The organism is Syntrophales bacterium (assembly GCA_023229765.1).
Classification (GTDB): domain Bacteria; phylum Desulfobacterota; class Syntrophia; order Syntrophales; family UBA5619; genus DYTH01.
In genome coordinates, this window is the sequence record JALNYO010000012.1 from 1 (window position 1) to 57,671 (window position 57,671).

Consider the following 57,671-nt stretch of genomic DNA (forward strand, 5'->3'; position numbering starts at 1 on the left):
CATCCGCCCCACACTCGAAAAAAGATATTTGCATATACAAAAACCCTGCCAACTTCCAACGGGCTCGTCCAACTACAGGATAAGATCGTGGTTCGCTTCGCTCTCACGATCTATCCTTATTCGTTGGCGCCGTGCGAATCAGCAAGCAGGCAACTATCAGGCAGGAGCTTCAGGCCTTCCCCAATCCGCCTGATATGTCGCGCCAACAAAACGTTCAAGCTTTAGCTTAGCTCCGCCGTTGCCGTCGCGCGCAGCGCGGCGGCAACGAAAAAATCAGGGACGGCTGTTTTTTGCCGTCCGCTGGATTTATTTGTTATCTGGCCTACTTCAATCCCTTCTCGTTAAAGAATTGAGCATATTTTTTGTCAGTTTTCATAATGTGATTTTTCAGCCAATCACTCAAGAAGTTCATCACTTCGATGGTTAAAGATAGCTTCCTTTTTTCAAACCCATCTTTGAAGTCTGCAACTTTTTGGACAAAGGCAACATGCTCTTTTTTGTGATTATCTGTATCTGGATATCCAAATTGGGCGAAATATTTCTCTTCTGTTTTAAAATGTATTGCAGCATAGCTGATTAAACTATTCACGATTTTTCCCAAAACATCTTTTCCTGCCCCTATCCTCATAGCATCATTCAGCTCATTGATTATAGCTATGAGTTTTTTGTGCTGTTGGTCAATCTCTGCCACATTTACACTAAGACTGTCACTCCAATCAATCAGGGCCATCTTAAACCTCCTTACGGTTGTTGGTTTGTAAAAATCTATGCCATATAACGGATGAGTTCCGGCACGTTGCCTGCCTTAACTCAGTTTAGGACTATGAAAAATCGTCGCGGCGAACAACGTCGCCTGCAACGACTGGTTCGGTGATTAGCATGCGCCCTTTTTCCCACCCTTTTTCGGACCAGCAGGTTTACTTGTTCCTTTCCCTTTTCCTCCGCCGTTGCCGTCGCGCGCAGCGCGGCGGCAACAATTAATATACGTACCCTCTAATATCCCTGCTTTAAACAAAATTTGATCCTTGAATTGACGTTCATCTACGCGCAATTTTATTGAAAAGTCAAATAATTATTTATTGAATACTTCATGTAAATGTGTTTATTATTAGCAAAAGCGTAGCATGGATCATCAGTGATTATTGGTAAATGAACAGACGGTCGCATTTTTTATATGACTGATAGGGGAAATATGAATAACGATCTTTTGCCGGATTTTCAAAAATATATTGCCCAACGCAAACTGGCGCCGGAAAACCAGATCCCTTTTTACGCCAACTGGGCAAGTAAGTTCCTGCGGTTTTCCAATCTACAGCAAGACAAACCATTGGATTTAAGAATGCAAATGTTCTTTAAGGCTTTGAAAAAAGACGAAAAACTGCAAGATTGGCAATTCGAGCAGGCCGATCATGCTGTCAAGGTTTATATTCATCATTTTCTGTCGAATAATACAGCGGTACTTTCACCAGAGGCAGAAACGGGAGCCGAAAAAAAATACCAGGACGTCAACGCAATGCAGGAAAAAATTCGTGAAATATTGCGCATCAAGCATTATGCTTACAGCACGGAAAGGACTTACATAGACTGGTTTCTGCGCTTTCATGCCTACCTGACCAGTGTAAAAAATAAGGATTGGCAAACCCTGGGCGCTGATGAAACGGATGTCCGGGATTATCTCAGCCACCTGGCGATCAAGCAGCGGGTGTCGTCTTCCACTCAGAATCAGGCCTTCAACGCGCTGTTGTTTTTGTTTCGAGAGGTTCTCAAGATCGATCTGCATGATCTCAATAAAACCGTTCGGGCCAAAAGGGGGCCCAAGCTTCCTACCGTACTGACAGAAAACGAAGTACGCGGTCTGCTTGAGCATTTAACCGGCAAGGAACTTCTTTTGGTTCATATCCTCTACGGCACGGGCATGCGGCTGATGGAAGTGGCCCGGCTGCGGGTGCAGGATGTTGATTTTGGATTGAATTCCATTATTGTCCGGGCAGGGAAGGGCGATAAGGATAGAATGACGATTCTTCCGGATGCGGTTAAAAATAAACTCATAGAGCATCTGGAGGCCGTCAAAAAAACCCACGAACAGGATTTAGCGAAAGGATTTGGCGAGGCCCATCTGCCCGATGCCCTCGCCCAAAAATATCCGAATGCAGGCAGGGAATGGCGCTGGCAGTATGTCTTTCCCGCCATGTCTCTATCCGTTGATCCGCGCTCCGGCAAGGTACGCCGCCATCATATCAGCCCCAGCTCCATTCAGAAAATTGTGACAGACGCGGTAAGGAAGGCCGGCATTCCCAAGCACGCCACTGTCCATACCCTGCGTCACAGTTTTGCGACTCATTTGCTGATGAACGGTGTGAATATCAGGGAAGTCCAGGAATTGCTCGGCCACAAAAATGTTGAAACAACGATGATCTATACGCACGTTCTCAGAAACATGTCGAAAGCGCCAAAGAGCCCGCTGGATACGCTGCTTATGCAGAAAGAAAAGCAGTGAGACCTTCAAAAGACCGGGTTCGAATCATAATGGAAAAATTTCCAATATTACGGATCTTTGCCTAAAAACACTTCCGGTTCCAACAATATGACAGCAAAGCTGCACTATCTCAGGATTGCAAATAGATATCCTCCTGCTTGTGACGAAAAGGCAATGGGGGCATTTTTGCGTAAATAAATCAGTCTGGTTTGATTTACCGTTGCTTCGGGTGTATAAAGACAGGCCATGAACATGTAGATCATAATAAATAAGGCCGTTTTGCATTGAAAACGCGAGCTGCGAGGGCAGGGTAATTCAGGGAACAAGGTTTTGAACCGGGGTTTATGCCCGATACGGAGGGAAAAGTGAGTGTTCATGAACTTGCCGGCAAGATTGCGCCGAGAGCGATTCTTGCCAATATTCCGCGCCTTGTCGCGTCTTACTACACCGGTGAGCCGGATGTATCCGATCCCGCCGAGCGGGTGGTCTTTGGCACCTCCGGCCATCGGGGTTCATCTTTAAAAAACAGTTTCAATGAGGGACACATAACCGCGATATGTAAGTCTATTTGCGAATACCGGAAGGAAAAAGGGATAAAAGGGCCGCTTTTCATCGGCATGGACACCCACGCCCTTTCCGAACCGGCGCTGATGACCGCGCTCGAGGTTTTCGCGGCGGGCAGGGTGACCGTCATGGTGCAGCGCAATTTCCGCTACACGCCGACCCCCGTGATTTCGCACGCCATTCTTACGTACAATCGCGGCAGGAAAAACGGGTTTGCCGACGGCGTGATCATCTCCCCCTCCCATAACCCCCCGGAAGACGGCGGAATAAAATATAACCCTCCGAGTGGCGGACCGGCGGATACAGGAGCGACGGCGATTGTTGAAAAAAGGGCTAATGACCTGCTGGCTGCGGGCGTCCGCAAAATTCGCAGAATGCCGCTGGCAAGGGCGTTGAATTCAGGCTATATCCGTGAATATGACTACGTGCAGCCATACATCAGCGATCTCGCTGATGTTGTTGATATGGACGCAATCAGAAATTCCGGCATCCGGATAGGGGTGGATCCGCTTGGTGGCGCGGGGGTTGATTTCTGGGCGCCGCTTGCCGAACTCTATGGGCTTTCTCTTCAGGTGGTAAACACGCTCGTCGATCCGACCTTTTCGTTCATGACGGTGGATAAGGACGGCAAGATCCGGATGGACTGCTCATCGCCCTACGCGATGGAGAGCCTGGTTGGGCTGAAGGATCGCTTTGATATCGCCTTCGGCAACGACACCGACGCCGACCGGCACGGGATCGTAACAAAAAGCGCAGGGTTGATGAATCCCAATCACTTTCTGGCCGCCGCCGTCTGGTTTCTCTTCGGAAACCGCCCCCGCTGGAAAAAGGATGCGGCAATCGGAAAAACGATCGTTACGACCGCGATAATAGACCGTCTTGCCGCGGCTCTCGGAAGAAGGGTTTGCGAGGTTCCCGTCGGTTTCAAATGGTTTGTGGAGGGGCTCCTGAGCGGCGACTATGGCTTTGGCGGCGAGGAAAGCGCGGGGGCCTCGTTTCTCAGAAAAGACGGCGCCGTCTGGACGACCGACAAGGACGGGATCATCATGGGTCTTTTGGCAGCGGAAATGACGGCAAAAACCGGAAAAGATCCGGCAGAGCTCTACCGTGATCTGGAAAATCGGTTCGGCGCCGCTTTTTCAACGAGGATTGATGCCCCGGCAACGGCGGCGCAGAAAAAGGCGCTGAAAAATCTTTCCCCGGAGGCAGTATCGGCAAAGGAGCTTGCCGGCGAGCCGATTCTGGCCCGTCTTACCCGGGCGCCGGGAAACGAGGCCGAGATCGGGGGGCTGAAGGTTGTCGCCGCCAACGGCTGGTTCGCCGCCAGGCCGTCGGGGACCGAGGATATCTACAAGATCTACGCCGAGAGTTTTGTCAGCGATAAGCATCTCGACAGGCTCGTGAAAGAGGCTGCGGCTATCGTGGATGGCGCCTTTAAACAGGCATAGCGCCGGCAAAGAGAAAAATGACTGCAAATATTAATGTGTTTGAAGGCGATAGCGGAGTAATATTCGTTGTTTGTTACGCCCGTTACGGGCAGGGTGGTTAATGGCAAAATACCGGTCTTTCTATACTCTAATCTTGGTCATGGTCCTGCTCCTGTTTTCGGCGCCTCTTTTTGCCGGCGAACCTCTGACGGTTGCCATCGAGGGGATCGAGGGGGATGTTCTCAAAAACGTGACAGCCGCCCTTGCCCTTCCGGAAGGCTTTGTCGAAGAGGGGGTGGTTGAGCCACTTTTGCTCAAACGTTTTGGAGAGCAGGCGGAGCGCAAGGTCCAAACGGCACTGGAACCCTTCGGATATTACCATGCCGCGATAACTGTCCGGAGCGAAGAGACGGCCCCGGGGGAGTTTTTACTCAGGGTAAGCGTGACTCCGGGAGAGCCGGTGCGTCTGACGGAGGTGTCGGTCGTCCTGCATGGTCCGGGGGCGACCGAAGTTTCGCTGCAGGAGTTGGCCGCCTTGTTCCCTCTGGCGAAAGGGGATGTGCTGCTTCAGCATTACTACGAAGACGCCAAAGAGAAGCTGTTCTCGAAAGCTCAGGAGCTGGGATATCTGGATGCGGCCTTTTCCGTCCATGAGATTCTTGTTGCCCAGGATGCCTTGAGCGCACAGATAAAGTTAGAACTGGAAACGGGGAGCCTTTATTATTTCGGTAGTGCAAGAATAGAAGGCGCCCCGGGCTATCCGGAGGCGTTTTTGCGTCGTTATCTGGCGTTCAGGCCGGGCGATCTGTTTTCCTACGAACGGATAGGCGAGACGCAGCTCAATTTCATCAACTCCGAGCGTTTCCGGGAGGTAAATATCCTGCCGCAGAAAGGGGAGGCAGCGGGGTCAAGGGTTCCGGTGCTTGTTTCGCTAAAGCCGGGGGCAAGCAGGACTCTTCGCCAGGGCATAGGTTACGGCACGGACACGGGGGGGAGATTCAGTTTGCGTTACCGTGATCTGAACATCCTTAATCTCGGTCATGAATTGCAGGCAAATTTGTATGTTTCCGAGTTTCTGCAGGGCCTGTCAACGGGGTACATCATTCCGGACAAGGTCGATATCAATAGTTACAACGCAGTGCAGTTGAACCTGCAGCGGGAGGACGTTTCCACGTACAGGAGCGAATTTGCCGCCCTTGAGTTTGATAAGACCCACAGTCTGACAAAAAAAATGCTCGTGACCGGGTATCTTAAATTTCAGCAGGAGAACTATAAAATAGGGCTTCAGGATTCGAATGCCCGCCTCGTTATGCCCGGAGTGCGTTTTTCGGGGAATTTTTACGACAGCGTCTCGCATCCGGAGAAGGGTTTTCATTATGCACTGGAGGTGCGCGGTACGGAACAATGGCTGGGTTCAAGCATGGGCTTGCTGCAGATCATCTCCGAAGGGGGTTTTATTTTACCATTGCCGTGGCGGTTGTTTTTCCATACGCGGGGGAAGGCGGGGATTTCGCTTTTGCGCGATCCTTTGAGCGATTTGCCCCCGTCGCTGCGTTTTTTCGCCGGTGGGGATCAGAGCGTGCGCGGTTACGCCTACCAGTCGCTTGGTCCCACGGATGCAAGCGGCCAGGTTGTCGGCGGCAAAAATCTGCTTTACGGCAGCCTGGAGGCTGAAAGGCGGATAGGGGACAACTGGGGCGCTTCCGTTTTTTACGATACAGGGAACGCCTTTGATTCATTCAGTAATTTACAAATGGCCCAGGGAGCCGGGGTCGGCGTGCACTACTACACGCTGGTCGGGGCGCTGAATCTTTCTGTAGCCCGTCAGCTTAACGTGGATGATCCCGGGATGCGCATCCATTTCACCGTTGGTATCGGATTTTGAAGCGATTAGCCATTTATGGAGCGATAATTCTTGTCTTCGCGGCGCTGATAACCGCCGGATGGCGGGGTGCGTCGTGGCTTCTTTACACGGAGGAGGGCGCCCGCTGGGCGCTGGCTTCCATCTCCCGCCACACTTCGTTGCAGATATCAGCCCGGAAAATAGAGGGGAGGCTCATTGATCATCTGCGTCTCGAAGATCTGCATCTGACCATCGAGCCGTTTGCAGTCGATCTCCAGAGCATGGAGTACCATCTTCAGCCCCGGAGGCTTTTGTCGGGGATGGCGGCGCTGGAAAGCCTGACGCTGACCGGGGTGCGAGTGCAGGATAACAGTGTCGAAAAGCAGGCGCCGGATCTGTCATGGCCGAAGGTTTCCGGGATTATGTCGGTATTGGATGTTTCCGTTAAGAAGCTGCAAATTGACGATATTTCATATTCTGCTCCCTCCCGAGGTCTGCTGCTGAAGGACATGTCGGTTGAGAGTTCGGTGTTGTGGCGCCACCGCAACCTGACAATCAGCGATCTCATCCTTAAAACCCCGTACGGGAGCGGCAGGGGAGAGGCAATAGCGGGATTTTACCAGCCATCCCTGCGTTTTGACCTTGATTTTGCGTCGCCGCGGCAATTCGCCGCGATGAATGTCTTTTCCGCTCATGGCCTTTTTAAGCCGGGGAGCCGTCCGGAGCAGCTTGCGGGGAATATTTCCCTTTCGGGTTCTTCAGGGGGCGTCAGGCGCCTGGAGCTGGCCGGAGATGTCGGGATGACCTTGAAATCGTTTAATTTGAGGAATTTTCGGCTTAGCTGGTTCGACGGGAAAGGCGCGATCACCGGCGGGGGAAGCGTTCTGTTGACTGCCGATGCGCCCGTATTTTCGCTCAAATTGTTACTGGCCGATGTTGATCTGGCCACCGCGCTAAAAATTCCCACGAACATTAAAGGGTCGATTACGCTGGACGGAACCCCTGCGCGTTACCACGGCGCTTTTACCCTCGAAAACAATAAACAGGGATGGCAAAAAGCTGTGGCAACAGGGGAGTACCGGGGAAGTGAGCGGGCGCTTGAGGTAAATGCAGTATCCGCCGCCCTTTTGGCCGGCAATGTTCAGGGAAAGGCGGCAATGGACTGGCAGCAGGGGTTTCACCTGAAAGGGTCCCTGCGCGGCAAAGACCTCGATCCGGCTGGTTTCAATGCGGACTGGGAGGGACTGATAAACTTTGATCTTGCCGGCGATGTAGCGTGGGAAAATGACGGCAAGCCAAGGGGCTCGCTGAAGGGCAGGCTTCGGGAAAGCCGCCTGCAGAATCAGCTTTTGCAGGGAGAGGTCAAGGCGCGCTTCGGAGCTGGCGATATCAATGTAGAAAAACTGACTCTGAAGGGGAGCGGTTTTACCGTCAGGGGTTCGGGTTCAATTGCTGACAAACTGAATTTCGCAGCCAAGATAGACGATTTGGGGCAGCTTGTCCCCGGGGCGGCGGGAAAGCTTGACCTCAATGGCCACGTTCGTTACTCTGACAGCCAACTGTCCGGCGCGGCAACGGGCAGAGGCCGGAAGATCAGCTTTGGTGAAGTCAAAATCGAAAAAGCGGAGCTGGATGGCTATCTGGGGAGTAAAAAGGAAGCCCCGCTTTTTCTGAACGCCAGTATGAAAAATATTGTCTATAAAGATTTGCATATTGATTCCGGCACGTTGAAGGTGGATGGCGCCGTCTCTCGTCATGAAATAGCCGCGTCGCTCAAAATGAAAAAAACAGTGCTGCTGGCTTCTTTAACGGGGGGGCTGCATGACCGGCTGTGGCAGGGAAGAGTTGAGAGCATTGCAGGCCGGGATGAGGTCGGAGCGTGGAAACTCATCCAGCCTGCTTCCGTGGCCGTGAGCTCTCGAAAAATCACAATTTCCCCGGTAATTTTAACGGGTGACGAACAAGAACGGATCGAAATTAAAGGCGAATTCACCAAAGAGCCGAGTGGGGGCTTTTTCGGCGCCGTTTGGACAGGGTTGAACGTTAAACATTTTGGTTTTCTGCTGCCAAAGGAGCTTAAAAAGGAATTTAAGTATGGCGGATTAATCACCGGAAAAATGAACGGAAAAATCCTTGCCGATGGGCATCTCGAGACAGCCGGACAGGCATCCGTCGCCGCAGGAACGATAAAGTGGCAGCAAAAAGCGGAGACCCTTGACCTTCATTTTCCGCTGGCGGAGTTTGCGTGGAGCAGCCGAGGGATCCAGGGCCGACCGACTTCGGTTCATCTGACCGGCCTTGCTGAAGCAACAGGAAGCGTCACCATAGAGGGAACACAATTCAGAGTACCAAAGGGTTCTGCCCGTTTCAATGGAAGCGAGCAGGGGATAAACGCATCAGTGGAAATTTCTCCGGAAGGCGGTGGACTTTTAAGCGCCGATTTTTCAGCGACGGCGCCGTTTAATTTTTCGTTGCCGGAGACAGGCGAATTTAAGGCGCAATGGACTGATATAAATTCTGAATTTTTTCGTTTTTTACTGCCGGAAAACGTGAACCTGGCGGGAATCCTGGCGGGAACTGCGAACGGCAATCTTCTTTCGGGGAGACGCTTATCTTTAAGAGGCGCCGCCTCTCTGTCTCCGCCCGTCGGCGCAAGTGAGGGCAAAATCAGTTATCGGAAGAAGGATGGGGAGATAAACGCGAATTTTCGCTCTGCCTCCTTATCATGGGATTGGCAGGAAAAGACGCTGAACGGCAATCTCTCCGCGCGACTTGTTGATTATGGGAATCTGAAGGGGAGCTTCCGCCTGCCGGTTGAGGCCGCGCTGCCGGCAGCTTTCGATAAAAAGGGACCGCTTTTTGTTTCTCTGAACGGCAGATTCAAGGAAAAGGGATTGTTGTCATTCCAGTTTCCGGGATTGATAAAAGAAAGCCATGGCGAGATAGACGCAAACGTGGTTGTCGAGGGGAGCTGGGAAAATCCGCTCAGCCGCGGGCGGGTGACCGTGGCCAAGGCCGGGGCTTACCTTCCCTCGGCGGGTATTGACGTTAAAGATGTCAATCTTTCTCTGGGCCTGGAAAATAATCTTGTCCGGGTAGAGTCGTTTTACGCCAAGTCTGGATCTGGCATAATCAAAGGGAAAGGCCTCATCAGAATTGCCGGGCGGCGTGTGGTCGGCTATGAGGGATCCCTCGAGGGAAACGATTTTCAGGTTGTCTATACCCCGGAACTGCAGGTGCGGGCCGCACCGAGCCTGACTTTCAGCGGCACTCCGGAAAAGCTGACTATCAGGGGCGAAGTGAAACTTCCTGAATTGCTAATTTTCGGCCCGCCGGCGGGAAATTTCATCCTGCCGAGTTCCGATGTTGTCTTTGCCGGAAAGCAACAAAGCGAGGGGAAAACCTTCATGCCGGTTTTTGATGCAAAGGTGCGTCTGACGCTGGGCGACCGTGCGCTGGTCAGGATGAAGGGAATAGATGCTAAGCTGGCCGGCAGCATCGATCTGGAATTTCAGAGACTTGAAGCAATCACCAGCAGAGGCGAGATCCGAGTGGTTGAGGGGAGTTATAAGACCTATGGCGTGTCTTTGCAGATCGTGCGGGGACGTCTTTTCTATGACGGGGGACCGATAAATCAACCGGCGCTTGATATTCTTGCTCTTCGTTCGGTAGTGGATGTAAAGGCGGGCGTTACGATCGGGGGGCTCTTGAGGACGCCGGTGATCAAGCTATATTCGGAACCGGCCATGTCCGACGTCGATATCCTCTCCTATGTCGTTTTCGGCCATCCGCTTTCCAGCCGAAGTAATGCCGAGCAGATCGGCGTGTTGGCGCAGGCTGCCGGTTTGCTTCTTTCCCGGGGAAAGGCCTCGGGCATCCAGGATAAACTGAAAAAACAATTCGGTTTGAGCACCCTTGATATACAGTCTAAAAACAGTGGACTGGCGGGGAGCATTGGTTATAAAAAAATAAACGGGGGTATTCTGCCTGCCGGGGATGGGTCAGGCAAGGTCAACGATGCCGCCGACACCATTGTTGCCGTAGGGAAGTATCTTACGCCCCAGTTGTATTTGAGCTATGGAAGGTCGCTGTTCACCGGCAACAATATTTTCAGCCTCCGTTACAGCATCAGCGAAAGATGGCAGATCGAGACGGTAACGGGAACCGAAAGCGGCGCTGATCTCTATTACAAGATAGATTTCAAATGATAAATCACCGACCGCCGCCGAGAAAATCAGATCGCCGTTTTTCCCGCCTTTTTCAATTTTTTGGCGTCTTTTTTCTCTTTCAGGGATTTACTGGGCTTTTTCTTTGTATCTTTTTTGACATCTTTATCCTTACCCATGACTCTTCCTCCTTTTTATCTTTTTTAAAATCGCGGCTGATGGTTTTAATACCCTAAATGCGCATGGATATGCAATAAAAATATTTTCCGGTTTAAAGTTACAAATTGCAATATTTTTTGTCTTGAAGTAGTCTCAAAGCATGAAAGAGAACGAAGAGAAAGCGGAGCTTAATGTTCACAAAGCGGAGCTTAATGTTGATAAAAGGGTCTTGACTGCCCTTGAGATCAATCTGGAAAGGACCAGGTCGACTGTTGCAATTCCGGACCGTTATGGTGAACTGCTGGCCGTTGCCAAGAGTCACACCGTGGTGGGCAAGCGCACGGAGGAGATGCTTCAGGAGCTTCATCATCCGTTCGTGAACTGGGGATATCTGCTGCAACAGTTGAGGGTGTTGTCCACAAGTGATTTCAATTATTTCAATAGTCACGAGAAAGGTTTGCAGGCGCTTCAGGCCTTTGCCGACATTTATCTTGACGTAATCACCTCTGCGGTGGGGGGCGAAGCAATAAAGGTCTGCGCGGTCCGCTACTGTCTTGAATATCTCAATACCATTCTCGAAAAGAGCGGGAAACTCATAGAAAGGAACATCCCTTTGCTGGCGCGGCTGCTTAGCCGCCTTGCCGATCTATCGTCAACGCATGGCAGTTTTTTCAAAAAGTCATCCGGATACGCCAAAGCCATGGTCCAAGCGATTCTTGAGAAGCAGATAACAGCGAGCTTAAAAGATGATGCAGCTAAAATCCTGTTTTTTTCTTTAAAGGCCGCCTATTCGTATTGGCTGGAGCAGCCGGATCCGGCATACTGGTTTACGACGGCGGGAGAAAGCGCTGAAGCAATCGCTTCCTATCGCGAGCTGCTTGAGCCGCTTTCGCACAAAAAGCTGGCCAGAATCAGTTCTCGCCTTGAGGAGCTGCAACAGTCAGAGGTGAGTGCCGGTGAGAAAATCGAGGGATTTCTTGATTTGCCCGACTACGCACAGATCGCCAATGTTTATCTGACTATTGCCGATGCACTTGAAAAGTCCAAAGCTTTTGCGGGACGCCGCTATCTGGTGAAGCTTGATTTTCTTTTCAAGATGATGGGCGTGGAGGGGCTTGAGGCCCAGCGCAACGTGATTTTTACCGAGATAAACCGGTGCCTGGTCAGGGCGCTGAAGGAAGAAAATAACGATGATACTGATGATTTTGTTCATAAGATATTCATCCTTCTTAAAAAAACAGTAGCCAATGATCAATACAAGAGTTCAACCCTTGACTGCATCTCCACTCTATCCAAAGAGATCTTCCTGCTGAACAACCATGCCCTTGTCGATTATTTGATCGAAGAGCTTGTGACTTTTGGTTTTCAGTATCCGGCGGTAAAAGGAGCAACCGCCGATTGGCAGATACAGGTAAACCCGGCCCATATCAAAAACATCCGTTCCTGGCTGGAGATTATTGCCCTGAAGCCAAGATGGACCAAGAAGCTGCTTTCCGCCCTGATAATAAATCTGAAATTGGGGGGTGTTTTTGTCAGCGATACCGATCTTCTGCAAAAGGATATTTCCAGCCTTCTTAATTCGGATATCCTGCCGGCTTATAACAAGATAAAGCAGCTTCTTCGCATATTTCCCATTTATTTTAGAGAAATCGGCGCCGAAGGGGAACTCCGGACAATCTCTACGGAGGTGGATGAGCTTTCTGCAAGAAACGACCGGCTTATCTATTTTCTCAGGAAGCAGTCGCATGTCGAAAGCAACAGCCTGCTGGTTCTCTTTATCGAGGATATTTTCCGTTACTGGCAATCCGGGGACAAAAAAATCCTGAAAGGCCATCTTCCGGAGGAGGTTTACCAGGGAATTACACCCGCTGGCGAGTATTTTGTCGAACTGAACATAATCTTCAATAAATTGTTTGAGGAAATACATGGTGCAACGAAGACGCTGCTGGAATGGGACATTCCGAAGATAGAAAGAGAAATAAATTCAATAGCAGGAGTGAGCGCCCGGGAGAAGAAGCGCGCCGAACTGATGATCCGCTTGTATCAGCTTCTCAGCCGGAAGTATTTTCATCAGCATGCCGATATCCTGCGGGAGCTGGAAAATCATCCCTTTATCAATCCTGAAAAAATAATCCTCCTGAAACGCGCCCGGGAAAGGGGAGATTGCTACCGCTGCCTCAGCCTTGTGCTGGAGATGCTCGCCGTTTTGAAAGGCAGAATTCTCTCCCCGCAAAAAACCGAATATTTTGAAAACATATATTATAAAAGACATGTTGCCGCCGGAATTCCTTCGATGTACGGAACCTACCGCGAAGAGAAATTCGAGGCTATGGGGCTGACTTTCCGGCTGGAGAGTTTTGCCGTTCTTCTTTTTGAGCGGCTGCTGGAATCGCTCAATCTGAAATTCATAACCAAAAGCACCCTGATCAAAATCCATAAATACCTGTGGCTGTATATGAAGGCCCTCGATTTAGACGGTGTGGCTACGGAGGGGCTGGTCGGGAAACTTAAGCTGCTTACCAGCGCCTTGCAGATAAGGCAATTTACCATTGAACAATATTTTGATATTTTTCAGTTTATTGCCAGAGGCATTCAGGATATCGCCCGTGATTACTATATCGATGTTCACCACGCGAATCTTGTCGTGATTGTCAATCAGCTTGCCAAGGCAGGCAAGGGCAACGACGAGGATGTTCAGAAACTCAATGATGCGGAAAGGTTTTATCAATCTTCGGAGAGTTTTACCCGCTCAATCATTTCTTCTGCTTTCGGGATGCAGTCTCTGGACGGTTTTGTCAATAAAATAATTGGCGCGCTAAGCGGAGAGCTGGAAAAATTCAAGGATAACAGGAACATTCTTAATCAGGTCATGGCCTATACGCCGGAGCTGGCGATATCCTCTTTGTATCTGAAAAACAAGAGGGTGGACAACCAGATCATGATAGGAAACAAGGCTTATCTGTTAAAAGAGCTGATTTCGCTGAATCTCCCTGTTCCTCCCGGATTTGTCATTACTACCGAGGTGTTCCGTGGCTATGAAGGCGTCATGGGACATAAAAGTATCTATAAAGACCTTGAATTGAGAGTTTACCAGGAAATCAAGGAGATGGAACGGGTGACCGGCAAGATATTCGGCAATCCGGCCAATCCGCTCCTCTTTTCGGTACGCAGCGGGGCGACCATCTCGCTGCCGGGGATGATGAGGTCTTTTCTCAATGTCGGCATCAATGAAAAGATTGCCGAGGGGCTGGCGCAAAAAAATCAGCACCAGTGGGCGGCCTGGGATTCTTACCGGCGTTTTTTGCAGACATGGGGCATGTTCCGGGGGCTGGAAAGAAACATCTTCGATGAAATCATCAACAGTTACAAGGCAAGCCACAAGGTGGCGAAGAAGTTTCAATTCGAGCCGGCGCAGATGAAGCAGCTTGCCCTGTCCTACAAAGACGCCATTCTGAAGCGGGGTATAAAAATTCCGGAGAATCCCTATGAGCAGTTGCATCACGCAGTAATTGAGGTCTTCGCGTCTTGGAATTCCGAACAGGCGCGGATTTACCGCCATCAGGCGCGCCTTTCCGATGCATGGGGAACCGCTGTGCTGGTTCAGGCGATGGTATTCGGCAATCTGCATGAAAATTCCGGATCCGGCGTCATTTTTACGCGCGACCCGAAAGGCGCATCGCAGGATGTTTCCATAAACGGAGATTTTATCTTCTGCGTCCAGGGAGACGATATCGTTTCCGGTCTTGTGGAGACTTTTCCTGTCTCCGAAAAACAGCGCATCGCCGAAAAAAGGGAAGCCGCGATATCGTTGCAGACCAAATTCCCGGAAATATACAAGGAACTGGTGCGGATTGCGGAATTATTGATTTATGAAAAGGGTTACAATCATCAGGAGATCGAATTTACCTTTGAAGATTCGCCTAAAGAAGGCCTCTATATACTCCAGACGCGCGATATGGTGCAGCGGGAAAACGGACATACCCGGATCTTTTTAAGCGACAGCGCTCTCGACCAGTCCTGTCTGGGCGCCGGCATCGGGGTAAGCGGAGGCGCCCTGACCGGCAGGGCGGTATATACCGAAGAAGAGATACAGCATTTCCGCGCCAGCGATCCGGGCACAGCCCTCATTTTGATCCGCCCCGATACGGTTCCCGACGATGTCGGCATTATTCTGAAGGCCGACGGCATTCTCACGGCGCGCGGCGGCGGCACTTCCCATGCGGCCGTTACTATCCCCCAGCTCAAAAAGGTTGGCGTAGTCGGTTTCAGCAAACTGCGCGTCTATGAGGCGGAGGGTTACAGCAAGGTGGACGGCAAGACAATCCACGGCGGGGATTTCATCAGTATCGACGGCTGGACCGGCGCCGTTTATATGGGAAGGCACGCCATCAAAACTGGGTAATGCCGGAAGATGACCCACCGGGTTTTTTGCATAAAAAAGCGCGAGGCTTGACTTGGTTCAAGCCTCGCGCTTTTCTTTTTTACCGCTTAGAGATTCAGATTCTTGTGAATGTATGTCGTCAGATCGCCGAGGCGGTTGGTGTAGCTGCCGTATTCGTTGTCGTACCATCCGAAGATCTTCGCGTGAATTACCGGAATGCGAACATTCTTTTCCTCCAGCGCTTCATGAACCGCCGCCGGCAGATTGGGGATGTCCGATAGATCGAAATCGATAAAGGCCGTCCGGGTATGGTTGAACTGCCCCTCGATGACGATGGCGGCGTCCATGCCGATCAAGTCGGTGGGCACGTTCTGCTCCTCCGAATAGACAACCAGGTGTTCGGGATCATTGGCAAATGCCCTTTTATAGATGTCGTTGAGGCTGTCCCGGTTGAGCGGGGTTGCACCGCCGTTTTTAGGCGCCGGAAAGGTTATGTTCAGGACGATCAGGGATTCAGTAGTCGTCGGCACCCGGATCGAATCCGCCATGAAACCGATGTCTTTTACCTCCGGGATTACCTGGATCAGGGCTTCGGCGGCATTGGTGGAAGTCAGGATGATGTTGTTCAACGTGCTGCGGTTTTTGCGAAGGTCCTTTTCACCGGCCTTCGGCGTCTTGTCGAGGATGCTCTGCGTATTGGTTACCGCATGAATCGTTGACATCGAGGCGGTGAGGATTCTGCTGGTCGCCTCCTCTTCCAGAAGTGGTTTCAGCATGTGCGCCAGACCCGTGGTCGTGCAGGATGCCGCGGAGACAAGCTGGTGTTTTTTATGGTCAAATGCGGTATGGTTGATGCCGTAAATCATTGTTACCGCTTCGCCCGGCATCGGCAGAGCCTTATTTTTAATTTTGAACGCCGAGGAGTTTATGACAACCTTTGCCCCTCCGGCAAGGTGGCCGCGCAGGGAGCCGTTTTTTTCGTCCGCCGGCAGCGTCGGATCCTGAAATTTTCCGGTACAGTCCACAACAACATCGGCGCCGCAGTCCCGCCAGGCAATTTCAGAGGGATTTCTCGCCGTGCGCAGAATTTTTACCGGGATGCCGTCGATCAGAAGTTCCCCCTTCTTGTCATCGACAATTTTGACAATCCTTTCCGCCTTGATGCCGTACAGGAATTTGTGGATGGGCCCGTAGGTCGCGTCTTTTTCGATCGTCTGGGCAACAGCGGCAAGCCCGGTACCGGCCTCCCGCCCCAAATTGACGACGATTTCCTGAAAATATTTTCTTCCGATATGGTGCCAGAGCGTAAGTTTCCCTATTCTCCCCAAACTGTTTATTCCCAGAACCGGCTTCCTATTTTCAAAAACCTCCACCTGACTCATAAGCGACCATCCTTTCTTTTAATAAAAATGGTTGAAGAGAACAAAACGGCTGTGTTTATCCGGGTCTTGAGGACCCGGGACTTTTTCACCCGAAAATGCATGCATAAGAGACAATTGCAAAACTCGCAAGTCTGTCATTTCCGCCCCCGCCTGCGCGGGGGTAAACTCTGGGCGGAAATCCAGCATGTAACGGCCTTGAATCATGGATGCCCGACAAAAACACTCGGGCATGACAAAACGAAGTTTAATGTTCACAAAACGTTTTGCAATTGGCTCATAAGCTGTTGATTTATAATGATTACTCTTTCATCCTTCTTTATGACGGTGTGCCGTCATAATTGTTTCAACGGCTTTTCGTTACGCCGACCAGGCGGCAGTAGTCAGAAACAGGACAGATGCTGCAGATTGGCGAAACGGGCCGGCAGATGTTTCTCCCAAAGGAGACCATCAGCGTGTTGTACTTTATCCAGTACTGCTTCGGCAGCTTTTTCCGGAGGGCAAACTCTGTTTCCTCCGGGTTCTTTGTATGCACATACCCGAGGCGATTGGAGATCCGGTGCACGTGTATGTCCACGCAGATACCCGGTCCGTTGAAGCCGAGGGCAACGACGAGATTGGCCGTTTTTCTTCCGACCCCGCGCATCGTGAGGAGTTCCTCAATGCTGTCCGGAACCAGGGAGGCGTAACGGTCAATCAGCGTCAGGCAGACTTCGTGAATAGTTTCCGTTTTGTTTCGGTAGAAGCCAACCGGGTAGATCGCCTTCCTTATCTCCTCTTTTGTCAGCGCCGCCATTGCAGAAGGAGTTTGGGCGAGGGAAAAGAGTCTTGCGGTCGCAAGCGCGGTTACCTCGTCTTTCGTGCGCAGGCTAAGCAGGGTCGAGATAAGTATTTCAAAGGGGTCGCGATGTTCCTCCGCCAGTTTTGTAACAATCGGCAGCTCCTTTTTTTCGAGCGCCTCCTCAATCAGTCCGATGATGGTTCCTATGGCGATATTGCCCATAACCCCCGCTCGATTGTCCGGTTCATAACCGTTCACGATTCTCCGTTTACGGTTTTTACTTAATTGAACAACTCATAATTGACGAACTCGTCAAAAGTGAAAAATGCCCAGGAATCGTCATTCCGGTGAAAACAGGAATCCAGATATTTCAAGGTGTTACAAAAGCACTGGATACCGTCTTTCGACGGTATGACGACTTTTGACGAGAGCATCATAATTGCATCTCAGGCCCAAGTCTTTGCCGACTGCAAACCGTCAACCGTCAACCGTGAACCGTCAACCGTAAACCGTCAACCGTGAACCGTCAACCGTCAACCGTGAACCGTCAACCGTCAACCGTGAACCGTGAACCGTCAACCGTAAACCGCCAACCGTAAACCCTATTCATAACCTTCGTCGTTGGCCAGCATGTCCAGATGGAGGGTCGCAATGTCTTCGACGTCCAGGTCCACTTTCTTGTTCGTGTGGCGGAAGTCAACCATCTTTATGTAGCGCTTGCATTTATTGCAGACGTCCACCCGATAGTGTTCATCGCCTTCAATGGTAAAATAGGCGAGGGTCTGTTGCTCCTCATTCCCGCAGAAGGGGCATTTGATCGCCTCATACTGCCATTCGAATCCGCACTGATTGCAGAAAAGATAGCGGTTTTCCGCTTCGCCCCTGACTTCGCCGATTTTTGGCTCCCGACCGCAAACAGGGCAATAGCCCTCCTGCCAGCCGATTTTGCTGATTGTTTTGCCATAGGCGGATGCGACTATTTCGAGGGCCGGTCGCAGGCTCTCTTCGATGAAAAGTTCCACCAGGTCGAACGAGGCATCCTCCTCTCCGGCTTTTTCCAATTCATTTTCTTCCGGCCCCTGGTTGAACGATTCGTAGATGAGATCGTTGAAGAGGACTTCGCCGCTGGTTATTTTGGCGGCCATTTCTCTGGTTTCACCCGGCGCCCGCTTTTCCGCTATCTTTAAAAGTTCAAGGAAATAATCCTGTGGTTCGGAAAGATCATAATCCGCGAAAGAAAAATCGATAAGCGGGAAACCTCCCTCTACCTTTGCCCTGATCAGTTTTGCATCGACGGCGAATATTTCCTTCTGTATCCGGCGCCGGTATTCCTCGCGCAGGATCAGAATCTCTTCCAGTATATCAAGCAGCTCTGCATATTGGGGATTCAAGGAGCGATGACTTTGGATCGTCCGTAAAGAGTCTTTTAAGATAGTGGCCATGTTGTTGATCTCCCTTGTTTTTTTCTTTACCGCTGAAGTTTATACATCCTTTCTATCGCAGGTTCAAGAGATATTTGAAGGAAGCGAGCGTTTTTTTCTTGACATTCCTTAGGGTTTTTCTTTATTGACTCTGGCGGCTATCATAATATAAACGATTACGGGAGGTGGATTTCATGGATGGGAAGTTCATCTTTGTATGGGCAGAGAGCCGGGATAGAAACGCCCTATAATACAATAATCCGCTTCCTGGTAAAGGCCCTTGAACCCAAGCAGTAAGAATATCGGAAATAAAACGTCAGGAGGAATTATGGGAAAGGTTGCAATCATAGGTGTTGGACAAAGTACCTTCGTCCGGAGTTATCCCGGATCGATCAGAGAGTTGGCCTTCGAGGGTTTTAAGGAGGCCATGCAGGACGTCAAAATAAAAACTGCCGACATTGGCGCGTCCATCATTTGTTCCGCGCCGGAATACGACAAACAGCGCTCGCCTGCCGGTGTTCTGGCCGAGTATCTCGGTCTTAACCCCCAGCCGACATTTTACGTGGAAAGCCTCTGTTCATCGAGCAGCATGGGTTTGAGAATGGCCTACGCACTCGTTGCTTCCGGATTGCACGACGTGGTGGCGGTGATCGGCTTTCAAAAAATGTCGGAAATCTCTTCCGCCGAATCCCAGGAGCGAATGGGGCGCGGTGCCGACATTCAGTGGGAAAGCCCCTTCGGTACCATGATGCCGGCATACTACGCCATGCATGCCCAGGCGCACATGGCAAAATATGGGACAACCTCCGAGGATCTGGCCTTGATTCGAGTTAAATCAGGAACCTACGGTCAGGATAACGAGAAGGCCGTGTATCGTAAGGGCGTGACGCTGGAAATGTTTTCCCAGCCCGATAGCCCCATGGCCGGTCCCGTGGCCACCCCTTTGCGGGTGGGAGACTGCTGCGCCAACGCGGACGGCAGTTCCTGCGTGATTGTGGCCAATGAGGAAAAGGCGCGGGCATTTTGCAAAAAACCCGTCTGGATCATGGGACTTGGCTCGGCAACCGCGCCGGTAAACATGGCGGGACGCGACTCCTTTTCCGGTCTTGCCGCCGCGCGTGCGTCTGCTGCGCAGGCCTACAAGATGGCCGGCATCACCGCCAAAGATGTTGATGTGGCGGAAGTTCACGATTGCTTTACCATTGCCGAGATGATGGCCTACGAAGACCTCGGCTTCGCCAAACCAGGGGAGGGAAGAGACCTGATCCGCAGCAAGGAAACCTACAAAGAGGGAAGCATCCCCGTGAATGTGGACGGCGGACTGCTCTCCAAGGGCCATCCCATCGGCGCCACAGGCGGTTCTCAGATAAGGACAATCGTCCTGCAACTTAGAGGCGAGGCGGGGGGAATGCAGGTAAAGGATCCGGAGATTGGTCTGGTGCATAACATAGGCGGCGTCGGTCTTTACGGGAACGTCACCATTTTGGGGAGGTAGAAATGAGCAATAAAAAAGAGGTAGATGCACGCTTCAAAAAATTCGGGACGGTAAGCTTCACCTCGCTTACAAAAACCAACGATTTTATAACTTACCTCGAAGAGGGCAAGATTATGGCGACCCGCTGCCGGACATGCGGCAGGGAGTACTTCCCTCCCCGTGCGGATTGTTACAACTGCGTTTCCAGTGATATGGAATGGTTTCCCGTCTCCGGAACAGGCAAACTTCTTACCTACAGCAAGCTTCAGTATGCCCCGGTTGGTTTCGAAGGAGACCTGCCTTACTCGATCGCGGTTTTGGATTACGGCGCCTATAAGGTTTTCGGGCGTATTGCCGGAGATGTCCCCGAGGGGGAGATAAAGGTGGGAATGGAGATGAAAGCCGCAGCGAACAATTTGCCGAACGGCCAGATAAACTTCGTTTTCCACAAGGCCTGAAGCCTTGGTTTCCGGATGTTCCCTCCGCTTATATGAACATGCGGGCATAACGGGTATTTGCACGCATTTTCATATAAACCCCCATCCCCTAAGCGGGCACAACGAAGCATGAAAATCCCCCCTTACCCCCCTTTAGTAAAGGGGGGATGGGGGGATTTTCATACAAATTACGATGTTATTTGGCATATCTTTCTTTGAATGGTATTGGACAAGACAGTGTTTGGGCGCATTACACTGTCAGGGTACCGCCATCCACGTATATTGATTGACCGGTGATAAAATTGGCAGCTCCCGAGGCCAGGAAAAGAACGGCGCCGACAATATCTTCCGGTTCGGCCAAACGTCCCATGGGAATCTTTGCAGTTACCAGCGGGGCAAGCTCCGGATTGGACCAGAGTGGTTTGCTGAATTCCGTACGCGTCAAGGTCGGACCTACCGCGTTAACCCGGATGCCGGAGGCAGCCCATTCAAGGGCCATGCAGCGTGTCAGCATCTTCAGCGCCGCTTTGCTGCAACAGTATGCGCCCATGCCCGCCTCAGCCTTTTCCGCGCCAACGGTGGTAATGTTGATAATCTGCCCGCTTTTTTGTTCGACCATCGTCCGGGCCACCAGCCTGCTTAACAACCAGGCGGCTTTCACATTGGTATCAAACACCTTGTCCCACCCATCCTCACGCATTTCCAGCAGGCTGCGCAGGAAGCTCCGGGCGGCATTGTTTACCAGAATATCGATGCGCCCGAATGTATTGAGGGTTTTCTGTACCATAGTTTCGAGCTGTTCGTTGCTGGTCAGATCGGTAACAACGGCTATGGATTTACCGCCCCGCTGGTTGATTTCTTCAGCCACGGCTTCGATCTCCTGCTGATTGCGGGCAGCAATGGTCACCGCAGCGCCGGACGCGGCCAATTCGAGTGCAATAGCCCGGCCGATGCCTTTTCCGCCGCCCGTTACGATAGCTACTTTGCCGGTTAAGTCGAATTTTACGCCTTCCATAATTTCCTCCAGTTAGCGGGTTTCATAATTCATAGAAAAAAGGCGGGGATTTAACCCCGCCTTGACGTTTTAATATTTTTCTACTGATGATCGCTCCATTTTCCGAACTGTTCTCGCAGTATCCGGTGGAGTATCTTGCCGGCGCCGCTTCTCGGCATTTCTTCGTCTTTTATCAAGACAACATTTTTAGGGACCTTGAAACCGGCGATCTTGCCCTTGCAGTGGCTGATAATTTCTTCCGGGGTTGCGGTCTGACCTTCATGCAAAACCACGACTGCCATTACCTGTTCGCCCCATTTTTCGTGGGGAACGCCGATGACGGCAACATCCTTTACCTTCTCCAGACTGCCCACACAGTTCTCTACTTCAGACGGAAAGATGTTCTCGCCGCCGGAGATAATCATGTTGGCCTTTCTGTCAACGAGGTAGATGTATCCTTCCTCATCACGGTACCCCATATCGCCGGCGCTGAAGTATTCTCCCTTCATCGCGGCTTTTGTCTTTTCGGGTTCTTTCCAGTATTCTTCAAAAATCATTGGGCTTCTGGAGTAGAGTTCACCCACCGCATCCGGGCCACGCTCTGTTATCAGGTTCCCGTCTTCATCGTAGAATCTGATATAGTCGGTACCGATAACTTCGCGACCGCAGGAGCCAAGTTTGGTAAGCTGTTCATGGGGTTTGAGGACTGTTACAATGCCTGCTTCCGTAGAGCCGTATGCTTCGTTGAGCTCTGAATTGGGGAACATCTTGAGGACTCCCAGTTTGGTGTCTTTGCGGGCCGGAGCAGAGGAGATCAGGAGTTTCTTGATGCAGGTCAGATCATATTTCTTCTTCACATCATCCGGCAGCGCCAGCATCATGATGTAATGGGTGGGAACCAGTGAGGTAAAGGTGACCTTGTGCTCAGCGAAGGTCTTCAACAGGTTCTCCGGGTTAAAACTCACCATATTGTATGCCATGACGGTAGCGCCGACCCAGGTAGCAACAAATGAATAGTAGAGAGAGTTTACGTGACAGCAGGGCATGACGAGGAGATGGCAGTCATCAGAATTGGTCTGGTGGTCGAAGATCTGGATAAAATACTCGGCAAAAATATTGACATGCGTCTTGACGACACCCTTGGGCCTGCCGGTTGTTCCACCGGTGTACATGATGACCCAGGGGTCCTCGGCATCTACTACGGTTGCCGGTTCTTCCGGGCTCGCTTTGGCAAGCGCCTCCTCATAGGAAACAAAGCCGTCATATTTCTCATTATCCAAGGCAAAGGAGACATACTTTGTGACGGTAGGGAGGTTTTTTTTCATCTCATTGATCTGGTTGATCCAGGGGAATTCTTTCCCGTCCGCTCCATCCTTCCCGCCCTGGACGATAAAAACTTTGGCCTCACAGTGGTTGATGATATATTCCATATCTACGGGCGCAAGCCTGAACATAAGCGGTACGCACATAAACCCGCCCTTCGCTGCGGCTGCATAAAATTCCATCCATTCCACGCAGTTGTAGGCGAGGACGGCAAAGCGGTCGCCCTTCTTCATGCCCATTTCGGCCAGCGCATTTGCCAGCCGGCAGGATCTTTCGTCCCACTGTTTGAAGGTATAAGCCTTGTACAAGTCTTTTATGCCGATCTTGTTGGGAAACTTCAGGGCATTAACTCGCACCACGTCCTTTGCTGTTAACCAATGTCCGTTCTTCATTTTTCACCCTCCCTTAATTATTTTTAATGATAAACCGTAGGGGCGATTCATGAATCGCCCTTACGTGAATCGCCCTTACTCAACAAGCTCCAGAAAATGGTACACCTTCTGCGGCATCTTATGCCTCAGCGTGTTGTCGATTAAATTTATCATGCAACCAGGACAGGCAGTAACAACTATATCTGCACCCGTTGCCTTGATGCCATCCATTTTTTTATCGGCAATCTTCTTGGTAAGGTCATAGTGATAAACGCTGAAGGAACCTCCCATACCGCAGCACATATCGGCATTAGGCATTTCAACATACTTCAAGTCCTTTAATGCCTTCAGGATCATCCTCGGCTGGTCTTTAATGTTCTGATACCTTACCAGATGGCAAGGGTCGTGCCATGTGGCCGTCTTACCTGCAAATTCCTTTTTCAGTTTGAGTTCTTCCAGCGGCATCTTCATAACATCAACAATAAACTCGGTGCTGTCTTTGACCTTCTTTTCAAATGCTTCATATCTTTTTTTCTGGTCTTCAGTGTCCGGAAGGTACTTCTGATAATCTTTCAGAGTGGAACTGCATGTAGCACAACCCGTTACGATATAATCAACATCTTTAAATGCTTCGATGTTTTTTTCTGCCAGCATTCTGCCTGTCTCGAAGTCTCCGCTGAAATATATGGCCGCACCGCAGCAGTTCTGACTTTCGGGAACAACCACCTCAATGCCATTTTTTGTCAGGAAATCAATAATCTTCAGACCCAGTTCAGGATAGACAAAGTCCATGGCACATCCCATGAAGAAGCCGACCCTCATTTTTGCGGGCTGACCGTTCTGAGGCTTATTGACAGGTTTAACCAGATCACGCAAAAACTTGTCGGCTATGGCCGGGATATTCCTTCCCTGACCAAGCGCCTTCAAAAAATCGGGCAAGTGCCGGATATTGCCCTCTGTCTTCGGAAGCAGCCACTGGAATGACTTTGCCAATCTCAGATAATTTCCAAAGGCCTTCCTGTTGGACATTATCTTCCGGAAAACAAAGTTCTTTGCAAAACCCAATCCCTTTTCTCTGACCATCTGGGCTCTTGCCCCCACAACAACCCGGTCAATCTGGGTTTTCGCCGGGCACATGGCAACACACCGCTTGCAGAGAAGACATTTGCCTATAATGTTGCCCAGTTCTTCGGTAAACTCCTGCTTGCCTGCGAGAACCTGTTTCACGAGGTAATTTTTCCCTCGTGCAACACCCATCTCCATCCGTTCTTCCTGATATACAGGGCAGAAGAAACTGCAAAAACCACATTTCATACACTGATCAGCGTATTGTTCTATTTTTTTAAGCTCTTTCAGGTCTTTCAATCCGAACCTCCTTATACGCTAATCCCAGATCTTGCCCGGGTTCATGATATTGTTAGGATCAAAAAGCGCCTTCACATCCTTCATCATTTTTACAACGACAGGGTTCGTGACCCTCATGAAGAATTTCTGCTTTTCAAGGCCTATGCCATGTTCCCCCGAGAGTACACCACCGAGTTCGACAGCGCTCTCAATGATTCCGTCCATCGCGCTAACTGCCCTGGCATAATGTTCCTTATTGTTGATGTCAGTGAGTATTGCCGGATGGAGGTTTCCATCGCCTGCATGACCAAGCACAACGATCTCAACATTGTACTTCTTTGCCAATTCCTTACATTTATTGATAAGGGCGGGTATGTTTCCCCTCGGCACGGTCACGTCTTCTGCGAAAACCGTTTTTGCTTTGCCGAAAATCGCCGCAAAGCCTGCCTTTCTTCCCATCCAAAACTTGTCGGCCTCAGCCTGATCCTTCGCAGCCCTTACATCCACAGCGCCATATTTCCTGACAATATCAATAATCTTTTCGGTTTCCTTGGCAACGGCTTCTTCAATGCCGTCAACTTCGAAAAGGAGCACCGCGTCTGCGTCCTTCGGAAGCCCCATCGGCATCATCTCTTCAATCCTGTTGATTACCCAGTTATCGAGAAGTTCTATCTTGCCGGGGATTATCCCATTTTCGAGAACCCTGAATACACTCTCGCCGGCGACTGCTATATCTGCGTACACCGCCATGATCGTCCTTTTTGCAGGAGGAATGGGGTTAAGTTTTAACTCTGCCCTTGTTACCACACCAAGAGTGCCTTCGGAACTGATAAAGATATGAAGCAGGTCATAACCCACGACGTTCTTCAATGTCCGGCCGCCGAGGCTGACAATTTCACCGTTAGGCAATACCACTTCAATACCCAGGATATACTGCTTTGTTACGCCATATTTGACGCACGCGGGGCCACCGGCATTCTCGGCAATAATGCCGCCGAGGGTTGCACCCAGGAAACTCTGGGGGTCAGGTGGGAAGAAAAGACCATCCTTCGCGAGCCTGAGCGTCAGTTCCTGAAGAACAACCCCGGGCTCCACGGTGGCGGTAAGGTTCTCTTTGTCCACTTTCAATATCTTGTTCATCTTCGTCGTGCAGAGAACAATTCCGCCGTGCCAGGGAACAGATCCACCGCTCACGTTTGTGCCCCCACCCCTGGGAGTTACGGGGATTTTTTCAGCATTGGCAATCTTCATAATCTCAGAAACTGCTTGCGTGGTGGTGGGGAATACCACTACATCGGGCTCATGTATCCAGTTTGTGGTCCCGTCATAGGAATATGCCTTCAACGCCTCAGGCGTCGTGAGGACATTCTCTTTACCAACAATCTTTTGAAATTCACCTATCAATGATTCGCTTATCATCCATGCCCCCCTTTTAAAATGTTATTGGTATTGTCTCTCATTTCAAGTATCTATATCCTTTTCACGCTCAAAGACCCGGTTTGCTTTCCTCCAGTTGTTCGATGAAAGCCTCTATATTTGTCTTGTTCTGCTCATCGGAGACGCAGCGCAGATCATTCAAGTCGCCATTGAGCGTCAGGCTTGGTATTTTTGTTTCTTCTTCCAGCCTTTTGGGCATGCCATAACGGCAATTGGAGTTGTTCGGGCAGGTTTTTGCGTCGTGGTAGATGATGCCGTCGATCTTGAAGAACTTCAGCATATCTTTGATGTATTGCTCCTTGGGCTCGTCGGATCTTACGATAAACAGTTTGGTGTAGGCCCGGGCCATGCTCGTAAAGGGATCGGCAGCATCGAAATCTGTGAATATCCAGCTATTGCAATATGTTGAAGCCAGCACGTTGGTGTTCAGGTTGGCAAAAAGGGCGGCATGGTCGCTCAGCCGTCCCCAGACCGGCATCCCATCCCAATAAAGTCGAAAACGTTCATTTTCCAGAGCGCTTTCCTTGTTCCTGATCCGCTCATTCAACTCCGCCAGGAGGAGATTGTAGTAATCCACTGCCTGCTTGGTTCCTCTGAGCACCACGGCCGGACCCATATGGATTGTACCGTCAAAAAAAGTTATCGGGGAAGGCACTGCTGCGGCAGTGTCCAGGACCTTTTTCCAACTGTCCGAGCAGGCGCGGGAAAGCGCCACTACCTGCTTCAATTCGTCGAGATCGAATTTTTTACCCGATACTGCCGATAACGGTTTGATGAGATCCTCCATCTGTTTGACAATGGATGCTACGTGGGCATCGTTCACATCACGTATGCCCAGGTGGGTGTTGATGCCGATCAGGGGGACTTTAAACATCTGAGCATACCACATAAACCAGTCCTGAACATCGCGGCACTGATTCGTATTATAGACCAGCACATCGGGTTTGGGAACTTTTTCGATGCCCTTGTAGGCCTTGGAAAGGGGCGTCACACCGGCGATGTAGGCGCCTATGTCTGCCGTAAGATAGGAGCAGATATCGGGAGAATAACCCCGGGCGTTGGCCAGAGGGATGACATCCGTGGACATGCGGGTTGCGCCCAGCATGGCGGCGTGGTTTTCCGGAAAGTAAACCAGGAAACCCATGGCTCTGAGAATTTCGGCCGGTCCGACGCTGGTGCACCAGGCAATCTTTTTTTCACCCGTTTTGGCGGCATTATCGAGTTCGTAAAAATATTCGGCCATGATCCTGTTCATCTCGGTAGTGGAATGGATCTTTTTTCTTGCCGGTTTTTTCTCTTCATTCATCGTGTTGACTCCGGTTGTTCAGTTCTTGGTAAAGAGTCCCGATAATCCGCCAGGCCTGGGGCGAAATCAGATTTGTGCTTCGCTCGCGTAAAGAGCTGCCCCGATAGCGCCTGTAAGCTGGGGATGTTCAGGAACCAGGATCTTTTTTTTGAGAATTTCTTCAGCCATGGTTACGATATAGGGGTTGTGAGCTACTACGCCCCCTGTCATAACGACATTTTCCGAGAGAGAATCCATTTCCAGCACCCTCTTTATGACAGACAGGAAAAGGCCCTTGGTGATGTCGGTCACTTTTTCTCCCTGCCGTATTTTTTCCAATACTTCCGTACCCGAGAATACGGTGCAGAAGCTTCCCAGTTCGACCATATGCCCGGATTGCCTCGCCAAGCTGTCCATGTTTTCCAAGGGTATGTCCAGACGGGCGGACATCTCTTCCAGAAAAGCGCCCGTACCGGCGGCGCATTTGCGGTTCATCTTGAAACTCAGCCTGCGCCCCTCGCTGTCGAGCTTGATAATTTTGTTATCCTGTCCCCCGATATCGATAATGGCTATGGCCAGGGGAAAATAGTGGAAGCATCCTTTCCCATGACAACTGATTTCTGTCTTGGCAGCATTGGAGAAAGACACGTTTTTTCGGCCGTACCCGGTGGAAATGGTATGGACGATATCTTTTCTTGACGATTTTGCCATGGCTAAGGAAGAATCGAGGCATTTTTCCGCCGCTGCGGAAAAATCTGTTCCTGATTTTTCCACGGCATACCCGATAAGACTGCCCGCAGCATCGATCAAGGCTACTTTGGTCCTGGACGCCCCTATATCAATGCCGACAAAAACTTTTTTAGCATTCAAAGCGGCTAAGCTAATTGAACTCGGCGGAAGCAAAGCCGAGGTCGAACACCTTGATATTCGCTGCGGAAAATTTACCAGTTCTGGCAATAATTGCCTCTTTCATGTCCTCAGTCTGGAGAGGGAGTTTGTTTTTTTATTTGATAAGGCATTGCTTTTAACGGTGGAAGTATAGGGGGACTGTTTTTTGTTGTCAAGGAATATTTTGCGGCTGTCAGTACCCTCACGAGGTTGCTGAAACTGTCGCTCTTTTCCACTACAGGTTACTTATCCTTACTGCCAATAAAAACTCCGTCCTGCGGCAATTAGGGTGACGGAGGAAGTTTTCACTACCCGGCTACGGCCCGGTAATCTCTGTGAACCGCCCGGTGCGGACCCGCATGCCGAGTGGTGTGGGGGCTGGGGGAGAAAAAAAACCGGCTACCCGATTATCTGATTTATTTGTTTTTTGATTCGTCGTTTATTGTTTCCACCACCTGGTGAACATCACCAAGACATCACTTGCCTTTTGGATTATTAACCTCACAATTACAGCCACCAATGCTTTTTTCTTTTGTGATCTTTTCTATGATTTTTGAATAACCATTTTTATTATAATCTTTTTCAATGTCTTTCTTTGTATAATTGAAACAGTAGCATATTAAATCATCATCATTGAAATGATTCTTATTCTCTATGCTTGGACTTAGTTTGATCATTTTTCATTCCATATACATCGAAAAAATCAGCCGTCGAGTTTACGAGGTCGGCTGGATTGAATTGGTGGACAATTTTAGAATGCAAATAACCGCTGTAAAACGGAAATAACCTTAAAATGGATTTCTGAATCAAGAGAGCCGAGTCTTTTTATAAGTCGCCTTTTGTCTATTGTCCGTAGCTGATCCAACACTATATGTCCTTTCCTGCTCTCAAATACGCAAGCTATTCTTGTTGGATATTCCTTCCCCGCCGTCGTCATCGGGGCAACTATGACGGTTTGGATATGCCGGTTCATTTCGTCCGGTGAAATAATCACACATGGTCGTGTTTTCTGAATTTCAGAACCAACAGTAGGATCAAGATTGATTAAAAACACATCGAACCGATTCACTACCATTGCCATTCCTCTTCATCCCAGGAATTTGCAATATTGTCATTTTCGTCGATCAATGCATCATGACCTTTTGGGGCCATTATTCTGAAAGCATTATCCCAACCCGACCTTGGATTTGAGATCGGACGAATAATGATTTTGGTTTTCTCCACCTCAAGCTCAACATAATCGATAATTCCCGTTTGATCAAGTAATGGTTTGGGAATGCGGATCCCCTGAGAATTACCTATTTTTACAACATGCGCTCTCATTATTTCACCACCTCGCATGAATTGTGGGCACATTGTAATTACCTTGACCTTGGAAGTCAAGGATTCAGTTTTGATTATATTGTGGTATCTATGCCCAACGGTGCTAATCAGCCGCGCGGTTTTTGCGTCGGCTGAATTAGCCATGTTCGGTCATTTATTCCGCATTGAGATTCTTCAAAATTTTCTTTGCTAATGGTTCTTTGATGTCAGTATGCCTTGGTATAGCTTCAATCGAACCGTTCTTTGGATTTAGCCAAAGTGAATGTGAGGCTCCTTCTCGTTTCAGATAGCAACCCGCGATTCTTAATCTTCGTTCCAAATCCCGTCGCTTCATCCGATCATCACCTTTTCTTGAATGGCGTCATCGGGAAGCCCTCGAAGAATATCAGCCTTCCGGTCATCTAAAATCAACTCAATCGCCTCGCGAAGATTATTCTTTGCTTCCTCGATTGTTTCGCCCTGGCCATTGGCTCCAGGAACTTCCGGACAGATAGCCCAGTAGCCACCCTCGGGTGCCGGTTCAATTATTGCTGTAAATTCTGCCCTCATTATAATCTCCTATTTCTTGTTTTTGACCGAACGTACGGCTCACTGGGGCGCACGCTTTTTGCGCTCCGCTGAATGCCATTGTTGGCTGGCTTATGTGAGCGGGGCAATATTCAAAAGGTCCTGTTGAGTCTGTGCCTTTTCCCAGTCATCAATGAGTTCCTGCTGGTGAATCGTTGCCCATTCGATCACAAACCCCTTCACGCGAGGCGGCAAGTTACCCGAAAAAACCGATAAGTTGCGAATATCGATTAGAGCCACGTCGCCGCTGTACTCCGCATGGAAATGAGGTGGGTTGTGATCGTCAAAGAACATTTTGATAACGATTCCGAAAAAGCGGCAGATTTCAGGCATAAATGGGCTCGCAACGTAAGGTGGGAAAAACGTCTTCCGGTTTCTTTCCCGTTACTTTGAGGTACAAGGAGTCAGGGCAGAGATCAATTTTGTCGAGCCAGACAAGCTCGCCGAATGAACCGATTTGAACCTGATCGAAAATATGTGGATCACGCCACAAGGTGAAAACACCTTTGCCGACCAAATCAGAGAGGTCAACCACCCCCCACACACCGTCATCAAAAGTCACTTCAAGGCGATAATTTTTTATTACGGACACCTTGGTGATTTTAACCATTGTTTCGCACCTCCTTTTTGTTTTTTATAGCATATAACGGAGTGGAAGGGAAGAAAGTGACGATGCAACCTGAAAGCCAATCGCGGCGCAGTCGCGCGGAACGTCCAACATAACAGGCGCGAATTTATGAGCGTTCTTGTTCATGCTGATGTTGGGCATTAACCTTCTGCCTCTTATTTTTCAAGGCCATATCCATCCAGCGATCCACGCTCTAAAGAAATTTGTCTGGAAAGGTAAATTTTTGCCAAGCTTTGGTAAGGGATATCCTTTTTGTTCGCAAGAGTCTTTAGTTCCGCAAGCATATCCTCCGGCAGTCGAATTGAAATCGACTTCACCGATAGCTTTAGTTTGGGAAAAGATGCCCTCTTGAAATCTTTAATATCAAAATAATCAAGGGGAGAATGATTTACCCAGAAATCTCTCTCCTCGTCTGCATTTTTAAAGTTTGGAATAGTTTTGTTATTTTTCATCATAAAATTTCCTCTCTCTTTTATTCATATCCTGGGCAGAGATTATTCTGATCAGGTTATTCCTCTTGGTAAATACAATGACAAGAAAACGATCTGTGTCCATTTTCCCAAAAGCAGCCCAACGGTTTTCAGAAACAGAATGCTTTGGATCGTCAAGGACAAAAAGAGGCCTATTAAAAAACACCTGTTCGCATTCCCAGTTTTCAATATTATGCTTGAGGAAGTTTTTATTTATATTCCCTGCATCCCATTGGAAGCCTAAAAATTGTTCAAATATCTTTTCCATTGATTTAGAGTGTATATGACATAAATATACATGTCAAGGTTTCTTATAGAGATCAATAGCGATTTCCATACCAAACGAAAAGCTCACCCGGAGCAGCCCAGTGGGCTGCGATCGGGTGCAGCGACGGGTTAAACGCTCTATTTTTTGTTACTGGTAGTCTATGCAAGAGAGAGATTCCCGCTGAGGTTCGCTGACAACTTTGAACCGAATCAGCTCATTGTTGGCATCGATCACCTTGAGCACCCAATTTTGGAACATAATCTTGTCGGACTTCTTCAGGTCGTAATAGACCTGCTGGAAGAAAGGCGTTCGTGCGTAATTGCCTCTCTGTGTATATTCCCGGTAGGTGATGTGTAGGATATCGCCCTCCCGACCAGCATAGATCAGTTCTTTTTCGACACACGGCACGAAGCTGACGTTGTTTTGAGAACTCCTGAGAGTTTGGTTAATCCCTCTTGGTTCCCATTTTGCTGCGAAGCATCCAAGCTGTACCATTTCGGATCCCACTACCGTTGCCTTTTCTTCTTCAAGGTTATAAGACGTGGACCTCGTGCAAAGATGATTCCAGCCACAGGAAACAAACGGAAGTAACAAAACGAACAATAAGGCTTTACGTATCATAGTCTCCCCTTCCTTCTTTACGCTATTAGCAAGTCATTGTTTCTGAATGAGTGAATTACCGTATAGACCATATTACTTATTATTTGTCTCGTTTATCAGTATTAATAGGCCTGTCTTAACCTTGGGAGACATGGCCAGTTGAAAATCTGTAGAGTTTTTATTTACATAAGGTGATACGGTTTCGTATGTCAAGCGAAATGTGTCCGTGTATATTTGAACGTTTTCAATAAATTATAACGAACAACGAGAAGTTTTACGCCTCACGCCACAAAAAAATCATGGGGCTTGAATTCAGGAACTTAATTTGTTATTTGCACACAATGTAAAAGTCAGAAGACTTCAGTCAGCGCTGCTGCAGACGCCCCCGTTTCGTTTCCCGGATGGCGGAAGTCCTGCAATTGGAATGCCCCGATCCTGCCGTTCTACGCACACGGGAACAGGATATCTTTGCCTGGCTGAAATTCCTCTTGGGCAGAGATTCTGCGGAGAAAGTGATAAAATTATTAACCAAGAGCCATTGTGATGGAAACCATACAGGATAGTGTCGGGATGCCAGCGGAGGAGATATCTTCCCTGCGCCTGCGGATAGTCGAACTTGAGAGGGCGGTGAGCGCCGAAAGATTGCATGCCGAAGAGGATTTGCGATGCAGCGATGATAAATATCGTATTATTCTCGATAATATGGAAGAGGCGTATTTCGAGCTTGACCTGGCCGGGAATATCACCTTCTTCAACAATTCGACATTGACAATGCTCGGCTACGACCGGAGCGAGCTGCTGGGGATGAATTACCGCAATTACGTGTCCCCCGATACGGACGTGGAACTGTACGACATTTTTAACAGAATTTACAAAACAGGAAAACCTGCGGAAATATTCGGCTATCCGGTTCTGCGGAAGGATGGGACTGTCCGGTTCCGGGAGATGTCGGCATCTCTTCGCAGGGATTACGCCGATCGCCCTATCGGCTTTCGGTGCCTCGCCCGCGATGTGACAAAACGAAAGTTGGCGGAAGATGCGTTGAAGCAGCGGGATGGCGAGTTGGAGATAAAATCCCGTTCTCTTGCGGAATCCAACACGGCCTTGAAGGTCTTATTGAAGCAGCGGGAAGAGGATCGGGTGGAACTCGAACGGAATGTGCTGTCCAATGTCCGTGAGATAGTCATGCCCTATATCGAAGAGCTGAAGAAAAGCCCCCTGAATCCGGGGCAGGCGGCAATGGTCGAGACACTGGAAGCGAATCTGCTGAACATAGTTTCCCCATTTTTACGCAACCTGACGCTTACACAATTCAATCTTACCGCACGGGAGTTCCGGGTGGCGAATCTCGTCAAAGAGGGACGAACCACGAAAGAAATATCCGACATGTTGAATATCTCGCCGGGGGCGGTCAATTTTCATCGCAACGGTATCCGAAAAAAACTGAACCTGAACACAAAAAAAATCAATCTCCGTTCGTATCTGCTTTCCCTGGCATAATAAACGGGCCGATAGGTCACTTACTAAATTTCGTAACGACTCAGGTTGTCAGGTTTACCAAGTTTCCAACTGCTGCATGTCGCAATTCCCTGTCTTTAATTGCTTTTTTATTAATATAAGTTTTTACCTGATATATTGCTGACAATTATTTAATATTGTATTATTCAGGGCGGCCTGTATCATAAAAAATCATCACAAACATTGCTTCGAAAGAGTTGTTTGCAGTGCAGGCAGTTAGTCGAACTGTTCGGTCACCCCAGTCTCAAACCCCGAATACTGGGAAACCGTTGTTTTGGCGTTTCTATCAGATGAGATATCTGGTCATTGCGAGAAGGCCAAAGGCCGACGAAGCAATCCCATAACCATTCGCTAACCCATAAGATTGCTTCGGACTGAAGCCATCGCAATGACAAGAAGTGCGTAAATTCAGAGCTTCTCGAAGCGGGAAGATCGGCATTGAAAGGGGATGCATTCATGAATATTGCCCAGTTTTTGATTGACAGCGCCGCCCGCAGGCCGGAGCACCCGGCGGTGATCTCCGGCGGTCGCGCGGTGACATACTCGGAATTGAACCAGCGTACGGATTCTCTGGCCTGGGGGCTCAGGGAAAAAGGGGTGGCTCCCGGTGACGTCGTGGTTTTGATGATGCCTAATTCCATTGACTGGATTACCGCCTATTATGCCCTTGCGAAGCTTGGCGCCATTGTTTTACCCGTCAATTTCCTTTATCGCACCGAAGAGCTGGCGCACATATTCCGGGATTCAGGCGCCCGGGCCTTTATCGGCAGCCCCGACTACCTGAATTATGCCTCTCCCCTGATCAGGGAATCGAACAGTTTTCATCTGGCCTTGGTTTCCGGAGTAGATGTGCCCGAGGGTTTCGAGCCTCTGGAAGGTTTGTTTCGGGAGCGTGGCACTTTTCCTGTCCATGCTGTACGGGACGACGATACCCTTGCCATCATTTACACAAGCGGCACTACCGGGTTGGCCAAGGGGGCCATGCTTACCCACCACAGTCTGGGGAGCAACGCCCGAACCATTGCCGACATGCGCTTTACCCAGTCCCAAGACGTCTGTCTGGGGGTATTGCCCCTCTTTCACATTTACGGTCAGACCAGCACCTTGAATGCGAGCATCTACCTTGGTCTTACCATCAGACTTTGGGCGCATTTTGACGAGGCGGAGGTGTTTGCGGCAATTGAGCAGGAAGAAAGCGCCATTCTGATTGCCGTGCCCACCATTTTTAACCGGCTGGCCGAAATGGCGGGTCAGAGACCTCCTGCCCGTTCGTCCCTTCGTTTTTGCGTTTCGGGAGGCGCCTCTCTGCCGGTGGAGGTATTGCAGCGGTTTGAAAAGGCATTCAATGTGACTGTTTACGAGGGGTATGGTCTGACTGAGTGTTCCCCGGTCTGTGTGGAAAATCCCTATGGCCGGCCCACCAAGCCCGGTTCCATCGGATTGCCTATTCCAGGTTTTCAGGCCCGTATAGTGGACGAGCAGGATCGGGATGTGCCGCAGGGGGAGGTGGGCGAGCTGATCATTCAAGGGCCCGGCGTCATGAAGGGGTACCTCAACCAGCCGGCGGCGACAAAAGAGACCCTGCGCGGGGGCTGGCTGCATACGGGAGATTTGGCGCGTCAGGACAAGGATGGGTACATCTATATAGTGGATCGTAAAAAAGAGATGATTATCCGCGGCGGCTATAACGTTTATCCCCGGGAGATCGAGGAAGTTCTCTATGGTCATCCTGCGGTGCTTGAGTGCGCAGTTATAGGTTTTCCCCATCAGGATCTGGGAGAAGAGGTGGCCGCGGTCATTGTCATTCGTCAGGGCGCTTCCGCTACGCCGGAGGAGATCAAACAATACGTAAAGGAAAGGGTTGCCCCTTACAAATACCCGCGGGTGGTGCGGTTGGTTCTCGAACTGCCCAAGACCAACACCGGGAAAATCCTTAAACGATCGATAGTGTTATGATTTATATGGCTGATATGGCAATAGCGAGATAATGTGTTCATAATAAAAAAGGAGGAGAACAGAAGATGAAAAAGCGCATGATAATGGCAATGATCACAAATAATATAAGGTTTTTACTTATATTTTCCTAATATTTATTTCATATTGCATTATTTGAAGCCCTCTGTATAATTTCAGCCATCAACATTATCAGACAAATCAGATGCATAATTGTTAGTTCTTTTGGAAGTATTGCGAAGGGATTTAATATTTTTATGTCGGTCGGTTCCGCGTAAGACTTCGGTGATCAAGCCGGTGTATTTCTTGGGGGATATATTACGGGTGTAGCTGTTGGAGTTGATCCAGGGTTTGCAGGTTTCGGCATACTTAGCGGATCTGCGGATCTTTTGTTAATGGTGGCGCGAATTACTATCAATCAGGCTGAAGAGATGAACAGACTCAACCATGCCCTTCTGAAAGAAATTGCCCGCGTTGCGCGGAGCGCCGACAATGATAATAATGCCAGGGTTCTGATCATTTCGGGTGCTGGCGGGAAGGCATATTGCGCCGGGGCTGAGCTGAAGGAGATATAACCTGATTCCGTAACACTACACTAGCAATTTTATTCAAGAAAAGGGGGAAATGCTATGAAGTTTAAAACAGAACTCTGCGAGATGTTAAATATTGATTACCCGATTATGTTGGCGGGAATGGCCAATGTGGCTACTGCCGAGCTGGTAGCGGCTGTCTCCAATGCCGGAGGAATAGGCGTTCTAGGTTGCACTTACAAGAGCTTGGATTGGATGGTACAAGAGATCAGAAAGGTCAGGAGTCTCACGGACAAACCATTTGGGGTTGACATAATTTTGCCTGCTGGCACTCCACCCAACACTGAAGGATTGGAGTTCCCCGAGGAACATATCCGGTTTGTGAATGAACTGAAGGAAAGGATGAATATTCCAGATGAGACCAAGGAAGAGTGGCCAGTGATCACTATGGAATATATTCATAAACAGGTGAAAATAGTGTTAGAGGAGAAAATTCCTTTATTCGTTACGGGCTTGGGCAATCCGGGTTTTATGATTTCAGACGCTCATGTACAAGGGATGAAGGTAGCCCAAGTCGTTGGCAATGTGAAAAACGCGAGGCGAGCAGCTGATGTTGGAGTCGATTTTATTATTGCCGCTGGTCATGAGGCAGGGGGGCACACCAGCAGAATCGGGACTTTGGCCCTGATTCCGCAGGTGGTTGACGCGGTGGATGTGCCAGTCGTGGCTGGCGGCGGGATAGGTGACTCGCGCGGATTGGTGGCGGCTTTGGCCTTAGGCGCGGTTGGTGTTTGGGTTGGTACGCGTTTCATCGCCACCCGTGAAGCGTGGGGACCCTTGGCCTACAAACAAAAGATATTGGAATCTACGGAGGAGGACACCGTTATTACCAAATCATATACCGGGAAAACGATGAGGGCCATCCGAAACAAATGGACCGATGCTTGGGCGGAATCCGGACTTCCTGCACTGCCGATGCACCTCCAGTTAGCACTGGTCAGAAACATTCGCCAAGCCTCTTTTGACGCGGGACGGGTGGATGTAATGACTATGCCCGCCGGTCAAATCATTGGAATGATAAAGGAGCTGAAGACAGCTAAGGAGGTCTTGGAGGAAATGGTACAAGGGGCCTCTAAAATATTGACCCAAGAGCTCAGATCAAGGATAAGTTTGGTTTAATTACCCCCCCAAACCGGACAAGGCGGGGCCAAGAAGTTTTAGAAAGTCGAATCTCGTAGGGATTATGTTCCCTGCCCCTTGGGGAGTTAGATGTTTTTGGTGATACCCCGCTACTTGTGGCCGGGTAGTTCATTCAAGGAATCGAACCAAAATTGTGCACATAAGCAATGTATGCATACATACTGGTAATGCCATTAAAATAAGGGAGGGATGTTTGGACAATGCTGCTTCTTAAAAAGGCCGAGAAAATGCAGTCAACTGTAGATTCTATCGTTTACTACCTCAATTGTCTGGGTGGTGTGGGAATTTTCATTGTAATGGTATTGATCTTATTGGATGTGAGTGGTCGTTATTTAATGAGCCGTCCCCTGCCTGGCGTTCTTGAATGGAGTCAGCTCATGCTTGTTTTTATTATATATATGCCTCTTGCATTTGTTGAGGCCCAAGGGGGCCACATTACGATTACTTTCTTGCAGTCTCGATTGTCAAAAGTATGGAGAACGAGAAGCGATTTTGCCATCAAAGTATTAGGTTTGTGCGTATTTAGCTTTTTAGCCTTCTTAACCTTCAACGCAACGGTGGAGGCCTTTCGCGACAAAGAGGTCGCTTTTGGGGATTTCCGTTTATACTTGTGGATTCCCAAAGCATCGATTTTCGTGGGCTGCTTGCTTTATTCTATTCGCCTACTATCCGATGTTGTTCTTGGATGTGTGAAACATTTAGAGAGAGGAGATAGATAATGGCAACTCCGCTTTGGGGCCTCCTGGGTATTATAGTCCTGATTTCTTCATTATTGTCGGGCATCCCGATCGGGTTAGCCATGTTGACGGTCTCGATTGGGGGCCTTCTGATTCTAACTGGGGTTACGCCTACCTTTTGGGTCCTGAAATCGGTCCTTTTCGAAGAATCGTTTCATTGGACTTTTATTGTCCTACCCATGTTCTTTCTCTTAGGCAATTTTACGTTGCACAGTGGCATGGGGGAGGAAACCTACAAGGCGGTGAACAAATGGATCTGTCATATCAAGGGCGGGTTGCTGATAGCGACAATTGCGGCCTGCACCGCTATGGGTTTCGCTTCAGGATCGAGCCTCGCCAACGCCGCCATGTTTACTCGACTGGCCTTGCCTGAGATGCGCAAGCATGGCTACAGCGTTTCCATTTCAGCGGGGGCCATAGCCGCGGCAGGCACTTTGGCCGCATTGATACCTCCCAGCGGGATGATGGTAATTTTTTGTGTTTTGACCGGTTCTTCACTTGGAAAGCTGATGATTGCCGGAATAGTGCCAGGGATACTGGTCGGGTGCGCGCTTATTGTAACTGTGAAACTGATTATCTGGATCAAGCCAGAGTTGGTCCCTCCGAAAACGACCAAAGTACCGTTTAGAGAAAGGCTGATCGCCAGCATTTGGATCGGGCCGGTGATCATCGTCATTTTGTCCATACTTGGTGGTCTTTACATGGGGGTCTTTACGCCAACAGAAGCCGGTGGCATGGGGGCAGCGGTTACCTTTGTCTATTTCATCATCAGACGTGGGTTCGACACTAGAAAGATATTGGAGTCCCTGCTGGATACGGCTAAAATTTCTAGTGCACTATTTATTATTATTATCGGCGCAATGGTGTTCAGCCGCTTCCTGTCCGTCAGTGGCAGTGTGGACATTTTTAGCAGTTTTATTCTAAACTTGCCGATCGGCAGATTATATATTCTTATATTGGTTATGGTTATTTATTTAATTCTTGGAACTTTTATGGAGGCCGTGGCTATCATGTCCATAACTCTTCCCATATTCTATCCGATACTGACCCATCTCGGATTCGACGGTACTTTTCTTGGTGTCCTTGTCGTGATGATGGTCGAGATCGGGGTTCTTACTCCTCCTCTAGGGACCAATGTCTTTGTCGTCAAGTCCGCCGCGGGCAGCATGGTCACTCTAGAACAGGTATATAGAGGCGTTATGCCGTTTGTTATCGCTTACTTAATCATGGTGGCTATCATTATTGCCTTCCCGCGGATTGTGTTGTTTCTGCCAGAACTGATGCGATGAGTTCCATTCGATGTTTTTGAAAGGTGAGGTAGTCTCTTATGGTTGTAAAGTTCTTGCAAAATTGGCAAAAGGATTTGTTGTTGTGCCCGTTTTTTAAAATTACTTGGGTCCGGCTTGTCCGGTTAGGGGGATTTTAATTTCAAAATACATTTACGGTGTTATGAAGGAGGCGAAAAATGACAAATCTTCATTCAACAAAAAAAGGGGCGTGGTGGATTGTTCTGGTTAGCTTGATGATGTTGGGTTGCTTGTTAGTTGGCCCATTAGGGAACGATGCCTTGGCGGCTGGAAACACAATCGAGCTTAAGTTGGTTACCTATGTGCCACAAGGCGGGGGAAGCATCCCTGAAGCGTTGGCTGCGTTCGCCGATGGAGTTAAAAAACGGACCAATGGCAAGGTTACGATAAAGATCTTCTGGAGCGGGTCGCTAGCCAAGATCACAGAGATTCCCGGGGCAGTAAAAAGCGGTCTGGCCGACATGGGATCGGTGGTTGGTTTTTACCACCCAGAGATGTTTCCCTATGACTTTGGAGCCAGTCTCGACACAATGGTTTTGGCCGGGATGAAGAGAGGTGGCTGGATTAAGCCCTACCGTAAACTTTATGATGAGTTCCCAGAGGTGCGTAATACCTTCGAGAAACAGAACCAGCGGATGATCGCCTTTTGGGAGTACGACAAAGTCAGTATTCTTAGCACCAAACCGATAAGGAACCTTGCCGACGCCAAGGGCATTAAGATACGAACCTCTGGCAAGGTGCTTCCGTCGATCTATAAGGCCGCGGGAATGATTCCCGTCGTCATTCCCTCCACTGATGCATATGACGCGGCTTCCAGGAACATGATTGACGCCATCATGGCCACCGCTGATCAGGCAATCAGCTATCGGTGGTACGAGCCTTGCAAATATTTTATTGAGATCCCCATGTTTGGGACCTCATTGGTTTATTTCCTCTCGATCAATCTGGACACCTGGAAGAAGCTGCCGGCCAGCGAGCAGAAAGTGATCTCAGAGGAGGGAGAAGAGCTTACAGCTGCCTACCCGATGCGCATGGAATCGGTTGATGCGAAATTTCGAGAGCTTTTCAAGAAAAAGGGCGGAGAAGTTATCACTTTTTCTGAGGATGATCAGAAAGTATGGAAGACCAGGGTGGCCAAACCAATCTTCGATGATCATATAGACCAGCTTGGGAAAAACAACGTCGCTCGTGGCAGGGAAATATTCGAACGGTTTGCCGAACTCATCAAATACAAGCCGTGACCGAAGCTGGGGGAAAAGTTTTTGGCTGAGGATTATGTCAAGAACGTCGAAAAATTGGGCAAGCCCAGGGGGAAAGAAATCTTGCAGAGATTGGCCGAGCTTGTCGGTTATGAGCTATGAAACGCACAGTAACGGGACTGGATGGTATTATGGAAAAATTAGAAGTAAATTAGGAGGATGTTATGAAAAAGATCACGTTCCTATGTTTTTTCACAATCTTGATGGTGATCATCTGTCTGGTTTATGAGCCATCAATTATGAAGGCCGAGGCTGGCACAGATAAGGCGATTGAACTCCGCCTAGCGACATATGCACCTGTGGGAGAAGGAAGCATCTCCGAAGCGTTGGCTGCTTACGCCGATGAGGTTAAAAAGCGGACCAATGGCAAGGTTACGATAAAGATCTTCTGGAGCGGGTCACTTGCCAAGATCACAGAGATTCCCGGGGCAGTAAAAAGCGGTATGGCCGACATGGGATCTGTGGTCGGTCAGTACCACCCGGAGATGTTTCCCTATGACTTTGGAGCCAGTCTCGATATAATGGCTTTGGCCGGGATGCAGAGAGGTGACTGGATTAAGCCCTACCGCAAACTTTATGATGAGTTCCCAGAGGTGCGTAATATCTTCAAGAAACAGAATCAACGGATGATCGCTTTTTGGGAGTACGACAAAGTCGGTATTATTAGCACCAAACCGATAAGGAACCTTGCCGACCTCAAGGGCGTTAAGATACGATCCCCTGGCAAATACTTTTCGAAGATCTATAAGGAAGCGGGAATGATTCCCGTCGTCCTTCCCTCCACTGATGCATATGACGCGGTTTCCAGGAACATGGTTGGCGCCATTAGCTCAACCCCCGATACGGCGATCAAATATCGGTGGTACGAGGCATGCAAGTACTGGGTCGATATTCCTATGTTTGGGACCTCATTAGTTTATTTCCTCTCGATCAATCTGGATACCTGGGAGAAGCTGCCGGCTAGGGAGCAGAAAGTGATCTTAGAGGTGGGAAAAGAGCTTACAGAAGGCTTCCCGATGCGCATGGCACAGGTTGATGCGCAATTTCGAGAGCTTTTCAAGAAAAGGGGCGGAGAAATTATCACCTTTTCTGAGGGTGATCAGAAAGTATGGAAGGCCAGGACTGCCAAACCAATCTTCGATGATTATATAAACCGGGTTGAGGAAAACAACGTCGCTCGCGGCAGGGAAATATTGGAACGGTTTGCCGAACTCATCAAATACAAGCCGTGACCGAAGCTGGGAAAAAAGTTTTTTTGCGTTTGAGTTTAACCAGCGTGAGCGGGGATAGGGAGCTGAAACCCTCGCTGGCGCTTGGCAAGGATGGACAAGAAGTGGGGAAACACAGCAAATCGGTAAAATAACAGATTAGAGGAGCCATGACGGGCCGCTATCGGAAAGCCAGCGTCCACGTTTAGAAGAAATGGAGAACGTAATGACTCAGCGAGATTTTGGCCCTTTGGCGGGGATCAGGGTTTTAGATGTAGGTGTAAACATTGCTGGACCTTTTGGTGCTACCCTGCTGGGTGAATTCGGAGCCGAGGTCATAAAGATTGAACTCCCTGGAACAGGGGACACGATGAGGCACATGGTTCCTCTTTATGAAAACAAATCTCTGAGCTGGGTTGTCCTTGCGCGAAATAAGAAATCGATCACTCTTGATATAAGAAAGAGGAAGGGGCAGGAGATACTGAAACGCTTGGTTAACGTTTCTGACGTTTTAGTGGAGAGTTTCAGACCCGGAACCATGGAGAAATGGGGCCTCGGCCTTGATCAGCTTCATGAAATCAACCCAGGTTTGATTATGATTCGGGCGACCGGTTTCGGACAGAGTGGACCTTATAAGGACCGGGGCGGATATGACAGGGTAGGTGCCGCGATGGGCGGCATGACCTATCTTACAGGCTTCCCAGATTCGCCGCCTGTTCGGGTTGGGCTGAATATCTGTGACCAAATCACCGGCCTGTTCAACGCTCTCGGGGCTTTGTTGGCCTTGTATCATCGCGATAGAAGATCCGATGGCAAAGGAAACAAAGGACAGTCGGTAGACATCAGCTTGTATGAATCGATTTTTCGGCTACTGGAGTCCGTGGTGGCCGATTACGACAAGCTTGGGCTGATACGGGAAAGGGTCGGAAACGCAAATGAGATTGTTGCTCCAGCGGAGAACTTTGAAACAAAAGATGGCAAGTGGGTTGTTTTTGTAGTGACCAGCAATAAACTATTCCACCGTTTTTTGGTCACCATCGGCCACGCGGAGCTGATCGATGATCTGAGGTTTAAGTCAAATCCACAAAGAGTCAAGAATAGGGATGCCCTTCACCGGCTCAGCGCGGATTGGTTCAAGAACAAGACATTTTCAGAGATCAACGAAATTTTTCTGAAAGAGGGGCTTCCTTTTGGGCCGGTCTACAACATAAAGGATATATTCGAAGACCCCCACTACCGCGCCCGGCACAACATCATACAGGTAGATGACCCAATAATCGGACCCGTGAAGATGCAAAATGTAACACCAAGACTCTCCCTGACCCCTGGACGGGTGGTGACCAGCGGCCCCGAACTGGGTCAGCACAACACCGAAATTTACGGGAAACTTTTAGGCCTTACGGGAGAGGATTTAGATGCTTTCAAGAAAGAGGGCATCATATAAGCTATAAGGTGGGCGATCAAGATTGGCCTCATCATGTCTAAGATTGCCGCTTGGAAACGTTGCTTCATGATTTTAGATCGGGATAAAGCATGATTATAAAGCTCCTCGGCATTTGTGGCAGCCCTGTGAAGAACGGAAACACTCAAGCTTTGTTGGAAGAGGGCCTGCGAAGCGTGCAGCAAACCGGGCAGGTGGAAACGGATAGTGTTTCCTTGGCCGGGATGAGAGTCGAGGCCTGCAAGCATTGCAACTGGTGTGTGCGCAACCAGGCAGAAGACAAGTTTTGTGCCATTGAGGACGAGATGGAGAGCCTTTATGCAAAGATGATTTCTGCTGATGGCATAGTTATAGCCACACCCGTTCACGCCGGAAGGCTCAGTGGGATAATGGCCAACGCTCTTGATCGAATGAGGGTCTTCAAGTACGGCAGGGTCTACGGCGGTAAGTTAGCCTTTAAGGTAGGCGGAGGCATGGCTGTGGGCTTCGTGCGCGATGGCGGATTGGAGATGACACTTCTGAGCCTTGCCGCTTTCTTTGAGACCTTTGAGATGATCATCGCAGGCAAAGGTGCCACCGGGTTAACGAGCCTTAATGGCACTGGTAGGCTCAAGAAAGGGGTGAGGAAAATGGTTCTTGAGGACGAGTACGGCCTCCGGAGTGCCCGGAAATTGTGCGCCCGCGTCGTTGATCTCTCTCGACGGCTCAAAGGCTGCCAGATAGAGAACTAATATTGAAGAAAAATGTGCGAAGAATTTGAGCGCGTGAGTCGGAGTAGTCCCAATAAGGTACTGTAACTTTACAAAGCCAGTGAAGAAATACAAAATATTTAGGAGGTCAGGTGATTATAATACCAGATTTGATTAGGCGAAGCGTGAGGCGGTACAGGGACAGAGTCGCAGTAGCTTATAATGGTCAAGAGATAACCTTTGGTCAGTTTATGGATAGGGTAAATCGGCTGGCCAATGGCCTGAGAGGGCTTGGATTAAAAAAGGGCGACAACGTGGCTATCCTCATGGGCAACTATCCGATTATGGTAGAGTCCCAGTTTGCCCTATCTATGGCTGGGATGGTGTATATTAGGACCAATCCCCGCCTTTCGGCCAAAGAGTACCTGAGGATACTCAATGATTCTAAAGCCAGAGGCATATTGGTGGGAAACGAGTTTGGGGACATTATGGCGGAGGTGGCCACTGAGCTTCAACACGCCGAATTCATTATCTATGACGGTAGTGGGGCTAAAGGGTGGATTAACTATGAGGAAATAGTTGATCAGAGTCCTAATGATGATCAGTGCGTTAAAATTTCGAGCGAAGATTACAATTCGTTGCGGTATTCATCTGGAACTACGGGCCACCCGAAAGGAATATTACACACGGAAAGAAGCCGGATGGCCTCTCTAATTAACGTGTTAGTAGACACACCGATTAGTGATGAGGATGTTATGTTACATGTGAGTTCGCTTTCACATGGCAGCTCCCTCTACTTTCTAGAGTGTTTTGTCCAAGGGGCAAAAAGCATAATTTTGAACTCATTTGACCCTGAAAGTTTCTTTCATACAATTGAGAAAGAGCGCGTTACCAAAACCTACCTTGTTCCGACCATGATTAGCATGCTCTTGGATGCTGATAGGCATGATCAATACGACCTCTCCAGTTTGGATTGCGCGATTTATGCCGGTTCGCCTTTGGCGCCACAGAAATTGAGAGAAGCCATCGGAGTCTTTGGCAATATCTTCCATCAGGTTTACGGTCTTGGCGAGGCACCCAATGTGATTACTTCCCTCAACAAAAAGGATCATCTAGCTTTTATGGAACGGGCGGAAAAAAAGGAGCAATTGTCTGCTGGTCGCGCCTCACTGCTCTCTCTGGTCAAGATTGTTGATGAGGCTCGCCGCGAGTTGGGGCCGGGAGAAGTAGGCGAAATTGTTATTAAGAGTGATCAGTTGATGAAGGGATATTGGAACTTGCCTCAAAAAACCGAAGAAAGCTTTCATGAGGGATGGTTCTACACTGGCGATATAGGTATGAAGGATGAACTGGATTATCTGTATGTGGTGGAGAGAAAAAAAGATATGATCATCAGTGGGGGCTTCAATGTTTATCCAGCGGAGGTGGAACGCGCGATCTGTTCTCATCCTGCGGTTTCAGAGGTTGCGGTAGTCGGCATCCCGGATGAAAAATGGGGAGAAGTGATAAAAGCGTTTGTGGTTATCAAACGGGGCATAAAAGTCAGCGAAGAGGAGATTATTAATGTGTGCAAGGAAAATATTGCCAGCTTCAAGAAACCAAGGAGTGTTGAGTTCGTGGACTCCTTGCCTAAAACCGCAACAGGCAAAATCCTGAAAAAGGAACTGAAACTTAAGTCTGATAAAAAGTAGGAGTAATAACAATGGTGCTATGCCATGGGTGGCACAAGACATGATAACTTTAGACTCTTGATGCCTCTAAGATGAGCAAAGGCTTGTTTTGGGACAGCCTGTAGGTGGAAAGAAAGGTAGTAGTAGAGAAGTGGTACAACCCTTAAAACATTTTAGAATACTTGATATCTCTCGTAACATTCCGGGGCCTTATTGCACGATGCTCTTGGCGGATCTTGGAGCTGAGGTGATTAAAATCGAAGACCCTGCTGGAGGTGAGGTTATCAGAGATCTAATCCCAGGACTTTATGAGGCGGTCAATAGAAATAAACTGGGGTTAACATTAAACTTGAAATATTCAGCGGGCAAGGAAATTTTTTACAACTTAGTGAAGAAATCACATGTCGTTGTAGAAGGGTTTAGACCAGGTGTAGTAAACAAACTTGGCGTGGATTATGAAACGTTGAAGAAGATTAATCCATCACTGGTTTATTGCTCGATTTCTGGATACGGACAGACAGGACCCTATCGTACCCGTCCAGGGCATGATATTAATTATGCGGCAATGTCTGGAGTCCTCTCCCTGCCAGGTAGTATGGGAAAACCACCGCAAAGAGCTTCACTGCCGTTGGCCGATCTAAGCGGGTCTATGTTCGCAGCTATTTCGATACTGGCAGCATTGCTGGATGAAAAGGGAAATGAGGAGAAGGGGACATATATCGATGTATGTATGTTGGAATGTTTGATGTCTTGGACAAGTGTTAGGGCAGGCTCTTTTGTACTCAGAAACGAAGATCCAATTCCGGAAGAAATGGGGCATTTGACACCAAATAACGATTCATACACTTGTAAGGATAACAAGGGATTAAGTTTCGGGGCATTTGAAGATCATTTTTGGAAAAAGTTATGTGTTGCCCTTGAAAGAGATGATCTGATTAAAGACCCCAGATTTTCAACGCATGGATCAAGGATCAAAAACTTTAAGGAACTGAAGTCCATAATACAGAAATGCATTGGTAAATATGACAGAGGATTTTGGTTGGAACGTTTTGGGTCAACAGATGTCCCATTTGCCCCTATTTACACTATTAAGGAATCTTTTGAAGACCCACACATTTTGGAGCGAGAGCTCCTTGAAATTATTGAAGACAATAATGGAAAAAGGCTTCGGCAAATCCTCTATCCTGGAAAATTCTCTGAAAAGCGACCAATGGTGAGGCTACCCCCTCCACGGGTAGGTGAACATACAGAGAAAATTTTGAAGGAGTTGGATTATAGTCGTAAAGACATAGACATGTTTAGAAGCAAGGGGATAATTTGAAGGTCTGTGCTGTTGGGTAAGCAATTGTTGAGAGAGTGTTTTGCCTGTAATTTCCCGTCTTTTTGCTGCACTCAAGGCACAAAAAGCCCGGCGGGTTTCTGGGATTCAGCCTCTGAGTCTCGCTCGTGCCGCATGGGGCAAGTGCTTGCAACTTTTAAGTAAGCTTTTAAGTAAATAATATGAATCTGTATTAATGGAAAGGAGTTTAAAAAATGGATGACAAGGGATTACCTGGGAAGTTCTATGAGGAATTCACTATCGGTGAAGAATTTACTACACCCTCAAGAACCATAACAGAAGCGGATGTGGTTAATTTTGCCGGTATTTCGGGAGACTTTCATCCTTTACACATGGATGAAACATATGCGCAAAAGAGCATTCATAAGGGAAGGATTGCCCATGGTAGCTTAGTTATAACGATTGCTACTGGGTTATTAGCTCGATTGGGCCTATGGGAAAGTACGGCAGTCGCAAATCTTGGATACGAATGGAAGTTTCAAAAAGCTGTAAAAATTGGGGACACTATCACAGTCAAGCTCAGTATTGTGGACAAAAAGGAAACTAAAAAGAAAGAGACCGGAATTATCCAGAGGGGTATCAAGATAATTAATCAGAACGGTGAGACTGTTGTCTCCGGAGGCTCACCTTTTCTTGTTAAGAGAAAAATAGTGTGAAACTAATGTAGTAATTGGTTAATTTGAGGGACAAAAATGAATTTCATGTTAAGCGAAGATGAAAAAATGTTTCAAGATAATTTTCGCAAGTTTGTGCAGAGGGAGATTGCTCCTTTAGTGGGTGATGCTGAGGAAAAGCACAGGTTCCCGGTCGAGCTATTTCCGAAGCTGGGCAAGCTTGGGTACTTAGGCATAAGATTTCCTGAAAAATACGGTGGCGCAAACGCGAATATGCTTACGGAGTGTATATGGGAAGAGGAAATGGCCCGCGTAAATGTTGGTATTTCTACATCAATCGGCCTTGGTTCAGCTATCGCCTTTCACGCAATTAATGAGTTTGGAACCGAGGAGCAGAAAAGGAAATTCTTGTTACCTGGAAACCAAGGCAGATTGATTGGTGCAATCGCAATTACGGAACCAAATGCGGGATCAGATGTCGCCGGGATTCAGACCAATGCAAAAAAGGATGGGGAATTCTATATTCTTAACGGGTCAAAAATGTGGATTACTAATGCGACAATAGCTAATGTTATTGTGGTGATTGCTTATACCGATAGAGATAAGGGCCCTGATGCAGGTATAAGCATGTTGATCGTTGAAAAAGAGACTCCCGGGTTAACATCCAAAAGTATAAAAAAGATGAGTAGCAAGTCAGCGGATACTGGTGAGATTAATTTTGAAAATTGTATTATTCCGAAAGAAAATTTACTTGGGAAAGAGGGTATGGGCCTACGGAATTTCTCTGATGCGTTCTTAGGTGGACGCCTTTTAAATGCAGCGAGAAGTTTGGGTAACAGTGAAGCCTGTTTTGAAATCGCCAAGAAATATGCCTTGGAACGCATTCAATTTGGAAAACCTATCTGCAAGTTCCAGGCCATTAGATTTAAGTTGGCAAGTATGGCGGTGGAACTTGGTTTGGTCCGTACTTATGTATGGCAAGCAGCAAGGATGTATGAAGCGGGTAGATTGTCCAGAAAGATCGCTTCAACAGCAAAACTATATGCCAGTGAAATGGCTCAAAGGGTTGCTGCCGAGGCGATGCAAATTCATGGTGCATATGGGATTTCGGAGGAATACGACATTGAACGGCGTTTTCGAGATGCACGCACCATGACTGTAGGAGAAGGGACATCTGAAATCCAGAGGATGATTGTTGCTCACGAGATAGGTCTTTAATGTGAAGTATAGGAGGTAGGGAAATATGGAGCAACTTGAAACGAAAGTCGGAAATGTTGGAGAAGGGAAAATATTAGTTCGCGGATACCCCTTACAGGATTTGATAGGCAGCCTGTCCTATGCAGGTGTATTATTTTTGGTCTTAAAAGGAGACTTGCCTACTGAAAATGAAGAAAAGATGATGAACGCAGTGCTAACAGCTATAACGGATCACTTCTTTGTAAACGCCGCTGTGCCTGCCGCACGTTTTGTTGCAACAGGGAATCCTAATTTTCCTACTGGGGCTATTGCTGCAGGAATTTTAAGTCTTGGTTCTGTAACAGGATCTCCTCAGGGCTCTGGCGAGTTTGTGGAAGAATCTTATCGGCATATGAAGGAAAAGGATTTGAGCATTGGAGATGCGGCCGCTGAAATAGCCAGTTCCTGCAAAGAGAATAAGGTTAGGATTCCGGGATTTGGCCATCGTTCACACCCTGAGGGCGATCCTCGTGCCATGAGGCTTCGCAAACTTGCTGAGGAATATGGAGTTGTGGGTGAGAAGATTCGATTATATGAGGCGATTAATAAGGAAACGGTAGCGCTATCTGCAGGCAAATTGCTGCCAATTAATGTTGACGGAATGATGGGGTGCATACTTGCTGAGCTAGGTATTAATCCTCTTTGTATGGGCGGTATTGGTGCGATATCGTTTATGCCGGGGATAATTGCTCATACTGTTGAAGAAATAGAGGCCCCTGAACGCAGTAGTATTAGGAGATTTTTTAATCAGTATATTGATGCAAAATATACAGGTCCCGCTGAACGTGAGGTACCTAAAGAACGATTGAAATGAAGTGACAAACGAAGGAGGAGCGTATGTTTTCGTGTATGTCGATTAATATGGTAGGTAATGTGTGACTTTCTTGTAATGGTTACCGTAAACAGATGGTAATGCTCCGGGAATATCTCGTTTTTTCAGATGCAAAGGTGTTAGTTCAGGAATCACGAAAATGTAATCTGAAAATGGTGGCGTATTGAATGAGAAAATATTTATTATTTCCTTGTTGTAGTTCTGTAGAGTCCTGTTTGAGGAATAGTTTTTAGGAGGAGATCATACGTGAGAGATCTTTACAGTCAGTTTACCCCGCTTAGTTTTGAGGGGGAGAACAAGGTATTGAGTCTAACAGAGGCTATAAGGAGATTCATTCGGCCCGAGATGAGTCTTCATTTCATGTCCATGCATTGGCGCCCCAATGCGATTATTTATGAACTGTTTCGCCAGTTTCATAAGAAAGATCCCAAATTTATTTTTATAGCCACATTTGTGATAGGGCCTGCAGTAATTTGTTTTCACAGCGGAATGGTAAAAAAAGTGATAACAACTTTTTTAGGAGATTCCCATCCGTTTCCTGGTCCTAACCCGGTTTACGTTAACTTATTCAGAGATCGGAAGTTGGAGATCGAAAACTGGTCAGTATTGAGTCTTAACCAGCGGCTTATGGCCGGAGCAATGAACCTTGGGTTCTTTCCAACAAGATCTATTCTCGATAGCAGTATGGCAGATGAGAATAGCGAGAGTTTTTCTGTAGTTGATAGCCCTTTTGATGCTGGGAAGAGGGTGGGTGTAGTGAAGTCATTAAGGCCTGATCTTTCTTTGGTGCATGGGCTTGCAGCCGACCAATATGGAAATACTATTCTCGCGCCTCCTTTTGGAGAAGATATCTATGGAGTTTTAGCGAGCAAGGAGGGTGCCATCGTCACTGTTGACAGAATTGTATCTTCAGACTTGATAAGAAAGTATTCTCACATGGTAAAGTTACCAGGACATTTGGTAAAGGCGGTTTGTGAGGTTCCATTTGGTGCGCATCCAAATGGGGTGAACAACCAGAAAGTGCCGGAAATCGAAAATTATAGTGATGATATTGACTTTTTCATCGACATCAGAAAGGCATGCAAGAAGCAATCAAGTTTGGATTTATGGATTGAGGATTGGGTTCTTGGATGTGAGACACATCAGGATTATTTGAGAAAATTGGGATATGGCAGGATCAATTCTCTCAAAGGGAGAACGCAATCTGATTCATGGATGTATGAAGTAAATTGTTTAGTTGACGATGCTGTAATTAATAAAGAGCTAACGTCCCCTGAATTGATGATTTGGATTTGCGCTCAAAAAATCATCGAAAAGGTGAAAAATGGAGGATACAAGCTAATTTTGCCTGGAGCGGGTTTATCTAATCTTGCAGCGTGGATGGCCCATTATCTTCAAGACAGCAATTGCGACCTTTCTGTAAACCTCATTTCAGAATGGGGATATGGTGGATACCATCCTCAGCCCGGAAATCCTTTTCTGTTTAATGATGCTAATAGTCGGACTTGCAAGTTCTTGAGCGATGTTGGGATGACTCTAGGGTGTTTTTTCTCTGGGTATGAAAATAATGAGTGTTTGGGTATACTTGGTGGAGCTCAGATAGACAAGAATGGAAACATTAATTCAACTCGGATTCCGCCAATGACTTATATCACGGGATCAGGGGGCGCAAACGATGTTGTGTCTGGCGTTAAGGAGGTTGTCGCTGTAATTTATCAGGACAAAAATAGATTTGTTGAGAAGGTCCCATACATTACAAGCCCCGGGTGCAGGGTAAGCACTGTAGTGTCGCAACTGGGGGTGTTTGAAAAAAGTGAAGAAAATGGCGAATTTTGTCTCACAGCATATTTTTCAAATGCTCAAACAGACAGAGAGGAGATAATTAGTAGCATTAAAGAGAATTGTGGATGGGAATTGAAAGTCTCCTCCAAAATAGAGAGAATTATTCCTCCTACTAATGACCAATTACAGCTTCTGAGAATGTTTGATCCATGGGCATATTTTGTCAAATAAGGGTTTCTCACAAATGATCTTGGATGGGTGGAGTCTATGACAATCCACTTTATGAAAAGGTAATGGAAATATTTACAATATTAGAGAAGAGGGGTATGCAAAAAAACGTTTTCTACTTCAAATTACAAAGAGCAGTGGATATGTATCTGAAGGTATAATCGGGAGGGTGGATATGGGTAATAAAGTTATTTCCTTATCAAATAAAATTGCTATGGTGACAGGGGCAGGAAGAGGGATCGGGAAAAGTATCGCTTTGGGATTTGCAGAAGCGGGGGCGGATGTGGTTTTGACAAGTCGCACGTTATCTGAAATTGAAACCACCGCTGATGAGATCAAGAAAATCGGAAGAAAGGCGCTTCCGATAGTATGTGACGTCGGTAAGTCAACAGAAGTAAAAAACCTTGCTCGGGCTGCGATAGACGAATTTGGTCAGGTTGATATACTGGTGAACAACGCGGGGATTAGCCCATTTGTAGTGCCGATTGAGGATTTGGGGGAAAATGGATGGGATAAAATCCTTAACATTAATTTGAAAGGCGTATTTTTGTGTTCACAAGAGATCGGTAGAGACATGATAAAGCGTCATTCTGGAAAGATAATTAACATGACATCTATCGGTGGAGTAGTAGGCTTTCCTGGCCAGGTTGCCTATTGCGTGAGCAAGGCTGGGATTATTATGCTGACAAAGATGTTTGCTAAGGAGTGGGGCAAGTATAACATAAACGTAAACGGGATTGGACCAGGTATGGTCGAAACAAAACTCACGGAGAAATACCGAGATAACCAGGAGCTGGTAAAGAATCGTATTGAGAGTACTCCGTTAAGACGCTTTGCAAAACCTATGGATATAGTAGGAGGGGCACTTTTCCTAGCCTCTGATCTTTCAGATTATATGACCGGGCAAACTATTTTTATTGATGGCGGAAGGCTGGTTGCATGATGAGAACCATGGCGGCTAAGATTTTGTAAACTCCTTTTTATGGTAGCGACAATGCCTTTTGCTTTCTGTTGAGACTCAATATAAGATTTACAGTCGTCATTTACTTACGAACAGCAAAATGGCGAATTCTGACTTTTAACGAGGACGTCAAATTTCCCCGCCGAAGTGAAATTCTTTAGCATTGGAGGGGTTAAAATAGAGTAAGAAAATACAATTTATGAAGGAGGCGGAAATAAGATGAGAACAAAAGAAGAATACATTGAAGGACTGAACAAGATGAAGAGAAACCTCTTCATCGGCGGTGAAAAGATCGGGCGTGACGATGAGCGGTTCATCCCGAGTTTCAATGTCATGGGGAAGACCTTTGAACTGGCCCAAATGGCTGAATACGAGGGTCTCATGACGGCCACCTCGCACCTGACCGGCGAAAAGATCAACCGGTTCTGCCACATTCACCAGAACAAGGAGGATCTTCACAAAAAGCAGGATATGACAAGGTTCATATGCCAGGTTGTGGGCGGCTGCACGCAGCGTTGCATGGGGGTCGATGCGTCGAATGCCATCTATACCGTCTCCTATGAGGCAGACAAACAGAACAAAGGCGCTACCCAATACCATGAGAATTTTAAGAAGTGGCTTGAACGGTTTCAGAGGGAAGATCTGGTCGGATGCTGTGCTCAGACCGACGTCAAGGGTGATCGAATGCTGCGACCGCACGAGCAACCCGATCCCGACTCGTATGTCCACGTGGTGGAAAGGAAAAAGGATGGTATCGTCGTCCGGGGCGCCAAGCTTCATATCTCGGAATCGGCGACTGCCGATGAAATCTTGGTTTTACCGACGCGCGCGCTGCTGAAGGAGGACAAGGATTACGCCGTCTCCTTCGCCATCCCCGGCGATTGGGACGGATTGAAACAGTTGGTGACGATCCACAACTTTCGCGACAGAAAGCACTTCCCCAAGGGATTCAATGCGGGGAGCAACGACTCCTATCTGATCTTCGACAATGTTTTCGTCCCTTGGGAGCGGGTTTTTCTCTGCGGCGAATACCAGCATGGCGGAATCATGGCTCTTCTCTTTGCGCTGTTTCATCGTCACAGTTATTCCGGCTGCAAGCCGGCCCTTGGAGACCTGCTGTTGGGGGCCTGTGCGCTGGCCGCCGATGCCAACGGCATCAGCAAGGCCAAGCATGTGCATGAGAAACTGGCGGAGATTATAAAGATTAGTGAACTGGGTTACGCTGCCGGTTTTACGGCTTCCGAACTGGGAAAGCCGGAAGTTTTCATACCGGGGAAGGGTTTTGTCCCCTATGGTCCGGGCAATTATATTCCCCATTCCATTTATTGCAATGTGGGCCGGTGTCTCACCGGCGAGGCGGTCTTCCACGAGATGGAAATGTTGGCCGACATTTCCGGCGGAATTCCGGCCACCTTTCCTCATGAAGAAGAATTCGTCAACCCTGAAACGGCGAAATTGGCCAAAAAATACACCACCAGAAGCGGCAACATGTCGCCGGAGAATCAGGCACAACTCTGGCGCCATATAGGCGATTTGGCCTGCTCCGCCAAGGGAGGAATCTCCTGCTTTGGCGCGCTCCATGGCGGTGGATCTCCTAGAATGGAAACTATTGCCATTACGAGCCAGTACGATATCGAACCCCGCAAGGAGATCGTGAGAAAAGTGGCGGGTATGACAAATGATTGATGCCGTTTATGCGGGTTTTCCCCTGAACAGGATTATTTATTCTCATACAGTTTAGGGCGATCGGGCTGGTAGAAGTGGGTGTGGTCAGCGTGGATGAAGGGGGCAAGAGAATGTGGCTCGGTTTGGACGACCCATGAGATCCTTTGAGACCTTCCATATGGCTGGCATCTACTGGTATCGCTATGATGAAAACGAAGGGGAAGAAAATCGGCCCGGCGGGTCTGTCGTAATGATGGCGGATCCTATGGGTTGTGAAGCTACTCTCCCAAGGGGCGTGGCTTGCCGGGAAGGGTGTGCTTATATCCCTTCGTCCGCCCACAAGGCTATAGTTTGGAAAAAGAGTTGTTGATTCGTTAAAGTAAAGAAGGAAAAGTCATGAGCGAGTAGGTTGTTACCTACGTCAATAATTTGAGGAGGAAGGCAATACGCAAGTTGATCTAAATTCAAAAGTAGCTTTTGTGTGGGGCTCAACCAGTGGGATTGGTAAGGCTATAGCTTTGGAAATGGCAAAAAATGGGGCTGATATCGTATTAACCGGGAGATCGGAAAAATCAGCCACAGAGGCAATGGAAGAGATCGGACGATTAGGCCGCAATGTTATTTTTGAAAAGGCTGATTTGAATGAATACCAGGATATGAAGAAAGCGGTGGATGATGCTTTAGCAAAGCTTGGTAAAATTGATATTTTGGTCTCCAGCGGTGGAGTCGTTGGGAGCGGCCTAAAATCTGAATTTTTCACAAAGACAGACCCAACTGACTATTTAGCATGGACCAAGAGATGGGCATCAAGGTTATATAGCGTGAAGGCCGTTGTGGATCATATGGTAGAAAGGCAGCAGGGTAGAATTGTCCTCATCAGTACCGATGCGGGGAGAGTGCCTACTCCGGCAGAGGTTATGGCCGGGAGTATGGGGGCTGCTGTAGTTATGGCAACCAAGATTCTTGCCCAAGAATTAGCCCGATACAAGATACGGGTTAATGCCATCTGTATAACAGCCATGGAGGGCACTCCAAGTTACAATTATGCGGCTCAGCAGTCAGAATCCTTGGCCGCAATATTTAAGAAAGCTTTAGCAAAGCAACCATTCCGAGTCACTCCTGAGCATGTGGCAAATGCTGCTTTGTTCTTATGCTCAGATGAATCCAATGCCATTACTGGACAGATTCTGAGTGTGAATGGCGGGCTATCTTTCTCTGGTTAAAAAAACAGGGGGGAGTTTAATTATTACGATTAAATCCCATCTTTACCTCTTTTCGATTAATCCCTCTTGGGGAGGGGTTAATCGTCTTCACGGCCTGGAAAGGCTTAATTCAATCAGGCGTGAGTTAGCTCGCCTGTGTTGCGAATTACTATCTGGAACGCGTAGTAGCTGCGTGCTCTATCTCCAGCTCTCTACCTTCCTATTAAAGGGAGATTTGATTAGATGGAATTCAAATATAATGTGAGGGATTTGCGGTTTATTCTGAAGGAATGGCTTCCCATGGAGGAAGTTATGGCCTGTGACCGTTTCAGGGACAACTACGGTCTGGACGATGTCGATATGTACCTGAACGAGGGGTACAAGGTGGCGCGCGGGGTGGTCAGTCCGATCAATGCCGAGGGGGACAAGATCGGCGCCATCTTTAAGGACGGCGTGGTAACGGCCCCCTCGGGGTACCGTGAGGTGTACAAGTTCCTCCAGGAAAACGGCTGGGGGTCCACCAGCGAGTGCGTCGAGATGGAAGGCGGGCTGCCTTTGACCCTCTACAAGGCCATCTTCGAGATGAATACGGCGGCCTGCCCCGCCGTCATGTCGTATATCAAGCTGACGAGCGGCGTGGCGAACCTCCTCATCGAGTTTGGTGAAGAAAAAGACAAGGCCCTGTTTCTGCCCAAGCTCCTCAGCGGCGACTGGCTGGGGACCATGTGTATTACCGAACCGAATGCTGGTTCCGACGTGGGGGATTCCACGACGAAGGCCTTTCCGACGGATGATCCCGCGATTTGGAAGATCAAGGGCTCTAAGATGTTCATCACCGGCGGGGACGCGGGCATCTGCGAAAACACGATTCATATGGTACTGGCGCGGCCCGAGGGGGGAGCTCCGGGATCGGCGGGCCTCGGCCTGTACATTGTTCCCAAGTTCCGGGTGAATGAGGATCAGTCACTGGGCGAGTTCAACGATGTGATAACGATCGGGATCGAGCACAAGATGGGACTGAAAGCCCAGGCGACGGCGCTCCTCAATTTCGGCGAGAACGACGATTGCTGCGGTATCAGGATGGGCCCCATGCCCGACGAGAAGGGACAGTCCATGGGGCTGGCCATGATGTTCAAAATGATGAACGAATCCCGGATCGGCACCGGGCACAATTCCAACGCGCAGGCCGCGGCGGCCTACTCTTTCGCCTCCTGGTACGCCACGGAACGTATACAGGGCCGGCCTTTCGGCGAGGCTAAGGCCGAACGGGTCTCCATCATCAAACATGAGGACATCAGGCGGATGCTCCTGGATATGAAGGCCGTCACCGAGGGCGTCAGGGCCATGACCTTCAAGGGCTTCTACTATCTCGATATAGCCGGAAACTCGGCTGACAAGGAAAAGGCCAAAGACTACGCCTATCTGGCAGCGATTCTGACCCCGCTGGTCAAGGGCTACGGAAGCGAGACGAGCCTCGGCGTGATAGCTGAGGCGATGCAGGTGCTGGGCGGCGTCGGATACACCACCGAATATCCCATCGAACAATCGATGCGCGATTCGAAGGTCCTGACTATATGGGAAGGGACCACCTTCATCCACGGGACAGACCTAGTGTGTCGGAAGATGAGGATGGAGGGAGGCGCCCCCTTTACCAGTTGGATGTCCACCATCAAGAACTTTATCGATGCCAAGGGGGACATACCCGGTTTCGCCGCAGAGATGGGAAGGCTTCGGAAGGCCTATGACTGTCTCGGGGAGATACGTGCCCTCTACGATACGTGGTATGAGAACATGGATGAAAAGAAACAGTTCATTCCCCTCAACGCGGTCCGGGCTATGACGGTGTGCGGGCAGCTTCAGGTGGCCCAATGCCTGCTTGAACAGGCCGTGATCGCCGCAGAAAAGCTTGCAGACCTCCCCGCGGACCATTTCGACCGGTCTTTCTACGAAGGAAAGGTGGCTAGCGCCAGGTACTATACTAATCAGATACTGCCCGCTACATTTATGCTTACGGAGATGATCAAGAGCGAGGACCGGATCTGCCTGGACTGTCCGGAGGACGCCCTCGTTGTCAACTAGGCCACGTGCTTGGGCGCCTGTTTTTTGATAAACTCTAAAAATTCCACATAAGGAGTCGTTGAGCATGAAGGAGATTTTTCTTGTTGATGGTGTCAGAACCGCCGTAGCGCGGGCGGGAAAACAATCCTGGTTCACCAATATCCGGGCCGATGACCTTGCGGCTAAGGTTATCAACGAATTGATTAGGAGGTCCGGGCTGGAAGGCAAGAAGGATC

Annotated in this window: 47 protein-coding genes (1 of these 47 running past the window's edge); 28 read left to right on the top strand and 19 right to left on the bottom strand. The window is 48.7% G+C overall.

Annotated elements, in window-relative coordinates:
- Positions 1 to 322: 322 nt before the first annotated feature.
- Positions 323 to 730 (bottom strand): bacteriohemerythrin, encoded by a 408-nt coding sequence (locus M0P74_08255; GenBank protein ID MCK9363574.1) that lies wholly within the window; start codon positions 728 to 730, stop codon positions 323 to 325.
- Between the two features lie 783 nt (positions 731 to 1,513).
- On the opposite strand from M0P74_08255, the gene M0P74_08260 reads away from it, so the two are divergent.
- The 5 genes from M0P74_08260 to M0P74_08280 all read left to right on the top strand — a co-directional run bounded on the left by M0P74_08260 (position 1,514) and on the right by M0P74_08280 (position 15,037).
- Positions 1,514 to 2,497 (top strand): integron integrase, encoded by a 984-nt coding sequence (locus M0P74_08260; GenBank protein ID MCK9363575.1) that lies wholly within the window; start codon positions 1,514 to 1,516, stop codon positions 2,495 to 2,497.
- A 344-nt stretch (positions 2,498 to 2,841) separates the two neighbouring features.
- Positions 2,842 to 4,488 carry a phosphoglucomutase (alpha-D-glucose-1,6-bisphosphate-dependent) gene (pgm, locus tag M0P74_08265; GenBank protein MCK9363576.1) on the top strand — a complete coding sequence of 549 codons (1,647 nt, stop codon included), beginning with the start codon at positions 2,842 to 2,844 and terminating at the stop codon, positions 4,486 to 4,488.
- 100 nt (positions 4,489 to 4,588) lie between these two features.
- Positions 4,589 to 6,352 (top strand): autotransporter assembly complex protein TamA, encoded by a 1,764-nt coding sequence (locus M0P74_08270; GenBank protein ID MCK9363577.1) that lies wholly within the window; start codon positions 4,589 to 4,591, stop codon positions 6,350 to 6,352.
- Positions 6,349 to 10,518, top strand: coding sequence for a translocation/assembly module TamB domain-containing protein (locus M0P74_08275; GenBank protein ID MCK9363578.1), 4,170 nt, complete (start codon positions 6,349 to 6,351; stop codon positions 10,516 to 10,518). The genes M0P74_08270 and M0P74_08275 overlap by 4 nt, the downstream gene beginning before the upstream one ends.
- Positions 10,519 to 10,795: 277 nt before the next feature.
- The gene (locus tag M0P74_08280) at positions 10,796 to 15,037 is read left to right on the top strand and encodes a PEP-utilizing enzyme (GenBank protein ID MCK9363579.1); all 4,242 of its coding nucleotides are present in this window, start codon (positions 10,796 to 10,798) and stop codon (positions 15,035 to 15,037) included.
- A gap of 86 nt (positions 15,038 to 15,123) precedes the next feature.
- On the opposite strand, the gene M0P74_08285 is transcribed toward M0P74_08280, so the two are convergent.
- The 3 genes from M0P74_08285 to M0P74_08295 form a co-directional block, all read right to left on the bottom strand.
- The gene (locus M0P74_08285) at positions 15,124 to 16,398 is read right to left on the bottom strand and encodes a hypothetical protein (GenBank protein ID MCK9363580.1); all 1,275 of its coding nucleotides are present in this window, start codon (positions 16,396 to 16,398) and stop codon (positions 15,124 to 15,126) included.
- A 343-nt stretch (positions 16,399 to 16,741) separates the two neighbouring features.
- A complete protein-coding gene (locus M0P74_08290) occupies positions 16,742 to 17,434 on the bottom strand; it encodes an endonuclease III (protein ID MCK9363581.1) in 693 nt (230 codons plus the stop codon).
- A gap of 344 nt (positions 17,435 to 17,778) precedes the next feature.
- Positions 17,779 to 18,618, bottom strand: a complete 840-nt coding sequence (locus M0P74_08295; GenBank protein MCK9363582.1) for a formate dehydrogenase accessory protein FdhE — start codon at positions 18,616 to 18,618, stop codon at positions 17,779 to 17,781.
- Positions 18,619 to 18,925: 307 nt separating this feature from the next.
- Between M0P74_08295 and M0P74_08300 the strand changes: the two genes are divergently transcribed.
- Together M0P74_08300 and M0P74_08305 are read left to right on the top strand one after the other, a co-directional pair.
- Positions 18,926 to 20,092, top strand: a complete 1,167-nt coding sequence (locus tag M0P74_08300) for an acetyl-CoA acetyltransferase (protein ID MCK9363583.1) — start codon at positions 18,926 to 18,928, stop codon at positions 20,090 to 20,092.
- A 2-nt stretch (positions 20,093 to 20,094) separates the two neighbouring features.
- The gene (locus M0P74_08305; GenBank protein ID MCK9363584.1) at positions 20,095 to 20,529 is read left to right on the top strand and encodes a Zn-ribbon domain-containing OB-fold protein; all 435 of its coding nucleotides are present in this window, start codon (positions 20,095 to 20,097) and stop codon (positions 20,527 to 20,529) included.
- A 229-nt stretch (positions 20,530 to 20,758) separates the two neighbouring features.
- On the opposite strand, the gene M0P74_08310 is transcribed toward M0P74_08305, so the two are convergent.
- From M0P74_08310 to M0P74_08380, 15 genes are all read right to left on the bottom strand, one after another.
- Positions 20,759 to 21,523, bottom strand: coding sequence for a 3-oxoacyl-ACP reductase FabG (locus tag M0P74_08310; GenBank protein ID MCK9363585.1), 765 nt, complete (start codon positions 21,521 to 21,523; stop codon positions 20,759 to 20,761).
- A gap of 80 nt (positions 21,524 to 21,603) precedes the next feature.
- Complete coding sequence (locus M0P74_08315; GenBank protein MCK9363586.1) at positions 21,604 to 23,217, bottom strand: AMP-binding protein; 1,614 nt, start codon at positions 23,215 to 23,217, stop codon at positions 21,604 to 21,606.
- A 75-nt stretch (positions 23,218 to 23,292) separates the two neighbouring features.
- On the bottom strand, positions 23,293 to 24,561 hold the full coding sequence (locus M0P74_08320; GenBank protein MCK9363587.1) for a (Fe-S)-binding protein: 1,269 nt from the start codon (positions 24,559 to 24,561) through the stop codon (positions 23,293 to 23,295).
- A gap of 18 nt (positions 24,562 to 24,579) precedes the next feature.
- Positions 24,580 to 25,959: an FAD-binding protein gene (locus M0P74_08325; protein MCK9363588.1), complete on the bottom strand. Its 1,380-nt coding sequence runs from the start codon at positions 25,957 to 25,959 to the stop codon at positions 24,580 to 24,582.
- A 67-nt stretch (positions 25,960 to 26,026) separates the two neighbouring features.
- Positions 26,027 to 27,283 (bottom strand): 2-hydroxyacyl-CoA dehydratase family protein, encoded by a 1,257-nt coding sequence (locus tag M0P74_08330; GenBank protein ID MCK9363589.1) that lies wholly within the window; start codon positions 27,281 to 27,283, stop codon positions 26,027 to 26,029.
- Positions 27,284 to 27,349: 66 nt separating this feature from the next.
- The gene (locus M0P74_08335; protein MCK9363590.1) at positions 27,350 to 28,132 is read right to left on the bottom strand and encodes an acyl-CoA dehydratase activase; all 783 of its coding nucleotides are present in this window, start codon (positions 28,130 to 28,132) and stop codon (positions 27,350 to 27,352) included.
- A 494-nt stretch (positions 28,133 to 28,626) separates the two neighbouring features.
- Positions 28,627 to 28,827 carry a hypothetical protein gene (locus M0P74_08340; protein MCK9363591.1) on the bottom strand — a complete coding sequence of 67 codons (201 nt, stop codon included), beginning with the start codon at positions 28,825 to 28,827 and terminating at the stop codon, positions 28,627 to 28,629.
- A 74-nt stretch (positions 28,828 to 28,901) separates the two neighbouring features.
- Positions 28,902 to 29,231 (bottom strand): type II toxin-antitoxin system PemK/MazF family toxin, encoded by a 330-nt coding sequence (locus tag M0P74_08345; protein ID MCK9363592.1) that lies wholly within the window; start codon positions 29,229 to 29,231, stop codon positions 28,902 to 28,904.
- Positions 29,219 to 29,473, bottom strand: coding sequence for an AbrB/MazE/SpoVT family DNA-binding domain-containing protein (locus tag M0P74_08350; protein MCK9363593.1), 255 nt, complete (start codon positions 29,471 to 29,473; stop codon positions 29,219 to 29,221). The genes M0P74_08345 and M0P74_08350 overlap by 13 nt, the downstream gene beginning before the upstream one ends.
- A gap of 330 nt (positions 29,474 to 29,803) precedes the next feature.
- Positions 29,804 to 30,022, bottom strand: coding sequence for a type II toxin-antitoxin system HicB family antitoxin (locus M0P74_08355; protein ID MCK9363594.1), 219 nt, complete (start codon positions 30,020 to 30,022; stop codon positions 29,804 to 29,806).
- A 90-nt stretch (positions 30,023 to 30,112) separates the two neighbouring features.
- Positions 30,113 to 30,373: a DUF4160 domain-containing protein gene (locus M0P74_08360; GenBank protein MCK9363595.1), complete on the bottom strand. Its 261-nt coding sequence runs from the start codon at positions 30,371 to 30,373 to the stop codon at positions 30,113 to 30,115.
- Entirely contained in the window at positions 30,366 to 30,650 is a 285-nt protein-coding gene (locus M0P74_08365) for a DUF2442 domain-containing protein (protein ID MCK9363596.1), read from the bottom strand. Before M0P74_08365 ends, M0P74_08360 begins: the two co-directional genes overlap by 8 nt.
- Positions 30,651 to 30,823: 173 nt before the next feature.
- Positions 30,824 to 31,123, bottom strand: coding sequence for a BrnA antitoxin family protein (locus M0P74_08370; GenBank protein MCK9363597.1), 300 nt, complete (start codon positions 31,121 to 31,123; stop codon positions 30,824 to 30,826).
- Positions 31,110 to 31,406, bottom strand: coding sequence for a BrnT family toxin (locus tag M0P74_08375; GenBank protein MCK9363598.1), 297 nt, complete (start codon positions 31,404 to 31,406; stop codon positions 31,110 to 31,112). Before M0P74_08375 ends, M0P74_08370 begins: the two co-directional genes overlap by 14 nt.
- Before the next feature lie 147 nt (positions 31,407 to 31,553).
- Positions 31,554 to 31,814 carry a hypothetical protein gene (locus M0P74_08380; protein ID MCK9363599.1) on the bottom strand — a complete coding sequence of 87 codons (261 nt, stop codon included), beginning with the start codon at positions 31,812 to 31,814 and terminating at the stop codon, positions 31,554 to 31,556.
- Between the two features lie 735 nt (positions 31,815 to 32,549).
- Here M0P74_08380 and M0P74_08385 point away from each other — a divergent pair.
- The 21 genes from M0P74_08385 to M0P74_08485 form a co-directional block, all read left to right on the top strand.
- Complete coding sequence (locus tag M0P74_08385; protein ID MCK9363600.1) at positions 32,550 to 33,506, top strand: PAS domain S-box protein; 957 nt, start codon at positions 32,550 to 32,552, stop codon at positions 33,504 to 33,506.
- Positions 33,507 to 33,980: 474 nt separating this feature from the next.
- The gene (locus M0P74_08390) at positions 33,981 to 35,480 is read left to right on the top strand and encodes a long-chain fatty acid--CoA ligase (GenBank protein ID MCK9363601.1); all 1,500 of its coding nucleotides are present in this window, start codon (positions 33,981 to 33,983) and stop codon (positions 35,478 to 35,480) included.
- A gap of 392 nt (positions 35,481 to 35,872) precedes the next feature.
- Positions 35,873 to 36,052: an enoyl-CoA hydratase-related protein gene (locus tag M0P74_08395; protein MCK9363602.1), complete on the top strand. Its 180-nt coding sequence runs from the start codon at positions 35,873 to 35,875 to the stop codon at positions 36,050 to 36,052.
- Positions 36,053 to 36,106: 54 nt separating this feature from the next.
- Positions 36,107 to 37,186, top strand: coding sequence for a nitronate monooxygenase (locus M0P74_08400; GenBank protein ID MCK9363603.1), 1,080 nt, complete (start codon positions 36,107 to 36,109; stop codon positions 37,184 to 37,186).
- A 221-nt stretch (positions 37,187 to 37,407) separates the two neighbouring features.
- Positions 37,408 to 37,926, top strand: a complete 519-nt coding sequence (locus M0P74_08405) for a TRAP transporter small permease (protein MCK9363604.1) — start codon at positions 37,408 to 37,410, stop codon at positions 37,924 to 37,926.
- A complete protein-coding gene (locus M0P74_08410) occupies positions 37,926 to 39,233 on the top strand; it encodes a TRAP transporter large permease (GenBank protein MCK9363605.1) in 1,308 nt (435 codons plus the stop codon). The genes M0P74_08405 and M0P74_08410 overlap by 1 nt, the downstream gene beginning before the upstream one ends.
- Positions 39,234 to 39,409: 176 nt before the next feature.
- Complete coding sequence (gene dctP, locus M0P74_08415; GenBank protein ID MCK9363606.1) at positions 39,410 to 40,492, top strand: TRAP transporter substrate-binding protein DctP; 1,083 nt, start codon at positions 39,410 to 39,412, stop codon at positions 40,490 to 40,492.
- Positions 40,493 to 40,674: 182 nt separating this feature from the next.
- Positions 40,675 to 41,742 (top strand): TRAP transporter substrate-binding protein DctP, encoded by a 1,068-nt coding sequence (gene dctP, locus M0P74_08420; GenBank protein MCK9363607.1) that lies wholly within the window; start codon positions 40,675 to 40,677, stop codon positions 41,740 to 41,742.
- Between the two features lie 202 nt (positions 41,743 to 41,944).
- Entirely contained in the window at positions 41,945 to 43,162 is a 1,218-nt protein-coding gene (locus M0P74_08425) for a CoA transferase (protein ID MCK9363608.1), read from the top strand.
- An 89-nt stretch (positions 43,163 to 43,251) separates the two neighbouring features.
- Entirely contained in the window at positions 43,252 to 43,890 is a 639-nt protein-coding gene (locus M0P74_08430; protein ID MCK9363609.1) for a flavodoxin family protein, read from the top strand.
- A gap of 110 nt (positions 43,891 to 44,000) precedes the next feature.
- Positions 44,001 to 45,539: a long-chain-fatty-acid--CoA ligase gene (locus tag M0P74_08435; GenBank protein ID MCK9363610.1), complete on the top strand. Its 1,539-nt coding sequence runs from the start codon at positions 44,001 to 44,003 to the stop codon at positions 45,537 to 45,539.
- A 199-nt stretch (positions 45,540 to 45,738) separates the two neighbouring features.
- The gene (locus M0P74_08440; GenBank protein ID MCK9363611.1) at positions 45,739 to 46,839 is read left to right on the top strand and encodes a CoA transferase; all 1,101 of its coding nucleotides are present in this window, start codon (positions 45,739 to 45,741) and stop codon (positions 46,837 to 46,839) included.
- A 212-nt stretch (positions 46,840 to 47,051) separates the two neighbouring features.
- Positions 47,052 to 47,513, top strand: coding sequence for a MaoC family dehydratase N-terminal domain-containing protein (locus M0P74_08445; GenBank protein ID MCK9363612.1), 462 nt, complete (start codon positions 47,052 to 47,054; stop codon positions 47,511 to 47,513).
- A 36-nt stretch (positions 47,514 to 47,549) separates the two neighbouring features.
- Positions 47,550 to 48,689 (top strand): acyl-CoA dehydrogenase family protein, encoded by a 1,140-nt coding sequence (locus M0P74_08450; protein ID MCK9363613.1) that lies wholly within the window; start codon positions 47,550 to 47,552, stop codon positions 48,687 to 48,689.
- 25 nt (positions 48,690 to 48,714) lie between these two features.
- On the top strand, positions 48,715 to 49,521 hold the full coding sequence (locus M0P74_08455; protein MCK9363614.1) for a citryl-CoA lyase: 807 nt from the start codon (positions 48,715 to 48,717) through the stop codon (positions 49,519 to 49,521).
- A 264-nt stretch (positions 49,522 to 49,785) separates the two neighbouring features.
- Positions 49,786 to 51,552, top strand: a complete 1,767-nt coding sequence (locus tag M0P74_08460; GenBank protein ID MCK9363615.1) for a hypothetical protein — start codon at positions 49,786 to 49,788, stop codon at positions 51,550 to 51,552.
- A 172-nt stretch (positions 51,553 to 51,724) separates the two neighbouring features.
- Positions 51,725 to 52,492, top strand: a complete 768-nt coding sequence (locus M0P74_08465; protein MCK9363616.1) for a glucose 1-dehydrogenase — start codon at positions 51,725 to 51,727, stop codon at positions 52,490 to 52,492.
- Positions 52,493 to 52,729: 237 nt separating this feature from the next.
- Positions 52,730 to 54,196: an aromatic ring hydroxylase gene (locus tag M0P74_08470; protein MCK9363617.1), complete on the top strand. Its 1,467-nt coding sequence runs from the start codon at positions 52,730 to 52,732 to the stop codon at positions 54,194 to 54,196.
- A gap of 503 nt (positions 54,197 to 54,699) precedes the next feature.
- Positions 54,700 to 55,398 (top strand): SDR family oxidoreductase, encoded by a 699-nt coding sequence (locus M0P74_08475; protein MCK9363618.1) that lies wholly within the window; start codon positions 54,700 to 54,702, stop codon positions 55,396 to 55,398.
- Positions 55,399 to 55,620: 222 nt separating this feature from the next.
- Positions 55,621 to 57,456, top strand: coding sequence for an acyl-CoA dehydrogenase (locus M0P74_08480; protein ID MCK9363619.1), 1,836 nt, complete (start codon positions 55,621 to 55,623; stop codon positions 57,454 to 57,456).
- A 64-nt stretch (positions 57,457 to 57,520) separates the two neighbouring features.
- On the top strand, positions 57,521 to 57,671 hold the start of the coding sequence (locus tag M0P74_08485; GenBank protein ID MCK9363620.1) for a thiolase family protein. The gene runs 1,031 nt beyond the window's last position; the window shows 151 of its 1,182 coding nt (coding positions 1–151); its start codon is at positions 57,521 to 57,523; its stop codon lies off the right edge, out of view.

Bases quoted from the DNA above. Each gene is read 5' to 3' on its own strand.
- dctP (MCK9363607.1), top strand. From the start codon at position 40,675: ATGAAAAAGATCACGTTCCTATGTTTTTTCACAATCTTGATGGTGATC.
- M0P74_08305 (MCK9363584.1), top strand. From the start codon at position 20,095: ATGAGCAATAAAAAAGAGGTAGATGCACGCTTCAAAAAATTCGGGACG.
- M0P74_08445 (MCK9363612.1), top strand. From the start codon at position 47,052: ATGGATGACAAGGGATTACCTGGGAAGTTCTATGAGGAATTCACTATC.
- M0P74_08440 (MCK9363611.1), top strand. From the start codon at position 45,739: ATGCTCTTGGCGGATCTTGGAGCTGAGGTGATTAAAATCGAAGACCCT.
- M0P74_08325 (MCK9363588.1), bottom strand. From the start codon at position 25,959: ATGATAAGCGAATCATTGATAGGTGAATTTCAAAAGATTGTTGGTAAA.
- M0P74_08360 (MCK9363595.1), bottom strand. From the start codon at position 30,373: ATGCCTGAAATCTGCCGCTTTTTCGGAATCGTTATCAAAATGTTCTTT.
- M0P74_08375 (MCK9363598.1), bottom strand. From the start codon at position 31,406: ATGGAAAAGATATTTGAACAATTTTTAGGCTTCCAATGGGATGCAGGG.
- M0P74_08365 (MCK9363596.1), bottom strand. From the start codon at position 30,650: ATGGTTAAAATCACCAAGGTGTCCGTAATAAAAAATTATCGCCTTGAA.
- M0P74_08430 (MCK9363609.1), top strand. From the start codon at position 43,252: ATGATTATAAAGCTCCTCGGCATTTGTGGCAGCCCTGTGAAGAACGGA.
- M0P74_08285 (MCK9363580.1), bottom strand. From the start codon at position 16,398: ATGAGTCAGGTGGAGGTTTTTGAAAATAGGAAGCCGGTTCTGGGAATA.
- dctP (MCK9363606.1), top strand. From the start codon at position 39,410: ATGACAAATCTTCATTCAACAAAAAAAGGGGCGTGGTGGATTGTTCTG.
- M0P74_08450 (MCK9363613.1), top strand. From the start codon at position 47,550: ATGAATTTCATGTTAAGCGAAGATGAAAAAATGTTTCAAGATAATTTT.
- M0P74_08355 (MCK9363594.1), bottom strand. From the start codon at position 30,022: ATGAGGGCAGAATTTACAGCAATAATTGAACCGGCACCCGAGGGTGGC.
- M0P74_08410 (MCK9363605.1), top strand. From the start codon at position 37,926: ATGGCAACTCCGCTTTGGGGCCTCCTGGGTATTATAGTCCTGATTTCT.
- M0P74_08475 (MCK9363618.1), top strand. From the start codon at position 54,700: ATGGCAAAAAATGGGGCTGATATCGTATTAACCGGGAGATCGGAAAAA.
- M0P74_08480 (MCK9363619.1), top strand. From the start codon at position 55,621: ATGGAATTCAAATATAATGTGAGGGATTTGCGGTTTATTCTGAAGGAA.
- M0P74_08330 (MCK9363589.1), bottom strand. From the start codon at position 27,283: ATGAATGAAGAGAAAAAACCGGCAAGAAAAAAGATCCATTCCACTACC.
- M0P74_08390 (MCK9363601.1), top strand. From the start codon at position 33,981: ATGAATATTGCCCAGTTTTTGATTGACAGCGCCGCCCGCAGGCCGGAG.
- M0P74_08370 (MCK9363597.1), bottom strand. From the start codon at position 31,123: ATGATGAAAAATAACAAAACTATTCCAAACTTTAAAAATGCAGACGAG.
- M0P74_08310 (MCK9363585.1), bottom strand. From the start codon at position 21,523: ATGGAAGGCGTAAAATTCGACTTAACCGGCAAAGTAGCTATCGTAACG.
- M0P74_08400 (MCK9363603.1), top strand. From the start codon at position 36,107: ATGAAGTTTAAAACAGAACTCTGCGAGATGTTAAATATTGATTACCCG.
- M0P74_08465 (MCK9363616.1), top strand. From the start codon at position 51,725: ATGGGTAATAAAGTTATTTCCTTATCAAATAAAATTGCTATGGTGACA.
- M0P74_08350 (MCK9363593.1), bottom strand. From the start codon at position 29,473: ATGAGAGCGCATGTTGTAAAAATAGGTAATTCTCAGGGGATCCGCATT.
- M0P74_08280 (MCK9363579.1), top strand. From the start codon at position 10,796: ATGAAAGAGAACGAAGAGAAAGCGGAGCTTAATGTTCACAAAGCGGAG.
- M0P74_08255 (MCK9363574.1), bottom strand. From the start codon at position 730: ATGGCCCTGATTGATTGGAGTGACAGTCTTAGTGTAAATGTGGCAGAG.
- M0P74_08270 (MCK9363577.1), top strand. From the start codon at position 4,589: ATGGCAAAATACCGGTCTTTCTATACTCTAATCTTGGTCATGGTCCTG.
- M0P74_08315 (MCK9363586.1), bottom strand. From the start codon at position 23,217: ATGAAGAACGGACATTGGTTAACAGCAAAGGACGTGGTGCGAGTTAAT.
- M0P74_08345 (MCK9363592.1), bottom strand. From the start codon at position 29,231: ATGGCAATGGTAGTGAATCGGTTCGATGTGTTTTTAATCAATCTTGAT.
- M0P74_08425 (MCK9363608.1), top strand. From the start codon at position 41,945: ATGACTCAGCGAGATTTTGGCCCTTTGGCGGGGATCAGGGTTTTAGAT.
- M0P74_08470 (MCK9363617.1), top strand. From the start codon at position 52,730: ATGAGAACAAAAGAAGAATACATTGAAGGACTGAACAAGATGAAGAGA.
- M0P74_08385 (MCK9363600.1), top strand. From the start codon at position 32,550: ATGGAAACCATACAGGATAGTGTCGGGATGCCAGCGGAGGAGATATCT.
- M0P74_08405 (MCK9363604.1), top strand. From the start codon at position 37,408: ATGCTGCTTCTTAAAAAGGCCGAGAAAATGCAGTCAACTGTAGATTCT.
- M0P74_08295 (MCK9363582.1), bottom strand. From the start codon at position 18,618: ATGGCCACTATCTTAAAAGACTCTTTACGGACGATCCAAAGTCATCGC.
- M0P74_08455 (MCK9363614.1), top strand. From the start codon at position 48,715: ATGGAGCAACTTGAAACGAAAGTCGGAAATGTTGGAGAAGGGAAAATA.
- M0P74_08340 (MCK9363591.1), bottom strand. From the start codon at position 28,827: ATGATCAAACTAAGTCCAAGCATAGAGAATAAGAATCATTTCAATGAT.
- M0P74_08395 (MCK9363602.1), top strand. From the start codon at position 35,873: ATGGTGGCGCGAATTACTATCAATCAGGCTGAAGAGATGAACAGACTC.
- M0P74_08260 (MCK9363575.1), top strand. From the start codon at position 1,514: ATGCAGGAAAAAATTCGTGAAATATTGCGCATCAAGCATTATGCTTAC.
- M0P74_08300 (MCK9363583.1), top strand. From the start codon at position 18,926: ATGGGAAAGGTTGCAATCATAGGTGTTGGACAAAGTACCTTCGTCCGG.